Origin of the sequence: Primorskyibacter flagellatus (genome assembly GCF_048268605.1) — a bacterium.
In the GTDB taxonomy this organism is placed as follows: Bacteria; Pseudomonadota; Alphaproteobacteria; order Rhodobacterales; family Rhodobacteraceae; genus Primorskyibacter; species Primorskyibacter flagellatus.
The window spans coordinates 1-43,506 of the sequence record NZ_JBLWVF010000010.1 but is presented as its reverse complement, the minus strand read 5'-3'; the positions used below and the strand labels follow the sequence as shown (position 1 = coordinate 43,506).

The 43,506-nt window shown below is 60.8% G+C and carries 43 protein-coding genes, 1 tRNA gene, 1 pseudogene and 1 riboswitch; of the genes and pseudogenes, 19 read left to right on the top strand and 26 right to left on the bottom strand.

Features of this window, described 5'->3' with window-relative positions; all coding sequences use genetic code 11:
- Positions 1 to 241 precede the first annotated feature (241 nt).
- Entirely contained in the window at positions 242 to 3,415 is a 3,174-nt protein-coding gene (locus ACN0WV_RS12205; RefSeq protein ID WP_417606090.1) for a valine--tRNA ligase, read from the top strand.
- Positions 3,416 to 3,534: 119 nt separating this feature from the next.
- Here the strand turns inward: ACN0WV_RS12205 and ACN0WV_RS12200 are convergent, their stop codons facing one another.
- The 4 genes from ACN0WV_RS12200 to metZ all read right to left on the bottom strand — a co-directional run bounded on the left by ACN0WV_RS12200 (position 3,535) and on the right by metZ (position 7,825).
- Entirely contained in the window at positions 3,535 to 4,983 is a 1,449-nt protein-coding gene (locus tag ACN0WV_RS12200) for a TrkH family potassium uptake protein (protein ID WP_084353298.1), read from the bottom strand.
- A gap of 52 nt (positions 4,984 to 5,035) precedes the next feature.
- Positions 5,036 to 5,266: a hypothetical protein gene (locus tag ACN0WV_RS12195; RefSeq protein ID WP_417606089.1), complete on the bottom strand. Its 231-nt coding sequence runs from the start codon at positions 5,264 to 5,266 to the stop codon at positions 5,036 to 5,038.
- A gap of 124 nt (positions 5,267 to 5,390) precedes the next feature.
- Positions 5,391 to 6,482 (bottom strand): GTP cyclohydrolase FolE2, encoded by a 1,092-nt coding sequence (gene folE2, locus ACN0WV_RS12190; protein ID WP_417606087.1) that lies wholly within the window; start codon positions 6,480 to 6,482, stop codon positions 5,391 to 5,393.
- 161 nt (positions 6,483 to 6,643) lie between these two features.
- Positions 6,644 to 7,825 carry an O-succinylhomoserine sulfhydrylase gene (gene metZ / locus ACN0WV_RS12185; RefSeq protein ID WP_417606086.1) on the bottom strand — a complete coding sequence of 394 codons (1,182 nt, stop codon included), beginning with the start codon at positions 7,823 to 7,825 and terminating at the stop codon, positions 6,644 to 6,646.
- 68 nt (positions 7,826 to 7,893) lie between these two features.
- Positions 7,894 to 7,970: riboswitch (SAM riboswitch) on the bottom strand.
- Positions 7,971 to 8,083: 113 nt separating this feature from the next.
- Here metZ and ACN0WV_RS12180 point away from each other — a divergent pair.
- Together ACN0WV_RS12180 and ACN0WV_RS12175 are read left to right on the top strand one after the other, a co-directional pair.
- Complete coding sequence (locus tag ACN0WV_RS12180) at positions 8,084 to 9,007, top strand: alpha/beta hydrolase (RefSeq protein ID WP_084353296.1); 924 nt, start codon at positions 8,084 to 8,086, stop codon at positions 9,005 to 9,007.
- Between the two features lie 23 nt (positions 9,008 to 9,030).
- On the top strand, positions 9,031 to 9,744 hold the full coding sequence (locus tag ACN0WV_RS12175; protein ID WP_417606084.1) for a glutathione S-transferase N-terminal domain-containing protein: 714 nt from the start codon (positions 9,031 to 9,033) through the stop codon (positions 9,742 to 9,744).
- Positions 9,745 to 9,963: 219 nt separating this feature from the next.
- Here the strand turns inward: ACN0WV_RS12175 and ACN0WV_RS12170 are convergent, their stop codons facing one another.
- Positions 9,964 to 10,845 (bottom strand): hypothetical protein, encoded by an 882-nt coding sequence (locus ACN0WV_RS12170; protein WP_417606083.1) that lies wholly within the window; start codon positions 10,843 to 10,845, stop codon positions 9,964 to 9,966.
- Positions 10,846 to 10,930: 85 nt separating this feature from the next.
- On the opposite strand from ACN0WV_RS12170, the gene ACN0WV_RS12165 reads away from it, so the two are divergent.
- The 6 genes from ACN0WV_RS12165 to ACN0WV_RS12140 all read left to right on the top strand — a co-directional run bounded on the left by ACN0WV_RS12165 (position 10,931) and on the right by ACN0WV_RS12140 (position 15,070).
- Complete coding sequence (locus ACN0WV_RS12165) at positions 10,931 to 12,595, top strand: ABC transporter permease (protein ID WP_417606081.1); 1,665 nt, start codon at positions 10,931 to 10,933, stop codon at positions 12,593 to 12,595.
- Between the two features lie 52 nt (positions 12,596 to 12,647).
- A tRNA-Thr gene (locus tag ACN0WV_RS12160) sits at positions 12,648 to 12,723 on the top strand.
- A 181-nt stretch (positions 12,724 to 12,904) separates the two neighbouring features.
- The gene (locus ACN0WV_RS12155) at positions 12,905 to 13,081 is read left to right on the top strand and encodes a hypothetical protein (protein WP_412780814.1); all 177 of its coding nucleotides are present in this window, start codon (positions 12,905 to 12,907) and stop codon (positions 13,079 to 13,081) included.
- A gap of 82 nt (positions 13,082 to 13,163) precedes the next feature.
- Complete coding sequence (locus tag ACN0WV_RS12150) at positions 13,164 to 13,472, top strand: hypothetical protein (protein WP_417606080.1); 309 nt, start codon at positions 13,164 to 13,166, stop codon at positions 13,470 to 13,472.
- Between the two features lie 176 nt (positions 13,473 to 13,648).
- The gene (locus tag ACN0WV_RS12145; RefSeq protein ID WP_417606079.1) at positions 13,649 to 14,059 is read left to right on the top strand and encodes a hypothetical protein; all 411 of its coding nucleotides are present in this window, start codon (positions 13,649 to 13,651) and stop codon (positions 14,057 to 14,059) included.
- 606 nt (positions 14,060 to 14,665) lie between these two features.
- Positions 14,666 to 15,070 carry an AAA family ATPase gene (locus ACN0WV_RS12140; RefSeq protein WP_417606078.1) on the top strand — a complete coding sequence of 135 codons (405 nt, stop codon included), beginning with the start codon at positions 14,666 to 14,668 and terminating at the stop codon, positions 15,068 to 15,070.
- 409 nt (positions 15,071 to 15,479) lie between these two features.
- On the opposite strand, the gene ACN0WV_RS12135 is transcribed toward ACN0WV_RS12140, so the two are convergent.
- The 14 genes and pseudogenes from ACN0WV_RS12135 to ACN0WV_RS12075 all read right to left on the bottom strand — a co-directional run bounded on the left by ACN0WV_RS12135 (position 15,480) and on the right by ACN0WV_RS12075 (position 29,676).
- Complete coding sequence (locus tag ACN0WV_RS12135) at positions 15,480 to 15,911, bottom strand: hypothetical protein (RefSeq protein WP_417606076.1); 432 nt, start codon at positions 15,909 to 15,911, stop codon at positions 15,480 to 15,482.
- A gap of 16 nt (positions 15,912 to 15,927) precedes the next feature.
- Positions 15,928 to 16,626, bottom strand: coding sequence for an ATP-binding cassette domain-containing protein (locus tag ACN0WV_RS12130; protein ID WP_417606074.1), 699 nt, complete (start codon positions 16,624 to 16,626; stop codon positions 15,928 to 15,930).
- Between the two features lie 2 nt (positions 16,627 to 16,628).
- Positions 16,629 to 17,777: an FtsX-like permease family protein gene (locus ACN0WV_RS12125; RefSeq protein WP_417606072.1), complete on the bottom strand. Its 1,149-nt coding sequence runs from the start codon at positions 17,775 to 17,777 to the stop codon at positions 16,629 to 16,631.
- A gap of 20 nt (positions 17,778 to 17,797) precedes the next feature.
- Positions 17,798 to 19,018, bottom strand: coding sequence for an HlyD family efflux transporter periplasmic adaptor subunit (locus ACN0WV_RS12120; protein WP_417606070.1), 1,221 nt, complete (start codon positions 19,016 to 19,018; stop codon positions 17,798 to 17,800).
- 93 nt (positions 19,019 to 19,111) lie between these two features.
- Positions 19,112 to 21,016, bottom strand: a complete 1,905-nt coding sequence (locus ACN0WV_RS12115; RefSeq protein WP_417606222.1) for a heavy metal translocating P-type ATPase — start codon at positions 21,014 to 21,016, stop codon at positions 19,112 to 19,114.
- Between the two features lie 368 nt (positions 21,017 to 21,384).
- On the bottom strand, positions 21,385 to 22,365 hold the full coding sequence (locus ACN0WV_RS12110) for an FAD:protein FMN transferase (protein WP_417606068.1): 981 nt from the start codon (positions 22,363 to 22,365) through the stop codon (positions 21,385 to 21,387).
- Entirely contained in the window at positions 22,346 to 22,801 is a 456-nt protein-coding gene (locus ACN0WV_RS12105) for a DUF2271 domain-containing protein (protein WP_417606066.1), read from the bottom strand. The genes ACN0WV_RS12110 and ACN0WV_RS12105 overlap by 20 nt, the downstream gene beginning before the upstream one ends.
- 6 nt (positions 22,802 to 22,807) lie before the next feature.
- Positions 22,808 to 22,956 (bottom strand): annotated as a pseudogene (locus tag ACN0WV_RS19530) (IS481 family transposase); the annotation flags it as partial.
- A 337-nt stretch (positions 22,957 to 23,293) separates the two neighbouring features.
- Positions 23,294 to 23,470 (bottom strand): hypothetical protein, encoded by a 177-nt coding sequence (locus ACN0WV_RS12100; RefSeq protein ID WP_417606064.1) that lies wholly within the window; start codon positions 23,468 to 23,470, stop codon positions 23,294 to 23,296.
- A 1-nt stretch (position 23,471) separates the two neighbouring features.
- The gene (locus ACN0WV_RS12095) at positions 23,472 to 25,370 is read right to left on the bottom strand and encodes a nitric oxide reductase activation protein NorD (RefSeq protein ID WP_417606062.1); all 1,899 of its coding nucleotides are present in this window, start codon (positions 25,368 to 25,370) and stop codon (positions 23,472 to 23,474) included.
- Positions 25,371 to 25,374: 4 nt separating this feature from the next.
- Positions 25,375 to 26,172, bottom strand: coding sequence for a CbbQ/NirQ/NorQ/GpvN family protein (locus ACN0WV_RS12090; protein ID WP_417606061.1), 798 nt, complete (start codon positions 26,170 to 26,172; stop codon positions 25,375 to 25,377).
- 1 nt (position 26,173) lies between these two features.
- Positions 26,174 to 27,544 carry a cbb3-type cytochrome c oxidase subunit I gene (locus ACN0WV_RS12085; protein ID WP_417606059.1) on the bottom strand — a complete coding sequence of 457 codons (1,371 nt, stop codon included), beginning with the start codon at positions 27,542 to 27,544 and terminating at the stop codon, positions 26,174 to 26,176.
- Positions 27,545 to 27,556: 12 nt separating this feature from the next.
- Entirely contained in the window at positions 27,557 to 28,009 is a 453-nt protein-coding gene (locus ACN0WV_RS12080; protein WP_417606058.1) for a c-type cytochrome, read from the bottom strand.
- A 467-nt stretch (positions 28,010 to 28,476) separates the two neighbouring features.
- On the bottom strand, positions 28,477 to 29,676 hold the full coding sequence (locus tag ACN0WV_RS12075; RefSeq protein ID WP_417606056.1) for a cytochrome C: 1,200 nt from the start codon (positions 29,674 to 29,676) through the stop codon (positions 28,477 to 28,479).
- 156 nt (positions 29,677 to 29,832) lie between these two features.
- Here ACN0WV_RS12075 and ACN0WV_RS12070 point away from each other — a divergent pair, with 156 nt between their 5' ends.
- From ACN0WV_RS12070 to ACN0WV_RS12030, 9 genes are read left to right on the top strand one after another with little or no spacing between them, the layout of a single operon-like run.
- A complete protein-coding gene (locus tag ACN0WV_RS12070; protein ID WP_417606054.1) occupies positions 29,833 to 31,086 on the top strand; it encodes a Na(+)-translocating NADH-quinone reductase subunit A in 1,254 nt (417 codons plus the stop codon).
- Complete coding sequence (locus ACN0WV_RS12065; RefSeq protein ID WP_417606053.1) at positions 31,083 to 31,859, top strand: RnfABCDGE type electron transport complex subunit D; 777 nt, start codon at positions 31,083 to 31,085, stop codon at positions 31,857 to 31,859. Before ACN0WV_RS12070 ends, ACN0WV_RS12065 begins: the two co-directional genes overlap by 4 nt.
- Positions 31,852 to 32,649, top strand: a complete 798-nt coding sequence (locus tag ACN0WV_RS12060) for an FMN-binding protein (protein WP_417606051.1) — start codon at positions 31,852 to 31,854, stop codon at positions 32,647 to 32,649. Before ACN0WV_RS12065 ends, ACN0WV_RS12060 begins: the two co-directional genes overlap by 8 nt.
- A gap of 3 nt (positions 32,650 to 32,652) precedes the next feature.
- Entirely contained in the window at positions 32,653 to 33,315 is a 663-nt protein-coding gene (locus ACN0WV_RS12055; RefSeq protein WP_417606049.1) for an NADH:ubiquinone reductase (Na(+)-transporting) subunit D, read from the top strand.
- The gene (nqrE, locus tag ACN0WV_RS12050) at positions 33,312 to 33,923 is read left to right on the top strand and encodes an NADH:ubiquinone reductase (Na(+)-transporting) subunit E (protein WP_417606047.1); all 612 of its coding nucleotides are present in this window, start codon (positions 33,312 to 33,314) and stop codon (positions 33,921 to 33,923) included. Before ACN0WV_RS12055 ends, nqrE begins: the two co-directional genes overlap by 4 nt.
- Entirely contained in the window at positions 33,920 to 35,140 is a 1,221-nt protein-coding gene (gene nqrF / locus ACN0WV_RS12045; protein ID WP_417606045.1) for an NADH:ubiquinone reductase (Na(+)-transporting) subunit F, read from the top strand. Before nqrE ends, nqrF begins: the two co-directional genes overlap by 4 nt.
- A gap of 4 nt (positions 35,141 to 35,144) precedes the next feature.
- Complete coding sequence (locus tag ACN0WV_RS12040) at positions 35,145 to 36,119, top strand: FAD:protein FMN transferase (RefSeq protein ID WP_417606043.1); 975 nt, start codon at positions 35,145 to 35,147, stop codon at positions 36,117 to 36,119.
- Positions 36,120 to 36,129: 10 nt separating this feature from the next.
- Positions 36,130 to 36,297: a hypothetical protein gene (locus tag ACN0WV_RS12035; RefSeq protein ID WP_417606041.1), complete on the top strand. Its 168-nt coding sequence runs from the start codon at positions 36,130 to 36,132 to the stop codon at positions 36,295 to 36,297.
- Positions 36,294 to 36,686, top strand: coding sequence for a CBS domain-containing protein (locus ACN0WV_RS12030; protein WP_417606039.1), 393 nt, complete (start codon positions 36,294 to 36,296; stop codon positions 36,684 to 36,686). Before ACN0WV_RS12035 ends, ACN0WV_RS12030 begins: the two co-directional genes overlap by 4 nt.
- 527 nt (positions 36,687 to 37,213) lie before the next feature.
- Here ACN0WV_RS12030 and ACN0WV_RS12025 read toward each other — a convergent pair.
- Entirely contained in the window at positions 37,214 to 37,690 is a 477-nt protein-coding gene (locus ACN0WV_RS12025) for a hypothetical protein (RefSeq protein ID WP_417606037.1), read from the bottom strand.
- Positions 37,691 to 38,034: 344 nt separating this feature from the next.
- Between ACN0WV_RS12025 and ACN0WV_RS12020 the strand changes: the two genes are divergently transcribed.
- A complete protein-coding gene (locus ACN0WV_RS12020; RefSeq protein ID WP_417606036.1) occupies positions 38,035 to 39,327 on the top strand; it encodes an MgtC/SapB family protein in 1,293 nt (430 codons plus the stop codon).
- On the opposite strand, the gene ACN0WV_RS12015 is transcribed toward ACN0WV_RS12020, so the two are convergent.
- The 6 genes from ACN0WV_RS12015 to ACN0WV_RS11990 all read right to left on the bottom strand — a co-directional run bounded on the left by ACN0WV_RS12015 (position 39,212) and on the right by ACN0WV_RS11990 (position 43,302).
- On the bottom strand, positions 39,212 to 40,393 hold the full coding sequence (locus ACN0WV_RS12015; RefSeq protein WP_417606034.1) for a site-specific DNA-methyltransferase: 1,182 nt from the start codon (positions 40,391 to 40,393) through the stop codon (positions 39,212 to 39,214). The genes ACN0WV_RS12020 and ACN0WV_RS12015 overlap by 116 nt on opposite strands.
- A gap of 3 nt (positions 40,394 to 40,396) precedes the next feature.
- Positions 40,397 to 40,585 (bottom strand): type II toxin-antitoxin system Phd/YefM family antitoxin, encoded by a 189-nt coding sequence (locus tag ACN0WV_RS12010; RefSeq protein ID WP_099649511.1) that lies wholly within the window; start codon positions 40,583 to 40,585, stop codon positions 40,397 to 40,399.
- A 440-nt stretch (positions 40,586 to 41,025) separates the two neighbouring features.
- Entirely contained in the window at positions 41,026 to 41,940 is a 915-nt protein-coding gene (locus tag ACN0WV_RS12005; protein ID WP_417606032.1) for a terminase small subunit, read from the bottom strand.
- Entirely contained in the window at positions 41,940 to 42,233 is a 294-nt protein-coding gene (locus tag ACN0WV_RS12000; protein ID WP_417606030.1) for a hypothetical protein, read from the bottom strand. The genes ACN0WV_RS12005 and ACN0WV_RS12000 overlap by 1 nt, the downstream gene beginning before the upstream one ends.
- Positions 42,230 to 42,838 carry a hypothetical protein gene (locus ACN0WV_RS11995; protein WP_417606028.1) on the bottom strand — a complete coding sequence of 203 codons (609 nt, stop codon included), beginning with the start codon at positions 42,836 to 42,838 and terminating at the stop codon, positions 42,230 to 42,232. Before ACN0WV_RS11995 ends, ACN0WV_RS12000 begins: the two co-directional genes overlap by 4 nt.
- The gene (locus ACN0WV_RS11990; RefSeq protein ID WP_417606027.1) at positions 42,835 to 43,302 is read right to left on the bottom strand and encodes a hypothetical protein; all 468 of its coding nucleotides are present in this window, start codon (positions 43,300 to 43,302) and stop codon (positions 42,835 to 42,837) included. The genes ACN0WV_RS11995 and ACN0WV_RS11990 overlap by 4 nt, the downstream gene beginning before the upstream one ends.
- Positions 43,303 to 43,506: the final 204 nt, after the last annotated feature.

Sequence of the window (43,506 nt, the reverse complement as noted above, 5' to 3'; positions counted from 1 at the left end):
CGGGCCCAAATGGCCCAGCACAGTTCGGAAGACGCCTCTCCTCCTCCCTGGCGTCAACCGTAACGAGAGCGGCGGCACTCCTCTCCTCCTCCCTGGGGTGTCGCTGCTCTACCTTCCCCCTCCTGACGACACATCAAATTGCCACCCCCCGGCTTTCCCTTGCCGCGGCCATTCGCTAGACGGTATGGCAACAGCCGACATGCGGGCCCACCGGGGCGCGCCAGCAGATGGGAAGACTGACATGGCGATGGAAAAGACCTTCGACGCGAGCGAGGCGGAACCGCGTCTCTACGAGGCATGGGAAGATGCGGGCGCGTTCCGCGCAGGCGCGAATGCCAGCCGCGAAGAGACATTCTGCATCATGATCCCGCCACCCAACGTGACCGGGTCACTGCATATGGGCCATGCCTTCAACAACACGTTGCAGGATATCCTTGTCCGCTGGCACCGGATGCGCGGCTTTAACACCCTCTGGCAGCCCGGTCAGGACCACGCCGGCATCGCCACGCAGATGGTGGTTGAACGCGAACTGGCCAAGAACCAGCAACCTACCCGCCGCGAAATGGGCCGCGAGGCATTTCTGGAAAAGGTCTGGGACTGGAAGCAGGAGTCCGGCGGCACGATCATCAACCAGCTCAAGCGGCTTGGCGCGTCCTGTGACTGGGACCGCAACGCCTTTACCATGTCCGGTGCCCCGGGCGCCCCCGAGGGCCAGGGCGGCAATTTCCACGATGCCGTCATCAAGGTTTTTGTGGACATGTATAACAAGGGGTTGATCTATCGCGGCAAGCGACTGGTCAACTGGGATCCGCATTTCGAGACCGCGATTTCCGACCTGGAGGTCGAGAATATCGACACACCGGGCCATATGTGGCACTTCAAATACCCGTTGGCGGGCGGGGCCACCTATATCTACATCGAAAAGGACGAGGACGGGAACGTCATCCTTGAAGAGGAACGCAACTATATCGCCATCGCCACGACACGCCCCGAAACCATGCTGGGCGACGGTGCGGTGGCCGTTCACCCCTCGGACGAGCGGTATAAGCCGATCATCGGCAAGCTGTGCGAAATCCCCGTGGGTCCGAAAGAACACCGCCGTCTGATCCCGATCATCACCGATGACTATCCCGACCCGCTGTTCGGTTCGGGCGCGGTCAAGATCACCGGCGCGCATGATTTCAACGACTACGCTGTCGCGGTGCGCAACAATATCCCGCTATACCCGCTGATGGACACCAAGGGCGCAATGCGCGCCGACGGGATGGCCTATGCCGAGGCGGCCGAGCTTGCGACGCAAATCGCCAGCGGCGATACCCCTGCCCCTACCGATACCACGCCGATCAACCTTGTCCCGGACGAGTATCGCGGGCTGGACCGGTTCGAGGCGCGCGACAAGGTGGTTGCCGCGATCAATGCCGAAGGTCTGGCGGTCATGTGTCCCAACCCCGACTACGTTCCCGATGCGCAGGCGGAGGACGGCCAGGAGGTCCCGGATCAAGTCCGGGACGCGACGATCCCCTTCGTCGAGAACAAGCCCATCATGCAGCCGTTCGGTGACCGGTCCAAGGTCGTGATAGAGCCGATGCTGACCGATCAGTGGTTTGTCGACACCGCCAAGATCGTCGATCCCGCGCTGGACGCCGTCCGCAAGGGCAAAGCGGGTGGCGGCACCGACATCCTGCCCGAATCCGACCGCAAGGTGTATTTCAACTGGCTGGAGAATATCGAGCCGTGGTGCATTTCCCGCCAGCTTTGGTGGGGTCACCAGATCCCGGTCTGGTACGGGCTTGACCTTGAGGCCGAAGGTTTCCGCGATGACGAAGGCGACGGCGCGCTGGACCTGGTTGAAATGGGCCGCCTGCTGCTTCAGCAACATCTCACACCGGGCAGCGAGCGTCTGCATTCCGCGCATGATTTCAATGCGGTCAAGGCGCAGTTCCTCGACGTGCTGGCGGGTCTTCCGCAACCGCTGAACCACGCGACCGTTATCGAGGTCGCCGACCGCGCCACAGCGGTGCATGAGCTGGCCACCAGCCTTGCCGAATACGAATCGACGCAAGATCCAACCCGGCTGATCTACCCGGTCTGGCGCGACCCCGATGTGCTGGACACCTGGTTTTCCTCCGGTCTCTGGCCGCTCGGCACGCTGGGTTGGCCCGAAGAGACGCCGGAGTTGCAGAAATACTTCCCCACATCCGTGCTGATCACCGGATTTGACATCATCTTCTTCTGGGTCGCCCGGATGATGATGATGCAATACGCGGTTGTTGGCGAAAAACCCTTCGATACGGTCTATGTCCACGCGCTTGTCCGCGACGAGAAGGGCAAGAAGATGTCGAAGTCGCTGGGCAACGTCCTCGACCCGCTGGACCTGATCGACGAATACGGCGCCGATGCGGTACGCTTCACCCTCACGGCGATGGCCGCGATGGGCCGCGATCTGAAGCTCTCGACCCAGCGGATCGCCGGCTACCGGAACTTCACCACCAAGCTGTGGAACGCCTGCCGCTTCGCCGAAATGAACCATGTCTACGATATGTACAATTCGGACGTACAAAAGGGGCAAAAGCCCTCAAACTCCCACACGGTCAACCGCTGGATTGTCGGCGAAACCGCCAAGGTGCGCGAAGCCGTGGATGAGGCTTTGGGCAACTACCGGTTCAACGACGCCGCCAACGCGCTCTATGTGTTTGTCTGGGGCAAGGTCTGCGACTGGTATGTGGAGTTTTCCAAACCGCTCTTCGACTCGGAAGATGCTGAAATCGTTTCAGAAACCCGCGCCACGATGGCCTGGGTACTGGATCAGTGTCTGGTCATGCTGCACCCGATCATGCCCTATATCACCGAAGAGCTTTGGGCCACGCTGACCCCGCGCAGCGGCATGCTTGTCCACGCAGACTGGCCGGAATGGCAAGCCTCTGAACTGGTTGATCAAAACGCTGACCGAGAGATGAACTGGGTGATCTCGCTCATCGAAGGCATCCGCTCTGCCCGCGCGCAGATGAACGTCCCCGCAGGCCTGCATGTCACGCTCCTGGCAAGCCATCTCGACGCCGCCGGACAAGCCGCGTGGAACAATAACGAGGCCCTGATAAAGCGTCTGGCGCGCGTCGAAAGCCTGACGAAAGTCAGCGCCTTTCCAAAGGGTTGCGCCGTGGTCCCAGCCGAAGGTGCCGTCTTCGGGATCCCCCTTGCCGACATCATCGACGTCGATGCCGAAAAGGCCCGGCTGGAAAAAACCCTGGGCAAACTTGCCAAGGAAATCGGTGGCATGAAGGGGCGGCTGAACAACCCGAAATTCCTCGCCAGCGCCCCCGATGAGGTGGTCGAGGAAACCCGAGGCAACGTCGCGCAGCGCGAAGAGGAGGAGGCCACACTCAAATCCGCGCTCGCCCGCCTCAACGAACTCTGACAGCGCCTAAGGCATTGAAATAAAACGGGGGCGGCGGATGATCGCCCCCTCACTTCTTCTTGGCAAAAATACTCAAAATCCGACATTGCTGCATAGTGCAGAAGCCGATGAATGCGCGCTCACCCCCGCCAGAATCGCGCCGTGAACAGAACAAACACCACCAAAAGCTCCAACCGCCCCGCCAGCATGGCGAGGATCAGCACCCATTTGGCGACATCGTTCAGCGTCGCGAAATTACCTGCCGGACCAATGATGTCCCCCAGACCCGGACCGATATTCGCCAACGCCGTGGCCGCTCCCGACACCGACGTCACGAAATCCAACCCGGTCATCCCCAGCGCAACAGAGGTCAGTCCCAACGACACGACAAAGATCACAAAAAACGACATCACCGAGTTGAGCACATCCTCGCCCACCGTTCGCCCGTCATAGCGCGGCAGAACGATCGCGTGGGGCGACCGGATTTTGCGCATCTGTGTGCGGATCGAGGCAATCAGGATCTGGTAGCGGAAAATCTTTACCGAACAGGCGGTTGAACCGGCACACCCGCCGATCAGGCCGATGAAGAAAAACATCGCAATCAGGAACGGCCCCCAGGTCATGTAGTCGACGCTGGAATAGCCGGTGCCCGAGATGATCGAGGTGATATTGAACAATGCTTCGCGGAAGGCCTGTTCCCAGTGATGCGGAAAAATCGACATCAGTACGCCGCTCGCGACCAGCACCAGCGCAAGGATCACGAAGAAGAAGCCACGCGCCTGCGCGTCTCTGTGCATCGCGCCGGTATGGCCATTCAGCATCTGCACGTAGCGCACGAACGGGAGGGCGGCCATCACCATGAAGATCGACGCCACATATTCCATGGGGCCGGTAAATACCCCGAAAGATGCGTCATAATTGGCGAAGCCACCGGTGGATACGGTGGTCAGCGCGTGCACAGAGGCATCAAATGCGTTCATTCCCAGCACAAGGTAGCACAGCGCACAAAGCAGCGTCAGCGAGACATAGACCACCGAAATTTGTGATGCGATCTCGGTCGCGCGCGGAAGAATTTTTCCCATTGTTTCAAACGCTTCCGAACGGAAGATCTGCATACCGCCGACCTTGAGCTCTGGCAGGAAAACCATCGCCACAACGATGATCCCGATCCCGCCCAGCCATTGCAGCAAGCCGCGCCACAACAACAAGCCTTTGGGCAGTGTATCCAGCCCGGTGAACACCGTGGATCCGGTGGTGGTCAGTCCGGACATCGCCTCGAACAGGGCATCGACGAAACGCGCCTCCGTCTCGCCCAGCACAAAGGGAATGGCACCGAATAATGGCAGCGTCACCCAGACCCCGGTCGCCAGCAAGAATGTCTGCTGAATTGACAGCCCTTCGCGCACGCCGTTGGCACAGGCCAGCGCCGTCAGCCCGCCCACGAATACCGTCAGCATCGCGCTTTCCGCGAAAACTGGCCATTGGCCACGGCCCTCGGCCATGTCCACCAGCATCGGCAGCAGCATGGTCAGGCCGAGCGCCACCACAAGGAGGCCGATGACATAAAGGACCGGACGGACGTCAAACATGGACCGCAGCGTTGGCTGCGGCCCGCGGGGAAGTCAAGCACCGGCGTGCCGTTCAAGCGCCGATAAGGTCACGAAAAACATAGCGTGGGATATCGTCGCGCCGCAGCCCCATGCGCGACAGTTCTTCGTTTGACTTCGCATCAAGCCGCGCCAGTTCCGTCATGCGCGCGCGCCGTTCGATATAGCCGTTGAACCCCTGCCCTGCAGCGGCAAGAAAGAGGTCGAGGGCATTCCGCAGTTGCGGAGACATGAATTTGATACTGAGAGTTTGCGGTGTCGGCATTGGAAACCTCTTCGTTAGATTTGGTTTCCTCCCATGCTGATCAATATAGCATGAAATCGGTCTTGATCCCGCATCCCGGCAGGATCAGAGGCAATCTGTTGCTGCATTGCAGCATCAGATTGTCTTAACCGACGTGGAACAGTGTGTTGAACAATTTCGGATCCAGGCTGTCGGCCTTGAAGGTTTCGCCTTCTGTCAGGATCGAGACAGCATCGTGGCTGTGCAGGCTTTCCTGATGGCTGGCAATCACCCGATAGTCACCAATCCGCGCATCCGCCGTCAGCTGCTCTGCAAACAGCCGTGCCGCATCCTCGACAAAGATCGGATTGGCGGCGTTGAGTTCAGCGAATGCCTGTTCATCCTCACGTTTGACCATCACCTGCGTTTCGGTGGGCACGGCGCGGCGGCACATGTCGATCAAATCCTCGAACCACAGACAATCGCCTTTCCGCACATCAACCGAAATCCGCGCCACGGAGCGTTGCGAATGGGGTGTCGCAAGCTGTCCACGGGCGCGCCGGGCATGTTCGCTAAGCTCCAGCGAACAGGGACAGGTCGACGAATAGAGATAATCGAGATGCATGATCTTGTTGCGTACGCCGTCACGTTCAACCAGTTCCAGCGCCAGATCGTAATATTGATAGCCGGACAGTCCGGACCGAAGGCTTTCTATCTTCACGGGAAAGCTGAACCGCATCTGAATGCGCGCGTCAAAGCTCTCAAGGTCAGTCTTGTAATCGTCAAGCGCCGCTTCGATCACCTCGAAACTGAAGGTTTTTTCCGCGTGGCCATAGAAGGACCGCATGATGCGGCTCATATTGATACCCTTCTTGTCGGCCTCCAGACTGACGGTTCCAGTGACACTTGTTTCCAGCGTCAAATCGCCGTTGTCGCGCGTGTGGTAACGCAAAGGCAGGCGAAAATTGGAAATCCCGACATGCTGGATCGCACGTTTGGCACCACGAATCAGCGCCGCAGGGCCGTTTTGCAGATCCGGCAGGCTGGCTTTGTAGGCTTCATCGACGACAAAATCCTGAGGGTAGAGATTGGACATCTGCGGCTGGTCTGCCTCGCCAATCAGCCGGGCAACGGCCGGGTCCATCGAAGAAAGATCTTCCTTCGATGCATTGGCCGCCCAAAGGCGCAGTGCGGCCAGCGCGGCCTGTGCCTCTTCGCGGGTCAGATCAGTCGGGACGTCGGACAGGTGCACGTTCATGTCACCACCTTTCGGAGTGTTGCCCCATCTACTTAGGCGTTATGAGACCGGATTTCCAATTCCTTTAAGTAAACTTTTTTTAATCAGACTATGTCACACATTTCAAACCCGGTCTTTTCAGCGGGGACTGATACAGCGGTAATAGCCCCGCGCGGTGTCGGTCAGACTGCCTCCAACGCTTGCAACAGATCGTCAATCAAATCCTGCGGGTCTTCGATTCCCACGGAAAGACGAATCAATCCCCGGCTGATCCCCAGTTCGGCACGCTGTTCCTCGGTCAATCGTTGATGAGTCGTCGTCGCGGGATGGGTCACGATAGATTTTGCATCGCCAAGGTTGTTGGAGATTATGATGATCTCCAACGCATTGAGCAGCCGAAAGCTCTCCTCCTGCCCGCCCTTCAACTCGATGGCCAGCATGGTGCCGCCCGCACCCATCTGGCTTTGCACCAGATCGTATTGCGGATGCGAGGCATGTCCGGGATAGACCACGCCTGCCAGCTTTGGATGATTTTGAAGCGCCTCTGCAATGGCGCCAGCACTCTGCGTCTGCGCCCGCACCCGCAGGTCGATGGTTTCCAATCCCTTGAGCATGACCCAGGCGGTGAATGGCGACATCGAGCCGCCGGTGTGTTTCATGTAGGGTTCAACTGTCTTGCGGATGTATTCCTTGCTGCCGAGGATCACCCCGCCCAGCGTCCGGCCCTGCCCGTCAATATGCTTGGTCCCCGAATAGATCACCACGTCCGCACCCAGATCCAGTGCGCGCGAGTAGACCGGCGTGGCGAAGACGTTGTCGACCACCACAAGCGCGCCGACCGCATGGGCCAGTTCCGACACCGCCGCGATGTCGATGATTTCCAGCGTCGGGTTGGACATCGATTCGAAGAACACCGCCTTGGTGTCGGGACGGATCGCCGCGCGCCACTGGTCCAGATCAGTGCCATCCACCAATGTGGCCTCGACCCCGAAGCGGGTGAGGATGTCGTCCACGATATAAAGGCATGACCCGAACAGCGCGCGCGCCGACACAAGGTGATCGCCGGCTTGCAGCATGCTTGTCAGCGCACCATTGACGGCCGCCATGCCGCTGGCCGTGGCAAAGGCATCCTCGGCACCTTCCAGAAGCGCGATGCGTTCTTCGAACATCCGCACTGTGGGATTGCCATACCGCGCATAGATAAACTCGTCGTCACCTGCCTTGATGAACCGCGCTTCCGCATCCTCGGCGCTGTCATAGACAAACCCTTGCGTCAGAAAGATCGCTTCGCTGACCTCGTTATACTGGCTGCGACGGGTGCCGCCATGCACGAGGTTTGTGCGCGTTCTGCGTGATCGTGTCATTGTCCTGTCCTTTTGCGGCACCGCTGCGCCGCCCATGAAAAAACCCCAGACGCGGCCAAGCGAAAGGGGTCTCCTTCATCCTGACCTTTTAGCGGCATATTTTACGTGGCCCACAATCCGGTAACAAATCGCCACGCAGAGGCGTTTAAGTGCCGTTGCGCAACAGGTCAAGGCCGTCACGCAGGCTTAACGCAGGTTTCACGGATGTGTCGTATGTCGGGGTTAGCTGCTGCCCACAAGATGTAGTGGAGGCCTGAAATGACCCATTTGAGCGTTACTGCCCATGAAGACCGCCCGCTGATTCACAGCACGGCAAACTGCCCGCGCCCGGACCTTGCGCGCGCCCTTGAAGCCGACCTCGGCCCGGTGATCATTTCGATCCATGGCTACCGCTATGCGCCCGGTCATGCCCGGCATTGTCCACATGGATCGCTTCTGTCCCTGAAACCTCGCTCGCGCGGACCGCGCACCATCAGCTGGCCGCGCCACCTTGGCTTTGGCCGCAACGATCCGCAGGAAGGCCTGTCGGTTGGCTTCGGCTGGCAGGCCCGCAACGGGTTTCGTCAGGGCTATCACGACGCAGAGGTTGCGGGCCGCGCACTCGCCCGGTTGGTCGATGACATCGCCTCGCTTGATCCCGCACGGCCAATCCAGTTCTTCGCGCATTCGCTTGGGGCGCGTGTCGCATTGCGCGCGCTGCGGCATGTCCGCCGGGGGCAGATCGGCCGTATGATCCTGATGGCCGGGGCTGCCTACATTTCCGAGACGGAGAACCTGCCGGACACAAGCGAGATCGTCAACGTCACCACGCGCGAGAACGACTTGTTCGACCTGCTCTTTGAAACCGCGATCCGTCCGCACACCCCCGGCGATCGGGCCTTGGGACATGGGCTGAACGCCGCCAACATGCTGAACCTGCAACTGGACCAGCCCGCTACGCTGGACGCGCTGGAAAGTCTTGGCTATCGCATCGCGCCTCCGGTCCGACGCGTCTGTCATTGGTCACCCTACCTGCGCGGCGGGGTGTTTCCGCTGTACCGCGCATTGCTGCGCAGCCCCGAGGCGCTGCCGCTCGCGACATTGCGCGCATACCTTCCCCAGACCGCAGATCCGCATTGGTCACGGCTTTTTCAACCCTTCCCGATACGTCTGCCCTTGCCCTTCCCGCGACAAACCACATGATGCGTCCCCAAACGGAGGATGCAATGACCGCTTCAATCGACCTGTATTACTGGCCCACGCCGAACGGGTGGAAGGTTTCCATCGCGCTGGAAGAAATGGGGCTGCCGTATCAGACCCACCTGATCAATATCGGCAAGGGCGACCAGTTTGACCCGGATTTCCTGAAAATCGCGCCCAACAATCGCATGCCCGCGATCACGGATCCCGACGGGCCGGATGGGGCGCCGATCTCGATCTTCGAATCCGGTGCCATCCTGCAATACCTGGCCCGCAAGACCGGCACGTTCTGCGGCGCAGATGAACGCGCCCGTGTTGCCGTCGATCAGTGGTTGATGTGGCAGATGGGCGGTCTGGGTCCGATGGCGGGTCAGGCGCATCATTTCCTGAAATACGCCCCCAGCATGGAGCCGCCACAAGAGCTTCCCTACGCGCAGGACCGCTATCGCAACGAAACCAGGCGGCTTTACCAAGTGCTGAACAAGCAACTGTCCGAAAATGAATTTGTGGCAGGGTCCGATTACAGCATCGCGGATATGGCGATCTGGCCTTGGGCGTCGCTGTGGGAGGGTCAGCAACAGACGCTGGACGACAAACCCCACCTCGCCCGCTGGTTGGAAACGGTGGGCAGTCGGCCTGCTGTGCAACAGGGACAAGGGTTGCATGCAGACCTGCGCGATGCCAAGCAGGACGACGACGAAAAGCGCGAGTCTCAGAAGGTTCTTTTCGGCCAGAAGTGACGGGTTTGTTTTGGACAGGCAATCCCTGGCGCGCGGCCCGATGCGCCGTGCGCTTTGCCTGTCGCTTCGGATAACGCGCCCGCACCGGAAAGTTCCATCGCGATCAGGCGGGCGGTTAGGTCCGAAGATCCGTCCATGCTGTCCCGATTTCTGGCGCGTCCGGGTGACGAACCCTTCGCCTGTTTCTGACGCGCGACCGGGCGTGTCCTCGGCAATATTCTAGGGTGCCAGAAACCTGACACCGGGCATGCGCGCTATTTGAATGGCGTCATGCTCGTAAATCTCGGTCAGTTTCTCAACCAGCGCATCGGTCCATCCCGGCAGGTCAAGCTCTTCTTCAAGCGCCCCTTCGATGGCAAATTCTTCAAGAAAAGCCACCATCACCAAGCGCTTCTCCTCTTCGCCGATATCCGGATGATCCGCCAGATAATTGCGAAATCTTTTCATGCCCTTCTGGCTCATTATTTCGGCCAACAGGGTGAACCCGCCAGTAATCTTTTCGTTGGGTTGGAAACCGGCCATTGCGCGGATGATTTCGGCCCAGATCAATGGGCTGTCTTCGTTGCACCAAACCGTAATGGGCATGTCTGGCAAGGTATTTCGGATACGTTCGATCAGATCGGACCACCGGAAATGCTGTGCATCGAACCCGCCGGTCAGTTCGACCAGCGCCTCGAACGGCGATGCGTGGAACAGAGCGGGCAGAAAGCTTGCCGGGTTACGCATCGCCAGAAACAACTCCACCTGATCGCCGTAAAACAGACGCGTCATCGTTTCCAGCCGGCGTTCCGCCTTGCGATAGAACCGTCCGCCGGAAAGCGCCAGCTTGGGCACGCAAAACAGGTTTTCGTGGCTCAGCAGAACCCGTTCAACGCTGTCAGGCTCTTCGTCGATCAGCAGGTCGAACATCACATCGCGGGCGTCTTCGGCGGCATCGGCATCTTCGAGTTTGTTGAGAACCGTCGGCAAGAGATGCCGATAGCGGCTCGGTGACGGGATCACCACACCGCGCGGCAGAAATCTATCGACATTCGTCAGCAGGCATTTGACCAGCCTGCCTTCATCGGTGCAATGCGCACCGGGATGGAGGATTACTCGCATTTTGCCTGTCGGTCTTTCGATTGCCTGCGCGCTGCACTATAAGCTGTTTGCCGGACGTTGAAACCGCTTATCGAGACTCCCTCCGATGACCTTCGCCAATTCCGCTGACAGAGCTTCGGCCCGCCCCGTGCGCAGCCGCTTTTTCAATCCGTGGTCGTTTGGCGCGGTCCTGATCGCGGCGATCGTGCTGACCCCGATTCTGGCCGTGTTGTGGATCGCGGCCTTCCCGACCGATAACATCTGGCCACACCTGCTGTCGACCACCCTGCCCCGCTATGTCTCCAACACCTTGGTGTTGATGCTGTCCGTCGGGCTTCTGACTGCAATGGTCGGCACCGGGGCGGCGTGGCTGGTCGCGCGCTATGATTTTGTCGGGCGGCGCTGGCTGGAATGGTTGCTGCTGTTGCCATTGGCGATCCCCGCTTATGTCGGTGCCTATGCCTTGGTCGACTTTCTGGAATATGCGGGACCGGTGCAAACCGCGCTGCGCGAGTTGATGGGTTGGCAAACCACGCGAGATTACTGGTTCCCGCAGATACGCAGCACGGGTGCCGCGATCATCGTTCTGGCGGCGGCGCTATATCCTTATGTCTACCTGCTGACGCGGGCCGCCTTTCGCGAACAGTCCGGCAGCGCCGAAGAGGTCGCACAGTCTTTGGGCGCAGGTGCTTTGAAACGCTTCTGGCGCGTGGGACTGCCAATGGCGCGTCCGGCCATCGCTGCCGGCGTGGCCATCGTGATGATGGAAACCGTCAACGATTTCGGCACGGTCGATTACTTTGCCGTGCAAACCCTGACCACGGGCATTTTCAGCGTCTGGCTGGAAAGCAACAATGCCGGCGGTGCGGCCCAGATCGCCAGCGTGGTTCTGGCGCTTGTGATTATCCTCGTGACGCTGGAAAAGGTGTCGCGGCGCAAGCTGCGGTTTTTTAACTTGTCGACCCGCTTTCGGCCCGTCGCGCGGGCTCAACTGACTGGCATTCACGGGTTTCTGGCGCTTGCAGCCTGCCTCGTTCCGTTTCTGATGGGGTTTGTCCTGCCAACTGCGGTCATCCTGTCACATGCTCTGGCCAATGCGGAAGAATGGCGAAATCCGGCGCTGATCCGCGCCACGCTCAACACGCTCACCGTGGGAGGGCTTGCGGCATTCTTCACGGTGCTGGCGGGGTTGTTTCTGGTCTACAGTGTGCGCCTGTCCGGACGATCCTTGCCACGGCTGCTGCTGCCCGTCACGACCATCGGCTATGCCGCCCCCGGTGCCGTGCTGGGCGTCGGCATCCTGATCCCACTGGCGCTGGCAGACCATGCGCTGGCCGATACGGTCGAGACACTGACGGGTCGCGACATCGGCTTGGTGATGACCGGATCTGCCTTCGCACTGATTCTCGCCTATTGCGTTCGGTTTTTCGCCATCGCCCAAGGCGCGGCAGATGCGGCGATGGGCAGGGTCTCGCCCAACCTGGCCCTGGCGGCGCGGTCACTGGGACGCAATAACGCGCAGGTTCTGGGGGCCGTCTATGTTCCGCTGATTCGCGCTTCCGTCGCGTCTGCCCTGCTGCTGGTCTTCGTCGATTGCGTCAAGGAACTGCCGGCGACATTGCTGCTGCGCCCCTTCAACTATGACACTCTGGCAACCCGCGTCCACGAGCAGGCAAGCCTTGAAAACCTGGGCGATGCGAGCCCCGCCGCCCTGCTGGTGATCCTGGTCGGCCTCTGCGCTGTGGGGTTGCTGGCACGGGCCAACAAATGACGCGTAAAAGTACTTGCAGCCCCGCCAAACCCGCATTATTGGTCCCGTCAGTGCCCCTATAGCTCAGCTGGTAGAGCAACTGATTTGTAATCAGTAGGTCCGCGGTTCGAGTCCGTGTGGGGGCACCATACATATATATTAAGTATATGAATTTTAGAGGTATTTCGTAACCTCTCACGAAAATATCCCCCCAAATATCCACCCTTCGGTTTTTGGCATACTAGCCTTGGTGTCTGATGTCATTCGCCTTAGCTAAGCAGCGTTTCCAGCATAAAGGCGGAGAACTGAGCTACTCCCGAAAATCGGACAGTGTCCCAACTCGACGCGCTCTGGGATGAACCCTTCCCCGCTGAGCAGGCACGCATCCTAGCGCTGCTGGTCGAGCGGATCGGCATCGGCACCGATGGCCTGAATGTCCGTCTCCGGATGGACGGCCTGACCGCACTGACGCAGGAAATGATGGCCGATGTTGGAGCGGGAGCATGACCGCGCGAAACCAGTCCCAAAAACGGTGACAGTGCACATCTCGTTCTGCCTCGTGAAGCGCGGCGGCCGAAAGGAGATGCAGATGCCGAATGGGACATCTAGCCAACGCAAGTCCGACAATACGCTGATCAAGGCGCTGGCGCGAGCGTTCCGCTGGAAGAGGTTGCTGGAGTCGGGCGAGTTCACAACCATCGCTGAACTGGCCGAGCGCGAGGGGATCGCGCTATCCTACATGACCCGTATTCTGCGCCTGACCCTGCTGGCTCCGGACGTCGTCGAGGCGATTCTGGATGGGACGCAGGTGCCCGAATTGGCGTTGATTCGGCTGCTTGAGCCATTTCCGGTGGACTGGCAAAAACAGTCGGAACACTTTAGTAGCAGCCCAAACTGACGGCCACGGTTGAGTTCGTGCCGCGCTGCGTTATTCCAAGCGCAAGTGCAGCTGCATTTCAGCACAACTCCAAGACAATCCGCCCGTTCACCGTCATCCGCAAGGCAGCTGCCAAGACAGCCCGACCTTCGAACCTATCGGTGGCGCAACGGACTCTTGGCTCACCTCAGATGTTCATGCTTTATTCCGCGATTCTTGTTATTCCATCTAAATCGAAAGCTAGATATGGTAACTGCTTCGCGGCGGCGAATTTTCTCCAAGCGATTCCACTCGAGTTCTCTGAACCGTCGCGCTTCTTCCAATCTCGTCTCGATCGCTGGCATCCAGATCTCGGCGAGCTGCCTCAGATGCGGTGCAAGGTTTGTCTCGCGAAGATCCCTGATTCCGCGGTCGATCGTGCTCGGATCGTCCTCGTCGCACAGGCTCTCGAGTTGCCTACGACGCACCCTGTACTCTTCGCACTTGGTCCGGCTTTCCTGCGCCTTGCGTCCTTTCCGCGCACAAATGAAAAGCAAAAGGAGTGCGCCGGTGAGCCCGACAGCGAAGCCGGTCGTCTCCTCGGCTGCAAAAAGTGCCCAAGCAAATAAAGCCGCAGCTCCGAGAGCGAGTAGGATCGCATGTCCCCGATGGCGATCGGCAGACTCTTCAAATTCGCAATCGAGCTTAGCGTCTGTCGGCCTGATCGCGGCTCTATTCAGTCTGGTCCCGAACGCATCTTCGCCGTTTCTATAAATGCTTGCTATAGCTATGCCCTCAATTTACCCAGCATGATTGAACTCCCACAGCTGAGATTTCAAAAGTAGTCCTCAGTTTGACACCAAGGTTACCGGAAGATACCAACAAAACAAGTGGATACCGATTCCGTGACCGCGGTCACGGAAAAGTCCTTCGTCACGCACTTCGAGCCGCCAAACAGTGTCATCGAGAGCCTGACTGCCTCGTTCTTCCAGCGCTTGTGCCAGACTCCTCGAGCGGCTTTCGTTTGGGCTCTGGCAGGCCAACGTCGCGCACATCTCGGTGTTGCTTGCAGGCAGCGAATATCCTCCAGAAGTCGGAACGCGGGGATTCTTGCCTCGCCCTTCAGCCAAAGGTCCTCGGAAACGTCGAAAAACTTCATTGCATCATACACTTGCCCACGTCAGTGTCGGAGGAGCATGCGTGCGCGCCGTAGTCTCATCTTGCAGGCAGCACAAATGCAAATCGAACTCACACTGGAACAATCCAAAGCCGTCGAAGCAGTCCGACAGTTCCTCGAAGACGATGCCGCCGACGTTTTCATCCTCGCAGGAAGCGCCGGAACCGGCAAGACAACGACGATCGGGAGGCCCGTCGAGATCGTAGCGGATATGAAGCTCTCCTGCGCGCTATCGGCACCGACGGGACGCGCAGCTAGGATCGTCGGGAACAAGGTTGCGCAGGCCACCGGGATGGATGTGGGAGCCAAGACGATCCACAGCATCATTTATGCGCTCGACCGGCTTGAAGTGAACGAGGATGCGGAGGCCCCGAATAAACCCCGGCCTGCGGTGGTTCTTTCCCCTCACGGAGGACGAATCCGGCCATGTCGGTTCTTGTTGTCGACGAGGCATGCCGAATAGAACTGGAACAAGTTGGAACTCGGTTCCTTCCTCAAACGCCACTGGCATCGAAGTGTTCAGGTGGCGCTATGAACTGTCTTCATACTTTCAAGTGGTTACGGCCTCTACACTGATTGAGCGCAGTCGATAGGTCCGGAGAATATCGCCCCTGAGAGACCGCTTCTGAGTATTCCTCCCCACGGGCCGGTGCTCAGCCCCACACGCATAACCTTCGAACACAACGAAAAGATCCGGCCGCAGCCGGATCGGGAGAACCGTTGTTTAGGGGCAAGTGGCGGAGGGAAAGGGACCCCCGTCGAACCCTCTCCACCCTAAGCCATTGATTTTTTTGGAACTCTGGAACCTACCGTTGATGCTCGAACCATCTACTCGCACTTCGCCACCACGACTTTGAAATATCGTTATGCCGTCAGCGGGAAGCGTCATCCACCCGATCTCCGGCTTTGCGTGAAGTAATGTGCCGATGTGCTACCACAGCGATAGAGATCCAGACAATCAGCCGAAGGCTCATGGCACCAACCGTGCGCATCTCGAACGCTGCGCCTTGGAAAATGTACAGGCCGAAGAGAGCGAACACCGCTGCGATCGTCGCCGCCAGACCTATGGAAAGCATGACCGCCCAACGGCGACCCATGGCGATCCCGATGCCGGCAAGAACGTATGCAAACCCCGACAGGAAGTTGAACCACAGGACGAAGGGCACCGCATCTCCTGCTGCGGCCTCCGCGGCGGAGCCCCCAAAGAGCGCTGTCCCGCCGGATACGATAGTCAGAAGGCCAAATACGACCGCTACGGTTGCAGCGACCCTTAATGGCCAGCTAGAAGATGGATGCGCCGTCATGATTTAAGTCCTTTTCCTATGTTCGGTCTTCGTCCCCGACAAGACGGCCATCCTCCAGCGTCAGGATACGGTCCGCGCGATCGAGGATGCGATTGTCGTGCGTCACCATCAAAGTGGTTGTGCCGCGCGCTTGCCCCAGCCGTTTCAAAAGGTCGACCACCTTGGCGGCCGTTTCCCAATCAAGCGCGGCGGTCGGCTCGTCCGCCAGAACGACATCAGGATTGCCGACAAGGGCCCGGCCGATCGCCACGCGTTGCTTCTGTCCGCCCGACAGGTTCGCGGGCAAGTAATCTAGCCGGTCTGCAAGCCCCAGAAGGGTCAGGAGATGGGCCGCAGCCTTGTCAGACAAGACCTGATTCAGGTGTCCTTTCACCTGCAAACCCATCAGCACATTCTGGCGTGCCGTGAGACTTTCGTGAAGGTTATGGGCCTGAAAGATAAACCCGAGGCGACGTCGCAGCCGGACGTTCTGCGCGGGAGTCGCATGGCGCAGTTCCTGACCCAGCAGGATGACGGATCCTTCCTGGACTTCGCGAAGGCAGCCCAGCAGGGTCAGGAGCGTGGTCTTGCCAGACCCCGAGGGGCCAACCATCGCGATGAAACTGCCGCGCCTGATGTGCAGGTTGATATTGAACAACGCCTGTTTGCGCGCCTCGCCAGCTCCGAACCAGTGGTTCAGGGCGCTGGCCTGCACGGAGATGTCATCGCCTGCCATGTTCAGAACAGATCCGCCGGGTCGGCCGATGCAAGCCTCCGAGTGGCGATCACCCCGGACAGAGCCGAAAACACGACAGTGCCGACGAAGACGGTGACCGCCATCCCCAACGAGATGAACAGGGGTAAAGTCGTCACCTTGGCCATCAACGTCAGGATGCCCCAACCGGCGAGGACGCCGGGGATAAAGCCGAGAACGCCGAGGATGACAGCCTCCTCGACAACGACGCCCAAAAAGAAGCTCTGTCCATAACCCATCGCCTTGAAGGTCGCGTATTCCCGCAGATGATCGGCAACATCTGCGGACAGGACTTGAAAGACGATCACGATCCCCACGAGTACACCAATCAGCACGCCGAAGCCGAAGATCACGCCAGTGGGCCGCTGGGTCTGCTGAAACTGCACCTCTTCGGCCATCGCATCGGAATAGCTGCGAATCCGCAAAGTCGGATCGGCGATCATTTTTCTCAGGCGGATTACTACCTCGTCGGGCTGTGCCCCCGGCGTCAGCCGCAACAGGATGTGATCGGGGGCGCCGGAGCGGCGCGCCGGAAAAAGCGAAAGAAGGGTCTGATCGGACACCAGCAGATATCCGTCTCCGCCGAACCCTCCCCCCCCTGCAAAGGTGCCGTAAACGGTCAGGGTCCGGCCTTGGGTTTCAAAGGACAGCGGCGTCTGCAGGCGGATCGCTGCAGCCTCCTCTCGCGGGAGGCCTCGGGCAAGCCGGTCGAGCAAGGCTGCGCCTTGAACCTGCAGCACATTGATGTCGGCGGCGATCTCGGGCGCGACGAATTGCGGGCGGAATGGATCGATGCCGAAGGTCGTCAGGCTTATGTCGGTCTCGCCGCGGTCCCACGGCACATTCGCGACGAAAAGGCCCATGCCATCGACAACATCCGGATCTGCAAGGGCCTGAAGCATCCATTGCCGGGCGACATTGCTGCCGCCGGTCAGCGTGTTTGCATTGCCCGCGGAGATCATGACGTCTACATGGAAGAGTTCGTAAGGACGCTGTGTGGAAACGCTCATGGAGCTCATGAGCCCAAGTTGGACGAAAACCAGGACATTCGCAAAGGCCACACCTGACAACGCGGCGGCGAACCGCCCGCGCTGGTGGACAAGTTGTAGCCATCCAATGGGCAACCGGCCCAATAGCCGCGCGAGAAGTCGGGTCATTGGGCGACCCGCTTGCCCGCGCCGGTGTCGATCCGGGCGATGACTTCAAGGTTGGTGAACCGCGCGGCGATCTCGGACGACGGCGGGTCAAGTGCCACCACGACCCTGATCACCCGGGCATCGGTATTCGCCGCCACGTCGTCCGACATCAGCCCTTGCCTTCCCACCGTCAGGCCGATGCTCTCTACCGTTCCGTGCAGGGTGCGCCCAATGGCGTTCGCCACAAGCTCGACAGGTTGGCCTGGCTGAACGGCGGCGATCCGGTCCTGGTAGACTTCCATCTCGGCCGTCATCTGGCCGATATCCCCCATCTCCATGACTCCCTCGGCCGGCGGACGCTGTCCGGGCGTGACGTGGATGTCGAGGATCGTCCCCGTGATCGGGGCAACGACAATCCCGCGTGCCAGGTCGCGTTCCACCCGCCCAAGCTCGGCCTCGGCCGCCTCCACGTTGCGGGCCGCGACGACGACATCTGGCTGGTCGTCAATCTCGGCGGACGAAAACCGGGCAAGCGTGACTTCCGCGCGCGTGACCGCCAGCGCAGCCTCCTGAGCCGCGGTGCGGGCAGCGTCGAGCGTGACGCTGGTCGACACACCGCGGGCGACAAGCTCTTCGGTGCGCGCGAGGGTCGCCTGCGCTTCGCGGGACGTGCCACGGGCCTGGTCCAGTGTGGCTTGCGCCTCATCCCTGCTGGCCTGCACGGCGCTGCGCGTCTGCAGAAGGCTTGCGTGTCGCACGGCGAGATTGGCCTGCGCCAAGAAAACGGCGCTTTCCAGCGCCGCCCGGTTGTCGAGGTAGGCAAGTTGCGCTCCGCGCTCCACGCGATCCCCGACGGCGACAAGAATTTCTGCGACCCGTGCATCGCTCGCGCCGTAAGGTGCGGCCACGAAAGCCACATCGCCGCGCGGCATCACCCGTGCCAGACCGACGACATCGGTGGGCAGCATTGTTTCGACCATATCTTGCGGCATTTCCATGCCCGCTGGCAGCGCGATCGGCGCACCAGCCCCTGCGCCCGGCTGCAGGCCGGTCAGCGCATAGAATTTCTGCAAGGCGGGGGGCTGGAAGTAGAGACCGATGACCGCGCCCGTGAACAATAAGACCGGGATTAGAAACACCAGAAAATACCGCTTGCGGAACCGACTGCGCCTGCCCGAAACGTCCTCGGAGGGTGCATCGACAAGAAGCGGCAAATCGGTTTCGGCAGGTTGTGTCATTCCAAGGGGCCTTTTCTCCGTGGTTTCGAGATGTTCAGCTGCGCCCAGCGTCGCCACACCGGCCGCGCCGCTGCGGGAGCGCCTCCTGAACTTTCAAGAGGCGACCGCTTCCACATTCGCGGGCATTCTCGTTTCGCTGCTCCGACGGGGCGTGCGGAGTAACCGCAGGCCATTGAGTACAACAAGAACCGTACCCCCTTCATGGCCGATTACTGCCAAAGGCAAGGGCAGATCGAAGAACAGCCCGCCAGTGACAAGTACGGCCATGGCGCCCATGGCAAAGATCAGGTTCTGACGGATGATGGTGGCGGTCCGGCGCGCCAGCCGATGTGCCTCCGCAAGCTGTCCCATGTCTTCCGACAAAAGCGCAACGTCCGCTGCCTGAAGTGCTACGTCCGACCCCGCCGCGCCCATCGCGATTCCCACATCGGCCCGCGCGAGCGCCGCCGCGTCATTGACCCCGTCTCCGACAAAAGCGACCCTGCCCTCGGCCGCCAGCGCGCCGATCATACGCAGTTTGTCCTCGGGAAGCATGTCGGCGTGGATCTCGTCGGGTTGGAAGCCGAGTTCGCGGCCTATGCGCAAGGCGACCGGCCTTCTATCGCCCGTCATCATGAGGATCTTCGTAACGCCGCTCTCGCGAAGCGCCGCAAGGGCGGGTCTGGAGCTTGGGCGGGTCTGATCCGCGAGGCTGACCGCACCGAGTAGTCTGGAATCCTGGCCAAAGTAGATGACCGTCTGCGTGTCCTCGGCCAGCGCCGTTAGGGACGGATGGTCGATCCCGGCCCCCATCCGCGCCGCCATGCGCGGATTGCCGGCCCATAAGGTTTCGCCTGCCCTGTCGCCGGTGATACCCTCGCTTGGAAGCGCGACGACATTCTCGACCTCGGCTTGCGTGATCCCGCGATCGGCCGCTTCCTGCCGGATCGCCGCGCCGCTATGGTGTTCCGAATGGGCTTCGAGGCCGGCCAGAAGGGACAGGAATTTCTCCTCATTGCCATCAAGCGCAACGACCTTGGTGACCGCTGCCTTGCCTGTGGTCAGCGTGCCGGTCTTATCGAAAGCAAAGGTATCGACCGCGGCGAGCGTTTCGAGCGCAGCCCCTCCTTTGAACAGCACGCCCCCCCGTGCCGCCGCCGAGAGTGCGGTCAGAATTGCGGCGGGAACCGAAATCACGATGGCGCAGGGGCTTGCCGCCACCAGCAGCACTGCCGCGCGATAAAGCGCCTCGTGCCAGTCATTCTCAAGCCAGATGAAGACGGCAAAGGCGAGAATGGCGCCGAGTAGAACCGCAATCGTATACCGCTGTCCAAACCATTCGCTGAAACGCTCGGACGGCGCCTTTTCCGCCTGCGCTTCGGTCACCAGAGCGATCATCCGCGCGACAGTGCTTTCCTCGACCGTTTTCGTAACAGCGACTTCCAGCACTCCGTCAAGGTTGACCGTTGCCTCGAACACCTTTGCGCCCCGCTGCTTGCTGACGGGCATGGATTCACCAGTGATATTCGCCTCGTCCAGCGCGCCACGCCCGGCAGTGATCACCCCGTCGGTGGGCACGCGCGCGCCCGGCCGCAGAACGAAGATGTCATCGACCTTCAGATCGGCGGCGGGAATTTCCATGATCGTGCCGTCGGTTGCCTTTCGCAAGGCGGTCGCGGGGCGCAGCGCCATCAGGGCCTCGACAGCGCGGCGCGCGCGTCCGAGTGCGCGCTCTTCCAGGGTTGTCGAAACGCTGAACAGCGTCAGCAGCACCGCACCCTCAAAGGGTGCGCCAACGGCTGCGGCCGCAATGGCCGCGACAACCATCAGCAAATCAATATCCAGAATGCGGTCTTTCCACAGGGCCACAAGCGCCCGCCACGCCGCAGGCACCCCCCCGGCCAGATACACGAGCAGCAGACCGACCATGGAAACGCGTTGGGCTGCGATGTCCCGCAGTGGCCAGAGAGCGAGAGCCGCCAGAAGCATCCCGAGGACCGTCAGGCCCGTCAACACCATCGCACGATCTGCAGCGAACAGCTTTTTCACAATATCTACCCGAATGCTGGAACAAGAATATAAGGGTCAGCTATCATGATCGGTCACCCGGCTACCAGTAAACGTTGTGGCACGGGGTGCGCAGCCACGAAGACCACATTGGTTCGCGAGGATGCGTGGCGGCGCATATGGTAAGAGTTTCCCTGACGCGGGTCCGGCAGGCCCATAACGGAAAACGGGCGATCGGATGTTCAGGCCGTTATCCGCATCGCAATTCCCTACTGAACCCTTATTTAACATCGCCAGAAGTGGCATTCCTGAAGAACGGCGACTTTCCGCATCTTCACGCGCACTCTTGAAGCGATCGGTAGGGGTTGTTTCCACGTGGCTCATCTCCCCTCTGCTGAGGCGATTGCCGCTGACTCTTCGGGAAAAAGTCGTCCAACTCCCACGCCCCTTGTGCTGCGGTCATCATTGCGCAGGAGGAACAGGGCGTCGAGCCCGCGTTTTCTTGCGAGTGCCGCGCCCGCGTCGGGGCCAAGAACCATAAGTGCTGTCGCCCAAGCGTCGGCCTCCGCACAGGTGCGGGCCACCACGGTGACGGAGGCTGGCGAAGCGATCAGCGGCGCGCCGCGCTTCGGATCCATCGTGTGCGACAGGCGTCGCCCCTGCACCTCGACCCAGTGGCGGTAATCGCCGGAGGTTGCGACGGCGGCATCCTGGAGCGCAAGGATCGAATGGGGCGTGCGGCGGTCGGGGTCAGGCGCTTCCACCGCAATGGTCCACGCCTTTCCGTCCGGCCGAAGGCCGAGCGCGCGCATTTCACCGTCGATCCCGACGAGGGCGCCCGCGATCCCGTGGTCGCGCAAGGTCTCGGCCAGCCGGTCGACCCCATAACCCTTGGCGATGCCGTTGAGATCGAGCGCGATAGGCGAGGACTTGCGCACTTGGTCGCCGTCGATCCCCAGAACCTCATGCGCCGGGCGGCGCGTGGCGGCCATTGCAGCGCTGATGCCCTCGGGCGCGGCGGCCTCCGGCCCGAAGCCCCAAGCCGTCACCGCGTCCCCCATGCCGATGTCGAAGGCCCCGCCCGAGGCACGACCGATCTCAAGCCCGAGACGAAGAACCTCTCTCAGACGATCCGGCACCATCACCTGCGTGCCAACAGGGGCTGCGTTCAGGCGCATCAGATCGCTGTCCGGCTTCCACGTGGACATCTGGTCATCGACCTCGTCGACAGAAGCCTGCAGTGCGGCGTGAACCGGGCTCGGGTCGAAGCCATTCGGCGCGAAGAAGAGCGCCGACCAGCGCGTGCCCATGGTCGGGCCATTCAGAGCGTGGCGCACCATTTCAGTAGACATCTTCGACATATCGCCCCTCCGCCTTCAACACCGCAGGCGTGAGCCCAGTCGGCGCTAGGATCTCTGCCAGCGCATCCGCCACGCCCGCCGCCATGTCGCGTCCACCGCAAACCATCACGCGGGCCCCGTCGCGGATGAGTTGCGCGACCTGATCAGCGTCGCCGCGTAGCGCGCCCTGCACATAGTGAGGATTTGCCCCGCGCGAGACCGCTGTGACCAGACGGGTCAGAAGGCCCGTTTCCTGCCAGGCGCGTAACCAGTCGCTCAGATGCTCATAGTATTTCGATTTGCCGCCAGCCATCCAGAGGCTGCCGACATAGGCGCTCGAGGCGTCGGTGACGTAGAGCGCGAGATAGGCTCCGTCGCCGCCATAATTGTTGAGGGTCGTGGTGAGTGTCACCGGCCGTGCCATGGCGAGGCCGGGGAGCGTCGGCCCAGTCTTCATATCCTAGACCGTTGCCCGCTTCCGCCATTTCGCAGCGGTCTTGGAGTTGATGCCCTGCTCCCGGATCAGCTCCGCGAATGAAGCTTTCGATCGCTGTATTGCAGTTCTGACGGCGTGCGTTGTCGTGGCGCTCTCCCGTGACGAACTTGTCCCATAATGCTTCCTTCCACTCCGGAGAAAAGATCGCAGCACCAAACTGTGGGTTAAAACAACTAAGGTACTGTAACTGAAGAATAACTTCCAACTACTTAGTCGACGCACTCGGCTTTCGCGCATCGGCTCTGTCCATGAGCGTTCGGATATGGCGCGCAAATAACCAAGTCAGCGGCACGCCCAGCAAGACGCCACCCCAAAGCGCAAGTCGGGGTGACAATACAGGAAGACCGACCCAGGGCCCGATCAGTCCAGCCATGAAGAGATTGATTGCCGCCGCCCCTGCCCCAAAAGGATAGAGGAGGATTGTGAGCGCCCCGACACCCCAAGTCGCGCTTTTCATCGGCGTCGGACCAGCAGATGCACCGCTAGCAACGCGACGAGGAATGCGATCGACGCCGCAAGAAACCACCATTCCGCCGTCGCCGATTGTGGTTGCGGAATTGGCCGGGTGAAAGCTTCTGCCTGCGCCAAAGCGGGAAACAACGTCGCAACGGCAATTGTCGTTCTGAGCATATCAGCTCTCCTGTGTCAGGGTGCGGTAAATCTCTGGCAGGACGCGGATCAGCCGGTCTGGCCGGGGCAGCAGATGAAATCCGCCGCGCCCGAAGATCCGCGCGAACCAATCCTGTCCATCTTCGTCGATAATGATCCCGTGAACCTTCTGACCAATCCGCCGGGCCTCGGCTACTGCCATGTGGCTGTCCTCAATACCGTGCTGGCCCTCATAGTGGTCCAGATCGTTCGGCTTGCCGTCGGTCAGCACGATCAGCAACTTGCGCGCCGCCGTTTCCTCGGCCAGTTGCGCGCTGACGTGCCGGATAGCTGCACCCAGCCGGGTGTAATGGCCGGGCCGCAAAGCGCAGATGTTTTCGGTGATCTCGGGGCTCATTTCCTGGTCGAACCTTTTGCAGCGCGTTACGAAAACCCTATCCCGCTTGAGCGACGAGAACCCCCAGATACCCAGCCGATCACCCGCCGCATCAATGCCCCCCGCAAGAGCGGCCAGCGCATCGCGCGCCACGTCGATCACGCAGGTATCTCCCACGGCAGTTTCGGTCGAACGTGACGTGTCGATCAGGAAGGCCACCGTCAGATCCCGCTGGGTCTGACGTGACGATTGAAAGACCCGATCGTCACAGCGACCCGATGCCTTCAGGTCAATATGCGCCGCGATGGCCGCATCAAGGTCGAGTTCGTTGCCGTCGATCTGGCGGGGTTGCAGGATGCGCCGGGGGCGCAGTACCTCGAACTGGCGGCGAACGGCCTCCATGCTTTTTCTGTCGGGCACGAATGCATCTGTGGAATCGGGTTCAGCATCGACCTCCAGCACCCGGCAGTGATCCGCCATATAGCTGCGCGAGCGGTGGTTCCACTCGGGATACGTGAACTTGCCGGCCAGGCGTTCGTGATCCGCGTCCGCCGGTGACAGATCAAGATGCAGCCGCAGCCGTGTCGCGGCGCGGCGGTTGTTCTTGGACAGAGTGATGTTGTCCTGATCCTCGGCCGCCTTTTGTGCGTTTTCTTCGTCATCGTCGTGAATCGAACGATTGAGGTTCATCGATTCGACCCATGACAGGATCGATTCGAACCGGTGCAGGATGAAACTGTCGGTGCGGTTGGTCTGATCCTGCTCTTTGCGAAACCCCATCTTGCGGGTGGATGTGGCCAAAGCGGCGGGCATGTCTGCCATGTCTTCCTGCGGATCATCCACGGCATCACCGGTCTCAGGATGCCGAAAGTCCAGCCAGAACGGGACTGGCGCAAAAGGCATGTGCCCACGGACCCGCTCTGGATCATTCGCATCAGGCAGCGCACCACCGCCAAGCGCCGTTCGCAATGCGGTCTCCACCGCCAGTTCGGCGGCGGGCAAACGAACCCGCGGGCGCGTGGCGAGTGTATGGGCCACCATCGCGGAATAGCTTTGGCGCAATCCCGGACATTGGGTATGTACCCGTCGTGCAGTGGCGGCGTTGGTGCGGATCATCCAGAAATCACGTGCCGCGCCTTTCAGCGCCTCACGGTCCAGCGTGTCGGGATCGTAGAGCGCGGCCATTCCCGTCAGCCAGAAGTAAGCCGCCCGATTGAGCGCGTGATCGGGAAACACGTCGATCACCGGTGGCAGCCGCAGGCGTTCGCCGTCAAACACCGGCAGACAGTGCTTGTCACGCTCGGTCGCGAGCTTACGAATGTGAGGCCGCCGGTGACGGGCCACTATGGCCGGGGATTCGCTGAATTCCACCCGAGGTTCACCGCCAAGGGCACGGAAAATCATCGTCAGACTGGGGCGGATTCCGGCGAGTTCGGCGGCCGCATCCGGATATGTGGAATCTGCACCGATCCCGACGGCATAGTCGTGCCAGATGTTGCCGACTGTCTCTTCCGGATCCAGCAGGTCGAGGGGACGCAGTGCCATGCTGTCAGCCGTAGATCGTTGTGACCAGATCGCGCAGCGCGGTTTGCACGTCGGGGTCATCGCTCAGCGGTTCGATCACTGCTGCCTCAAGCGCTTTTTCCACGCCCATTCCGCCCGCCATCAACGTCGCAGCATAGATCAACAGGCGGGTGGATACGCCTTCTTCCAGATCCATGCCGGACAGTTTGCGAATGTGACCGCCCAGCCGCACCAATGGCTTGACCCGAGCAACGTCCAACCCGCTTTCCTGTGCGACCACGGCGATTTCAGTTTCCGGATCGGGAAACCCAAAGGTGATCGCAAGAAAGCGCTGGCGGGTCGACGGCTTCATACGTTTCAGCACGTTCTGATAGCCGGGATTGTAGCTGGCGATCAGCATGAAACCGGGCGGTGCCACCAGTTCTTCGCCAGTTCGATCGATCATCAGTGTTCGGCGATTGTCGGTCAACGGGTGCAAAACCACGGTGACATCCTTGCGCGCCTCGACCACTTCGTCGAGATAGCAGATCGCCCCTTCGCGCACCGCGCGGGTCAGCGGGCCATCGACCCATTCAGTTTCTCCACCCCGCAGCAGATAACGCCCGATCAGGTCCGCGGCGGACAGATCGTCATGGCAGGCAACGGTATAGAGTCTTCGCCCCGACCGCGCCGCCATGTGCTCTATGAACCGCGTTTTGCCACAACCCGTCGGCCCCTTCAGCAGAAGGGGTAGACGATTTTCGAGTGCCGCATCAAAGAGCGCACATTCGTCCCCCGTTTCCGCATAGTAAGGGACGCCCGGCGGCTGGATATGTGCATTCATATCAATATCCCGCCACTTTGTGAGTTTCGGTCGCTGCCGGATTGGCCGGGCCCGCCTCGACGATTTCGCGCCGCCGCACGACAAAGATTGCATAGATAAAGAGCAGCGCGCCAGCGACAACCGCCGAACCGGCGATGAAGCGCATCAGGTAGAACAATCCCAGTTCGTCCTGAACTTCCATGAAATAATTGCCCAGCACTCGCTGCATATGGGTCTGGATCACCCCGGCAAAAGTGAGAGTGAAGGTCATGAAGGCCATGCCTCCTGTCATCAACCAGAACGACCCCATGTTGATCACTTGGTTGTAGGGCTCGCGCCCCTTCAAAAGGGGCATGGCATAGGTGATAATAGCGAGGTTCATGGCAACGTAAGCACCGTAAAATGCAAGGTGCCCGTGAGCCGCAGTGATCTGCGTGCCGTGGCTGTAGAAGTTGACGCCGTGCATATTATGCAAGACCCCCCAAACCCCCGCGCCAAAGAACGCGATAGTGGCCGATCCCAACGCCCACAGCAGTGCCGCTTTGTTTGGATGGTTCCGCCGCCCTTTCCAGACCATGATAAAGGCAAAGGACATCATCAAGAAGAAGGGCACGATTTCGAGCGTACCGAAGATGGTCCCGATCCACTGCCAATAGCCCGGCAACCCGATCCAGTAGTAATGGTGACCCGTGCCAAGGATGCCGGTGAACAGCGCCGTGGCGACGATGACGTAGAGCCATTTCTCGATCACCTCACGATCCACGCCGGTGAGCTTGAGCAATAGGAAGGCCAAGATCGCGGCCATGACCAGTTCCCAGGTTGCTTCAACCCACAGATGCACGACAAACCACCAGTACAGCTTGTCCAGGCTCAGGTTGTCGGGATTGATGATGGCAAAGACCCAAAGCAGCGACAGCAGCCACAGACCAGTCAAGAGAACGCCCGTGATCGCGGTCTTGCGTCCTGACAGCACCGTCATCGAGATGTTGAGCAGGAACAACACCGCCGCAACGAGAATTGCGTATTTGACCCAGAGCGGCTGTTCGAGAAACTCGCGTCCTTCATGAATTCCGACAAGGTACCCCGCAACGGCACTCAGCGTGCCAACCATCAACAGCGCAAGTTGAACATAGGCGAGCGTTGGCGACCAGATCTCGCGCTCTGATTCCTCGGGCACCATGAAAAAGGCAGCCCCGAAAAAGCCCAGCAGCAGCCAGACAATCAGCGCGTTAGTGTGAATCATCCGCACAATGTGGAACGGGAAAGTTTCAGCCAGGAAGTTTGGCTGGACGTAGATCCAGCCGATTGTCAGACCGCCCAATACTTGAACAGCGAAAAGTGCCATTGCGCAGACAAAATAGGCATATGCGATCTTTTGAGTTTGATATTTCATTTCACTGCCTCCTCAGCCCGCCTCATTGGGCGGCCAGCCCTGCTTGTTGGTCTTGTCCGCAAAACGAAGAAACTCGGCCAGCCCGCGCTTGTCTTCTTCAGTCAACTCGAAATATGGCATCTGGCGACGTCCCTCGATGCCGCTGGGCTGTGCCTCCATCCAGCCATCCAGAATCTCAAACGCGCCTTCAGGGTCGTCCGTAACGCCCCATCGGGTCATTACGTTGCCGAGTTCCGGTGCGAAATATGCGCCTTCTCCGTGCAACGTGTGGCAGTTAATGCAGCTGTTCCGCTCCCACACATGTTTACCATGCAAAACCGCCTCGCTCATCGGCATATCGGCGGTTGAGACGTTCACCACATAGCGATGGCTATGTACGGTCAGCGCGATGAAAACGAGAACGAAAAAGATCGATCCGCCATAGAAAATATTGCGCGCTCGGGACTTGGTCAGGAATTCTGACATGCGAGACACTCCTTGAAACATTGCCAGTCCAGAATTATCCTAAGATGGTTTTTCTTAAATGCCTAACCATTCCTTGCAGGCAAGGTACTAAAACGACTGCGCATTCGGGCCGTAAGGCCCCAAGCATCACTTGCGGAATCCAATCCTGCCCTTCCACGACGCCGCTTGCCGATCATTCCGAGCGCATCGGGTAGATTTTGTTCGGTCCGCCAGATCAGTGGCACCGCCATGGGATGCGCAGGTGGTATCAGCAGTGCGGATCCGCCCGAGCGTTAACCATGACCCCAGTGTCAAGGCCACTTAACATTGAATAGCCAGGCAGATGTTTTCTAATCTTTTCCGGGATGTCGCGAATGTGGCTGCGTTTCGTCGCCCTCAGACGCTACGAGACCCTCCTGCCCGGCTCAATCCAGTTTCCCCTGACACTGTCATGTTGGGAGTTTCGTCGCGGTCCCGCTCGGGCCAGCTTACCTCTGAATGCCCAGAGCAGACATGTCGCGATCCAGCGTTCCTGCAAGATCCTCGATAGAATCGTGCAGCAATTCCAATGCGTAATGCGGATTATGCGCATAGGCACCGGGATCGGCGGTCACGAATTTCCAGTTATAGGCGGCCTTCAACAGGCGCGGTGTCCACGCCTTATAAGCGGCCGGGTTGTCGCCAGACATGTCGGCACGGCCATCGCCATTCGCATCGGCAAAGAAATACGGATAGCGGTGTCCGTCATAAACCATCGAAATACCGATGACCTTGGTCGCGTAGTCCGCAAGCATCTGTTTCAACACACCCGCATTGGCGGCGATGTCGGCGCTGATCCCCTTGGACAAATCGCCACTGCCGTCATAGCTGAACCGGGATAGGCGGATGTCCTTCGCCGCCGATTCCTCGTGACAGGTCATGCAGGATTGCTCAACCACCTTCAGTGTATGCGGCTCGTGGCAGGACGCGCAGCTGGCGACGGGGCGGGCGTGGAAAAAGCGGCCCGAATACGCCTTTCCGGGATAATGATATCCCGATCCACCATAGCCGCCCAGCCATGTCGCTGCGGCAACCGCATAGTGCGGATTGATGAAACCCAGCTCCGGGTTCGGCGTATCTTCGGCCATCTCGGCCACCGCCTTTTCCACCGTGGCCCCGGCTGCGCGACCCTGATGGCAGGTCAGGCACGACGCCTCTCCGGGTTCGACGGGGTGCATTAAACCACTGGGAAAGCGCACTTCCTTGACTTCCGGCAGGCCCGGATTGTGGCAGGTTTCGCAATCGACGACCCCGCCCGTCGGGACGGGATGTTCGGACAGGCCCGGCGCGCTACCATCCAGCCCGTAAAGCGCGCGAAATCCGGCCCCAGCATGACAGGTCGCGCAGACCGGCGGGATCTCGCCCTCATCGTTCCAGTGTGAAAAGGATTCCGATGACGCATTGGCATGGCCCGATCCGGCCCAGGCCGCAATCGCGGCGGCTTGCCCAATGGCGATCTGGTCGGGGCGGAAAGGCCCGGACCTCGGCATGACATAGGGTTTCAGCGCCTCTTCAAGCTGTTCGATCTCGTTCATTTCCGGCGGGGTGGACTCTGCCTGCTGCGCCCAGACGCTCGGGGCTGACAATGCAGTCAGAGTGACGTAAAGCCCAAGCGCCAGCACCGGATAATATTTGCTCTTGAAAGACATGGGTTCTCGCCTCGACCAATTCGTTCTAGACTGCCCGCATTTGACACGATGCTAACAACATTACTAGACTGCCCGCATTTGACACGATGCTAACAACATTAATCGTTCCGGCCAAGCCGCTGATTGCGCAGCGGGCCAGGAACGGATCGGAGCATGATGTTCGATCGTCTCTTTACCGCAGGTCTTCGGCTGCCCGCTGTCGCGATGCCTGCGCCTGAAAATAGCCCTATAGTATTGACCGAAGAGGCCGCGATCACGGCGGACCGAAACGAAGTACTGAGGGTGGAACCTTTAGTAGACGAGGATACTCTGGTCGCTCAGGGTCAGCCGCTGCTGCGATTGCGTGCCAATCCGGCAATCGCACTGGTTGCACCGATGGCAGGTCGCGTGGCCCGGATCGAACTGGCACCCGGACGGCGTCTTCTCCGGCTGGTGGTGTTTCGCGAAGGCGAGGGGCGCCAGGACCATGCCCATTCACCGCAGGACGAAGCCGCGCTGCGTGCGCTGATGCAAGGTGCGGGCATGTGGCGAATCTTGCGCAGCCGGCCGTTTGGGCGGATGCCCACCATCAGTGAGCGCCCCGCTGCAATCTTTGTGATGGCCACCGACACCCGCCCCGGTGCGCCTGACCCGCAATTGGCCCTAAAAGGGCGAGAGGATGATTTCGCTGTGGGTCTGGAAGCATTGCAAAGGCTTATAGCAGGTCAGGTCTGGCTTTGTGAAGGCAAGGTGGGCGATCTGCCGGTCCCGGTTGGCGTTCGCCGAATTCCTTGCGGCGCGTTGCATCCCCAAGGCCTGCCCGGCATCCAGATCCATCGTCATCACCCGGCCCGCATGGACGCCCCGGTTTGGGACGTCCATGCCGAGGACGTGGCCGATCTGGGATCCCTACTGGCCACCGGGCTTGTCCCCGACACGCGCCTGGTCAGCGTCACCGGGGCGGCACTGCGCGAGCCCCGCCTGCTGCGGTGTCAGCCGGGGGCCGATCTGCGCGGGTTGGCCCATGGTTTCGTGCGCCCGGGTCCGCACCGATTGCTTAGCGGCTCGGCACTGGATGGCCAGCAAGCCCATTGGTTGGCGCCGCGCGACCGGCAAGTGACGGTCCTGCTCGGTGCAGCCAGTGCCGATCATCGTCACTGGTTCGGGGCCGCATTGCGCCGCGCTGCCCGACCGATGCCGGTCATTCCCACTGCAGCGCTGGAACAGGCCATGGGCAGTGACATTCCCGCCCACGCCCTGATCCGGACGCTGGCGTCGGGCGATCCCGAGGGTGCGGCCCGGCTTGGCGCGCTGTCGCTGCTGGAGGAGGACCTTGCGCTGGCCGATTATGTCACCGGGGCCGTCCCACGTATCTCTGCACAACTGCGCGCAGTGCTGGACGTCATCGCAACCGAAGAGGCCGCCCCATGACCCGGGGGTTGTGGGATCGCGAGATGGTCGCGCTGGTGCTGCTGGCGGCGGTGATGCCGATGGCACTGGCCTGGCTTTGGTATGGTGGCAACGCGGCTTGGGTCCGGTTGGTTCTGACACTGCTGCTGTCGGGATTCTGGCATCTGGTGTTCATGCTGGCCCGCGCCCAACCGCCGTCCTTTGCCGGGGCGCTGACCGCGTTGGCTGTGGCACTGCTGGCGCCGCCAGACCTGAGCCTGTTCCAGATGGTTTTAGGGATCACTTTCGGCTCGGTCATGGCGGAACTGGTGATGGGGGGCTGGGGTCGCAATGTCCTGAACCCCGCGACGGTGACGCTTGCGTTTCTCGGGTTTGGCTTTCCCGCCGCCCCTTGGGCCGACCTGCCGCTACCGGTGGCATGGGCGGCGATTCCGGCGGCGTTGATCGCCATGGTGGCCGGGGTGATCCCTGCGCGCACGGTGCTGGCTGCGATGCTGGTCGGGGGGCTGGCGCACTGGGCCGGGTGGCCGGTGGGGCCGGTGCTGCCAGCCGCGGGCATTGTGCTGGTGCTACTGGTCGCCGATCCGGTGGCCAGCGCATCGACCCGCTTGGGCGGTTGGCTGAACGGGGTGCTTTACGGTGCGCTGATGGTCCTGTTCGCCCTGCGGTGGGACCTGGCCGCGCCGATGCAGATGGCGGTATCGGCGGCGCTTCTGGTATCGCTGGCCGCACCCTTGCTGGATGAAATCGCCATTGCCGCATGGCTGGTACGAAGGAAACACCGGCATGGCTGATCTGAATCCGATCAACGCATGGCGCCGCCTGCTGGCCCTGCCCAACGAAAGTCGCACCAAGACGGTGGTGATGGCCTTTCTCGTCTCAGGGATCTGCGCGCTGATGGTCAGTGGTGCGACGGTTCTGCTGCGCCCGATCCAGAACGCGAACCGCGCCGCCGAACAGCAGGCCCGGCTTGAGGCGCTGGTGGCGGGCGTCCCCGGCATGTCAGCGCTGCTGGAACAGTCGGGCGGCAGCCTTGGCACTGTCGTCATCGATCTGGCGCGCGGGGCCGCCGCCGATGTGACGCCCGAAACCCTGCCGGGCGCGCTGGACGACTCGACGAACTGGACCGGGCTGGATCCCGCAGCCGATCTGGCGGGTTTGGGCAGCCGTCCGAACTATGCGCAGATCTATCTGCTGCGCGATGACAGCGGCGATGTTTCGCTGGCGATCCTGCCAATCAGCGGGTCGGGATACAACGGCCCGATCGACGCCATCCTCGCGCTGGAGGATGACATGACCACCATCGCCGGCCTTGCCATCACCGAACAATCCGAAACTCCCGGTCTGGGCGCGCGGATCGAAGAACCCGCATGGCTGTCGCAATTCCGCGGCACCAAAATCTCCGATGCCTCGGGCGACATCCGCTTTGCCGTGGCGCGCGGGGTGTCAGGCAGTGAATATGAGGTGGACGGCATCACCGGGGCGACCCGCACCAGCAATGCGATTACGCGAATGGTCCGGTTCTGGCTGGGTCCGCAGGGCTATGGCCCGTTAATTGCTGCCATCCGGCGCGGTGAGTTCTAGGTGATGGCCCGCCCTGCCCTCTGGTCCGTGCTGACCGACCCGCTGATCCGGCAGAACCCGGTGACGTTGCAGATCCTCGGAATCTGTTCGGCGCTGGCGGTGACGACATCCATGGCAACGGCGCTGACCATGTCGGCGGCGCTGACGGCGGTCGTGGTCATGGGAGCGGGTATCATCAGCCTGATCCGGCACCATATTCCGGGCGCGATCCGGTTGATCATCCAGATCGTGATCATCGCTTCTCTGGTCATCGTGATCGATCAGGTGCTTCAGGCCTTTCTGCCCGAAATCAGCCGCAAGCTGTCGGTGTTCGTCAGCCTGATCACCACCAACTGCCTTGTGCTGGGACGCAGCGAAAGCTTTGCGCGCCTCAACCCGCCGGTTCCGGCGATGGTCGACGCGCTTGGCAACGGGTTGGGCTATTCGCTGGTACTGATTGTGATCGGGTCGATCCGCGAGTTGTTCGGGGCCGGATCCTTGCTGGGCTATCAGATCCTGCCGACGGTGGATCAAGGGGGCTGGTTCACGCCGCTGAACCTGATGCTGCTGGCGCCCAGTGCGTTCTTCCTTTTGGGCGGTCTGGTCTGGGCGGTGCGCAGCGTCCTGCCCGCACAGATCGAGCCGCCCGAACACATCCCGCCCGACAGCGCAGGTGAGCGGACATGAGCGATCTGGTCACCCTATTCCTGCAGGCCGCCTTTGTCGAAAACATGCCGCTGACGTTCTTTCTGGGGCTCTGCACCTTCATCGCACTGTCGCGGCGGCCATCTTCGGCGGTGGGGTTGGGCGTGGCGATGATCGCGGTTCTGGGCGTGACGGTGCCGTTGAACCATCTGATTTATGCTGCGCTGCTTGCGCCCGGCGCGTTGGGCTGGGCCGGGATGCCTGCGCTGGATCTGTCCTATCTGTCGCTGATCGCATTCATCGGGGTAATCGCCGCCGTGGTGCAATTGCTGGAAATGGTGTTGGACCGCTTCTTTCCGGCGATCTACACCGCCTTCGGGGTGTTCCTGCCGCTGCTCACGGTGCAATGCGCCATCTTGGGCGGCAGCCTGTTCATGGTCGAGCGCAGGTATGATCTGGCCGAATCCGCCGTGTTCGGGCTGGGGGCGGGCACCGGGTTTGCCGTCGCGGTGGTCATGCTGGGCGCGATCCGTGCGCGGCTGGCCTATGCCGATCTGCCTGATGGGTTGCGCGGGCTGGGGATAACCTTTGTCATCGCCGGGATGATGTCACTCGGGTTTTCGGCCTTCGCGCAAATGGTGGCCTCATGACCGAGATCGCCATCGGCACCGCCCTGATCGTCCTGCTGATTCTCGCGCTGACCATGGCGCTGCTGGCCACGCGACGGCGGTTGATCCCGGCCGAGGCGCTGGTGGTCACGGTCAACGACACCACCACCATCGAGGCGTCGCGCGGCGATCGCCTTTTGGAGGTGTTGCAGGGCGCTGGCATCGGCATTCCGGCAGCTTGCGGCGGGTCGGGCACCTGTGGGCTGTGCCGCGCCACCGTCGAGGGTGAGGGCGCAGGCCAGCCCCAGGCCACCGAAAAGGGCGTGCTGTCGGCGGCGGAGCGCAAGGCAAACCTGCGGCTGGCCTGCCAGACCGTGCTGCGCGGCCCCTGCGAAGTCACCCTGCCGCAGGAATTCATGGATGCCTCGGGCTTTGACTGCACGGTCGTTTCAAACCGCCAGCTTGCGCCACTGATCCGCGAACTGGTGCTGGACCTGCCGGATGGTCAGCCCTTCGAGTTTCGCGCCGGGGATTTCATGCAACTTACTGCGCCAGCCTATAGTCTGGCGTTTCGCGACATTGTAGTCGAGGCACCGTTCCGCGATGCATGGCGCCATGCCGGTTGGCCGGACATGGCCGCATCCTCCGACGCGCCGGTCACCCGCGCCTATTCCATCGCCAGCCGCCCCGAGGATGGCCGTCGCGCGGTGTTCAACATCCGCCTTGCCGTACCCCCGGCTGGGCAAGAGCTGGAAATTCCGCCCGGTGTGGTTTCAAGCTGGCTGTTCGCGCTGCAACCCGGCGCATCGGTCGAGGCATCCGGCCCCTTCGGTGATTTCCACGTTCAGCCCACGGAGCGCGAAATGATCTTTATCGGTGGTGGTGTCGGCATGGCCCCACTGCGGGCGATGATCCACGAACAGATCGGTCAGGGAACGGCGCGCAGGATGCGTTATTTCTATGGTGCGCGCACCGCCGCCGATCTGTTCTATACACAGGAGTTCGACGCGATCGCCGCCGCCCATGGCAATTTCAGCTGGACCCCTGCCCTGTCCGATCCGGCCCCCGGCGACCGTTGGACCGGGGCCACCGGATTCATCCACGAGATCGTGCGGGCCGCGCTGAGCAACCATCCGGCACCTGAGGATTGCGAATACTATCTGTGCGGCCCGCCGGTGATGATCTCGGCCGTTCTGGCCATGTTGGCGCGACTGGGGGTCGAGCCGCAATCCATCTTCAACGACGATTTCGGAGTGTGACGCGATGAGCAGATCTTCACCCAATCCGACCCGCCGCCGCCTTCTGGCGATGACCGGTGCCACGCTGATCTGTGCCCCCGCCGTCCTGCACGGCGCGCCGGCGGTCCAGCATATCACCGGGGCCGCCTTTGGCAGCACGTGGCGCGTCACCCTGCCCGATCTGACCGACACCGCGATGCTGCGCCCCGCACTGGCAAAGCTTCTGGCTGGCATCGACCGCCTGATGTCGCCCTGGCGCGGTGACAGCGAAATCTCCGCCTTCAACCGCGCATCGGGACCCACCGCCCTGTCTGGCCAAATGGCGCGTGTCGTCGCTGCGGCGCTGGACATCGCCCGGGCAAGCGATGGCTGGTTCGACCCCACCGTCGGCCCTCAGGTCAGACGTCTGGGGTTTGGACCCATCAAGGGGGCCGACGGACACTGGACCGGCCTGCACATTCAAGACAGCCACCTGTCTAAGGACGATTCCAGACTGACGATGGACCCCTGCGGCATTGCCAAGGGACACGCGCTTGATCTGATGCGTTACGCCCTGATCGACGCCGGTTGCCGGCATTTTCTGATCGATCTTGGTGGCGAACTGGCTGCGCATGGTCATCACCCGTCTGGCCGTGACTGGCAGATCGCGATCGAAGATCCCCGCCCCGATGTGGTCAGCGGGGCGGCAGTGTTGCAGCTTGGCGACCTCGCGGTGGCAACTTCGGGTAACCGCGCGCAGGGTTTCGACCGCGGCGGGCACCGCCAGGGCCATATCATTGATCCGCACCGCGCGCGCCCCGCCTTCGGAACGCTGGCGTCTGTTTCCGTCCTGTCAGACAGCGCCATGGTCGCCGATGGTTGGGCCACTGCTTTGATGGCAGCCGGGGATGCGGGCCCTGACCTCGCGCGACGCCAAGGCATCTCTGCGTTGTTCCTCTTCGCCGAAGCGGAGGGGCTTCGGCGGGTGACGACGGCCAAGTTTGACCGGCACATGCTCTAGGAGGCACGCAATGGAAATACTTCTGGTTCTGGTAATTTTCCTTCTGGCGTTTGGCGGCCTTGCGCTGGGATTGGTGCTGGGGCGGGGGCCGCTGCGCGGATCCTGCGGCGGCATGTCCTGCATGAAGGACATCGCCTGCGAAGGGTGCCCGCGCCGCGCCGCCGAGCCCCGGTCGTGACCGTCGGGCGCATTGACCTGCTGGTCGCGACCGACCCCCTGATCCTGCGGCCTGACACTCCGATCCGTCGCGCCGCCGCACAATTGGCAGACACAGGCACCGCCGCTGCGCCGATCACCGACGACAGTGGGATCCTGTTGGGAGTGCTAACACAGAAGGATTGCTTCCGGCCTGTCCTGCTTGCCAGCTATTATGGTGAATGGGACGGCTGCGTGGATGATTTCATGAGCGCGAACCCGGTCACGCTGGACCTTGGCACCGATCTGGTGTCGGCGGCCGAAGCGTTTCTGGAACATCCCTATCGGAGCTTTCCAGTGCTGGAAAAAGACCGGCTGATCGGGATGTTGCACCGCGAGAGCGTTTTCCGGGCGCTGATCCAAGCGGGTTAACGGTTCACGGGTTCCGGGAGCACACTCCCCTAATAACCTGAAAACGGACCCATCAATCCAGCGGCACTTGTTACGCTCAGCCTGCCAGTAAGAAATGTGGATCCCAGACGCCGCCGCCACGATCGCTGTTGAAAGACGTGTTCAGCGAGGCCCGCCGCGCCTTGGCGAGAACTAGAAGGGTCAGCGTTTTGATAGCCGCGAGTGTTACGTGCAATAGGTACCGTCCCTCAGACGAATGTGAGAACGTCCTGACAGTATTCTGAAAAGTCACCCCGCGACGACGTCCGGGTAACCTTGGCCGGTGTGATTGCGTGGACCTGACGCATCCCGAAAGTCACCGCCCTGACCTCTTTAACTGCTTCACCTGCACGCGTGCGCCTGACCGCGCAACACCGCGCAACACCGCGTAATCGCTGAGCATCCTGACAATGATTTCATCCTCATGCAGGCTCTCAACTTCGGCAGCTGCGCGGGCTTGGTCTGTAGAGCTGTATTCGACCACGGGCGGACAAACGCGGCGATACGGATCAGAACCGCCCATCGCGCAAGCGCTCAGCAAGAGCATCACCGTCATGAGGGCGGCGGCTGGCGGCGTCCAGCATCTCGCGTTGGATATCATGAGCGTTCTCCGATGCTTGAAGCCGTGTAGCCAGCCGCCCGGCGCGTTCACTGGCGCGGCGCAAGTTGACCAAGAGCAGAAGGATGGTGACAGCAACGAGCAGTAGACCCAAAATCTTGCGGGCCATACCTTTGGTGAGGATTGCGGCGATCCAGCCCGTCACCGCCGCCCCCGCGTCCAGTCGTCGAGCCGCGCGTAGATCGTGACCGGGATAGCGTAGCGGCGACAGCGTGACCTCGGGCTCGCCGGGTTCGCCATCGCGCAGGATCAGCAGGTCCGCAGCGGGCACGCGTTCAGGCAGCACCTCGCCGCGTAGGGCCGTGGCGGGCAGCGCCGAAAGCCGCGCGTGCAGCGCGGTGAGGATGGTTTCGCGGGAGGTGGGCATTATCTTTTCCAGCTACCTGGTGAGGCCAGGAGATCGGTTGGGGCTACTACGCCGATGCGCTGCAATCACGTAGATATCAAAGGGCGACACGGACTCGTGACAGGTCCATTCAACAAACTGAAGATTTTGGACGATATTTTCGGCTGAAAGGAAGAGCTATGTGTCACAACCCCGAGAAAGTCGAAGAAGTCTCACGCAACGGACATCCAAGCGAGAATATCGCGTCGTCTCGGCGTGACTTTCGTCCTTGCGCGGTGTTGTATCGCTTTCAGCGAGAACCATAAACCCTGGGGCATTCAACACCACAATATTGCTGCACCAAAAACTTCTGTGAGATTTGCCCGATGGAAACTGACCCGGAAACATTCTTTACCTTGATCGAAGCGCTTGGGATCGGGCTTTTGATCGGGATCGAGCGTGAACGCAGTGTGCATTTGCAAAGCGGGGGTGCCTCGGCAGGTGTTCGCACGTTTGCTCTCGCGTCCTTGATTGGTGCAGTGGCCATGATGACGGGAGGTGTACCGCTCTTGATGGTTGCAGTCGCGGTCGTTGCAATCGCCCGGGTCGTATCAGTTACGCAGCAGACTGATCCGAGCATCGGCTTCACAACCAGTCTGGCGCTCGTTTCAGTCGTGCTTCTTGGGGCCATGGCAACGGAAACCGCCTTTCTTGCGGCCGCCATATCGGTAGTCATCGCGTCTTTGCTGGCTGCGCGCAAAATCCTGCACGACTTCAGCCGATCAGTCCTGACGTCCGTCGAGTTGCGCGACGGGCTTATCCTTGGTGTGTCCGTGCTGGTGATCCTGCCCCTGCTGCCCGACATCGATATGGGTCCGGGAGGAGCTCTCAATCCGCGCACCCTGTTTATCATTGTTGTAGTCATCATGATGATCAGCGCAGCGGGCCATGTTGCAACGCGTGTAATCGGAGCGCGTCTCGGATTGCCGGTCAGCGGGTTTTTGTCCGGCTTTGTGTCGAGCACTTCCACTATTCTGGCACTTGGTCACCACGCCACCGAAAAGCCGGAAGACGCAAAAAGCGCCTCCGCGGGGGCAACACTTTCGTCAGTGTCCTCGCTTATTCAGATCGGGATCATCCTCCTGGCGCTCAGCCCTGCGATGTTCAGGATGGGGTTTCCTCTGCTGTTCTCGGCGGGCCTTGTGGCAGCGCTGCACGGCGCTGCGATATTTTTTCTGGCAATGCGACACAAAGTGGGGCCTGCCGTTCTGGAGCTGCCTTCACAGGTCTTCTCGGTCAAAGGATCTGTTGGTTTTGCGCTCATCGTTGCGGTCGTCATGGTGGTCTCTGCAACGCTCAACGACTTTTTCGGAAACACTGCTGTCCTCGCGTCCGTCGCTCTTGCCGGACTGGTCAGCACAAACTCTGCAACGGTCGCTCTGGCATCTCTTGTCGCGGCAGGGCAGATCTCCGCCTCAGCCGGAGCGCTTCCATTGGCAGCAGCACTAAGCGCAAACGCGATTGTCCGTATCCTGATCGCATTTCGCCAGAAAAACAAAACGTTCAAAAGAACCGTCGCATCCGGCCTCGTTCTGCAAATCGGTGCAATCTGGTTGTCATTGTGGCTTGCTGAAATTTTGCGGCGCTGGTTTGCTGAATGGTCCGCGCTGCTTTCGTAATAAATACGTCGGAGATCCGATGTTTCGAGTTTAATGAAGCGCGAACGTGACTGACAGCAGATCTGATCCGATACTTGCCAGAATTGCGCATGAGCCGCACGAGGTCGTTCGGATCGGTTGCAATGTTGATGATGCGTTGAATTAGGCGCTCGGGTTTCGGAGTCATGAAATTTACTTCACCGAACAGAGCTACTACTTCTTTCTTCGCCTCTTGGGTGTTTCCAACCTCAGTGTTCATCCACAAAGTCTGTGGAACAACGCCCTGCTTCACTTCCGTGAGGAACCGCTTGATCCGAGGAGTGTTGTTGCCGTCTTTACCCCACCAGATCCTCCCGTCGCGATCCATCTCCCAGAACCGTTCCTCTGACACGCGCCAGTACATGCCGTTCGGAGGGCCTGCGATCACCCGGCCGCTGGGACACGTAATTGCATATCGGCCTGCACCGTAGAAGTTTCGCGCGGAAACGTCACCGGAAGTCCAAGCGCCGCGAGGATCGTTGTCCGGGTTCTTGTAGCCTTTGTTCATCCGGTCGGAACGCGGCATTGGGTTTGGCACCCACTTGTCGGCATTCCGGGCGAAAACGAGAATATGGTCGTGATCATCTGAAAAGTGCCGCGCGGTGTTCTTCGGCGAAAATACCTTCTGCCATAGGGTATTGGCGATAAAATTTCGCCGCCCGAACACCTCGTCCATGATGACCTTGAGGTAGTGCCCCTCGTTGTCGTCGATGGACACCCAGATCGAGCCATCCTCGGCCAGAAGATCGCGGAGTAGTTCCAGCCGGGGCCACATCATGGCCAGCCACTGCGTGTGCTCGAGGTTGTCGTCGTAGTGCTCGAAGGCGGAGCGTGTATTGTAGGGTGGGTCGATGTAGATGCACTTCACTCGACCGGCATAGAAGGGCAGCAGCGCCTTCAGCGCTTCCAGGTTGTCGCCCTGGATCAGCATGTTGCCAGCGCCAACGTCACCGGCCGACGAGTCCGGGACTTCCTCCAGCAGGCGATAGGGCACGTGCTGTGCCGTGCGGATGTCCTCGTCCCGTGTCAGCCAGTTCAGTATCGGCATGCGCTACCGCTCGTCCTCTCGTTTCTTGCCGGAGGGTTCCACGGTCGTGCCAGTCAGCCGCTGGTACTCCTCGACCGCAAGGACGACGACCACCGGCCGCCCATGCTTCTCGACCACCACTGGCTCGGCCCGCGCTTCGTCGATCAACTGGCCGAAGTGATGCTTGGCCTCACGGGCAGACACGGCCTTCATGGGCCCCTCCCTGATTTGTGGTCAGAATGGTCACAACGCAGCGATGAGGTCAACGACCTGCGGAAATGCGATCGCTACATCAGGGAGTTCGACGCCAGGGGCATTTCGCTCGAATGGAACTGGGATCGGAGTCCGCGCGGACACCGTCAAAAACGGCTTATAGAACAGATGCTTGAAAGCTTTTCACCAAAACTGCGCAGTCAACAGGTCCGGAGAATATCGGCCCGGAGAGAACGCGTGTGCGCCCTTCGGGGCGTGGGCCGGTTAACAGCCCCTCCCGCATAACCCTCGAAAACAACGGAAAAATCCGGCCGCAGCCGGATCGGGAGAACGCTTTCGCGGGGGCAAGTGGCGGAGGGCGTGGGATTCGAACCGCTGGGCGGTCTGAGCTAATAATGGCGTTGCGCCCGCAAAAAACGAGCCACAGAAGCGCAATTCCATTATGGCTCCACCTCCACATTCGAGACACCATCATCGAAGTTAGGCTCCGGTCCGTTGAGCGCGAACTCGGCGGCGGGCGCTGATCCTGACGGTTCGGCGTCCTCGATCTCGCGTATAGCGACAGGCACAGACTGCGCGTGCGCCATGATCGCGGCGGCGAGATTGCGAATCGGCGTGTCCTGCTCCTCGCGCTCGAACATGCCCAGATGCTTGGCGATGCTTTCCAGCGCCTTGCCACGGTCCTGAAACTTCACCTCAATGCCGTGCTGGGTTTCCTTCACGCCATCGAAGAGCGCCAGCGTTGCCTCGCTCAGATCGCGTGTGTCGCGGACATGGGTGACGACATGGCCCAGACCATCACACTCAGGGCAATCCTCTGCCGGGTCCACGATTGCGCTATAACCGTAGCCTCCCAGATCGCGGGGGATCGAGGGCGGCACACCATCCCACTCGCCTGCCTCGATCAGCGCACGGGCCGCCTCGCGATCCTCTGCGGACGGAAAGACGCTGAACAGCGCGCGATCAAGCGCATCGCCATACTCGCGCTCGGTGCGCCACTGGTATTCGTGGTTGGCCCCGTGGCAGTAGCGGCACGCAATACGGCGGCTCTGAACGATGTCGGCGGGTGAGGCGTTGGCGATCGCCCACCAGCGACGAGCGACATCGACAACGCGGATCTGCGCGCTCTCTTCGATGGTTTTGCGGCCCCGGGCGATGGCAACCTTGATGTTGGGTTTTGTTAGTAGGTGGCTCGCTTGGAACCGGGCTGATCTGGGACTGTATCCGGCACGTCTGGCGGCTTCTGCACCGTTTTGGGTTTCTAGGTAGCTGATAACGAACACGCGCTCCCTAGCTGATAGGCGCAGCCCATCTAGGTATTCAGTTGTAAGTGATTTGGTGGCTGGCTCCGTCACTATTGCCCTGCCCCTGATGCTTTGTGCGACCCTTGCTGCACTCCTTTTGTCGGAGTATCGACGGGCGATGAGATCGCTTGATTGCTCGCATCTGCTGGACGCGCGCCTTGGTCGTCTGCAAGTGCCTTGACCGCGTCGGCCGCACAGCCGAACGAGCCAAGAGTCTTAACTTGGGATTTCAGGGGACCATCCGTCGAGACGATCCAGCCGCTGTTGGCGGCCGAGTTGAACGTCAGAGAAACCGTGTCCGAGAAGGCGAGGATGAACGGGGCGGTTTGAGTGGCGTGTTTCACACCATCTCCTCCGCACAGATTGGCATCCGTTTGACCGGCGACCTCTTCGGACCGCACCCTACATCGCGATAAATCCCCGCTGCGTCGTCGTGCTTCTGCTTGGCCTCATCCTCCATTCGGCGAGCGGCATCCTCACCGTAGGCACTCTTCTGAGACGCGTACAAGTACGCCCTGTATTTGCCTACCTGATCCTGCGAGACAAGCCCGCTGCGTAGGAGCTCGACGGCCCGGCAACCGTACAGCCACTCATCGCCGACCGACTCTCCGGCGTTGATCCGCTTCGCGTTGACTGCCACTGGATCAAGCCGCCACTCCGCGTGGTCGCGGTCCAGCCGCGTCGCCGATTTGTTAACGTTAGACGCAACGGCTCCAAGTTCTTGAACTGTGGGCCAGGCGACGGTTTTCATCTGGTAATCCAGCTGATCCGTAACCTTTTCCAGCCACTTGAGATGGCCATGCATCGGAGCGAGTTTGACAAGCGCGCGCATCAGCGCGTCCATTTCGGCTTCAAGCGCCGCAGGATCCGCCTTGAGGCTGTTACGCGGGCTGTACCGGCCCAACCATTTAGCGAAGTCTTCCGTCAGGCTTTTGGTTCTCGTGGTCATTTGTCCAGCTCCGGATGTTTTTTGATGAAGGCAGTAGAATCGAATTTCACTTGGGTCGGCGGCGGCCGTGCACTTCTGCCGGAGGAGGCCTGAGGTTTCAGGGGTGCCGCTGACTTGGTACCGGCGAGGCGCTGCATCGGCCGATCAAAAAACTTGAAGGATGACGGCGGACCGTCGCGCTTGCTCGCCATGACCTCGAGCACAACGGTGATCTGCTCTGCCTCGCTCAGGCCCAGTTCCGACCACGCAGCTGCGTGGGTCATGTCCTCCTGACGTCCGATCCGACGTCCACCGTGGCCGGTCATTCCTGAGACCGGATCGGCTCCCATTGCGGCGAGCAGCTTTTCCCGATGGGTTGGATTTGTTTCGACCGAAAGATTGGCCTCGCGCGCACTCGCGCCACCACCACCACCATATATCTGGTTCTGGTTCTGGTTCGCATTGCTTGGGGATTTCTCTGGCATTGCGCGTGCATCGTCGAGATGCTGTTTTTGTTCAGTTTTTCCCCAACGTGCCTTTGCTGCTTTTTGACCTCTGTCGCTGGCTTTTTCGATTTGATTTCGGGCCTTGCGCAGTTCTTTTTCTACACGTGTGTCAATGAGCGTTCAAAACTGACCCGGTTTCAGCGATTAAATTTGACCCACCCTATGTGGCGCAAAGCCCCCAGG

Bases quoted from the DNA above. Each gene is read 5' to 3' on its own strand.
- ACN0WV_RS12020 (WP_417606036.1), top strand. From the start codon at position 38,035: ATGGAAACTGACCCGGAAACATTCTTTACCTTGATCGAAGCGCTTGGG.
- ACN0WV_RS12065 (WP_417606053.1), top strand. From the start codon at position 31,083: ATGACCCGGGGGTTGTGGGATCGCGAGATGGTCGCGCTGGTGCTGCTG.
- ACN0WV_RS12100 (WP_417606064.1), bottom strand. From the start codon at position 23,470: ATGCTCAGAACGACAATTGCCGTTGCGACGTTGTTTCCCGCTTTGGCG.
- ACN0WV_RS11990 (WP_417606027.1), bottom strand. From the start codon at position 43,302: ATGCCAGAGAAATCCCCAAGCAATGCGAACCAGAACCAGAACCAGATA.
- ACN0WV_RS12080 (WP_417606058.1), bottom strand. From the start codon at position 28,009: ATGTCAGAATTCCTGACCAAGTCCCGAGCGCGCAATATTTTCTATGGC.
- ACN0WV_RS12085 (WP_417606059.1), bottom strand. From the start codon at position 27,544: ATGAAATATCAAACTCAAAAGATCGCATATGCCTATTTTGTCTGCGCA.
- ACN0WV_RS12200 (WP_084353298.1), bottom strand. From the start codon at position 4,983: ATGTTTGACGTCCGTCCGGTCCTTTATGTCATCGGCCTCCTTGTGGTG.
- ACN0WV_RS12170 (WP_417606083.1), bottom strand. From the start codon at position 10,845: ATGCGAGTAATCCTCCATCCCGGTGCGCATTGCACCGATGAAGGCAGG.
- ACN0WV_RS12105 (WP_417606066.1), bottom strand. From the start codon at position 22,801: ATGAAGACTGGGCCGACGCTCCCCGGCCTCGCCATGGCACGGCCGGTG.
- ACN0WV_RS12205 (WP_417606090.1), top strand. From the start codon at position 242: ATGGCGATGGAAAAGACCTTCGACGCGAGCGAGGCGGAACCGCGTCTC.
- ACN0WV_RS12175 (WP_417606084.1), top strand. From the start codon at position 9,031: ATGACCGCTTCAATCGACCTGTATTACTGGCCCACGCCGAACGGGTGG.
- ACN0WV_RS12145 (WP_417606079.1), top strand. From the start codon at position 13,649: ATGCTTTATTCCGCGATTCTTGTTATTCCATCTAAATCGAAAGCTAGA.
- ACN0WV_RS12025 (WP_417606037.1), bottom strand. From the start codon at position 37,690: ATGCCCACCTCCCGCGAAACCATCCTCACCGCGCTGCACGCGCGGCTT.
- ACN0WV_RS12040 (WP_417606043.1), top strand. From the start codon at position 35,145: ATGAGCAGATCTTCACCCAATCCGACCCGCCGCCGCCTTCTGGCGATG.
- ACN0WV_RS12115 (WP_417606222.1), bottom strand. From the start codon at position 21,016: ATGGTGTTGACGGGCCTGACGGTCCTCGGGATGCTTCTGGCGGCTCTC.
- ACN0WV_RS12075 (WP_417606056.1), bottom strand. From the start codon at position 29,676: ATGTCTTTCAAGAGCAAATATTATCCGGTGCTGGCGCTTGGGCTTTAC.
- ACN0WV_RS12060 (WP_417606051.1), top strand. From the start codon at position 31,852: ATGGCTGATCTGAATCCGATCAACGCATGGCGCCGCCTGCTGGCCCTG.
- nqrF (WP_417606045.1), top strand. From the start codon at position 33,920: ATGACCGAGATCGCCATCGGCACCGCCCTGATCGTCCTGCTGATTCTC.
- ACN0WV_RS12110 (WP_417606068.1), bottom strand. From the start codon at position 22,365: ATGTCGAAGATGTCTACTGAAATGGTGCGCCACGCTCTGAATGGCCCG.
- ACN0WV_RS11995 (WP_417606028.1), bottom strand. From the start codon at position 42,838: ATGACCACGAGAACCAAAAGCCTGACGGAAGACTTCGCTAAATGGTTG.
- ACN0WV_RS12150 (WP_417606080.1), top strand. From the start codon at position 13,164: ATGCCGAATGGGACATCTAGCCAACGCAAGTCCGACAATACGCTGATC.
- nqrE (WP_417606047.1), top strand. From the start codon at position 33,312: ATGAGCGATCTGGTCACCCTATTCCTGCAGGCCGCCTTTGTCGAAAAC.
- ACN0WV_RS12180 (WP_084353296.1), top strand. From the start codon at position 8,084: ATGACCCATTTGAGCGTTACTGCCCATGAAGACCGCCCGCTGATTCAC.
- ACN0WV_RS12135 (WP_417606076.1), bottom strand. From the start codon at position 15,911: ATGACGGCGCATCCATCTTCTAGCTGGCCATTAAGGGTCGCTGCAACC.
- ACN0WV_RS12035 (WP_417606041.1), top strand. From the start codon at position 36,130: ATGGAAATACTTCTGGTTCTGGTAATTTTCCTTCTGGCGTTTGGCGGC.
- ACN0WV_RS12055 (WP_417606049.1), top strand. From the start codon at position 32,653: ATGGCCCGCCCTGCCCTCTGGTCCGTGCTGACCGACCCGCTGATCCGG.
- ACN0WV_RS12010 (WP_099649511.1), bottom strand. From the start codon at position 40,585: ATGAAGGCCGTGTCTGCCCGTGAGGCCAAGCATCACTTCGGCCAGTTG.
- folE2 (WP_417606087.1), bottom strand. From the start codon at position 6,482: ATGAACGTGCACCTGTCCGACGTCCCGACTGATCTGACCCGCGAAGAG.
- ACN0WV_RS12015 (WP_417606034.1), bottom strand. From the start codon at position 40,393: ATGCCGATACTGAACTGGCTGACACGGGACGAGGACATCCGCACGGCA.
- ACN0WV_RS12140 (WP_417606078.1), top strand. From the start codon at position 14,666: ATGCAAATCGAACTCACACTGGAACAATCCAAAGCCGTCGAAGCAGTC.
- ACN0WV_RS12095 (WP_417606062.1), bottom strand. From the start codon at position 25,370: ATGGCACTGCGTCCCCTCGACCTGCTGGATCCGGAAGAGACAGTCGGC.
- ACN0WV_RS12195 (WP_417606089.1), bottom strand. From the start codon at position 5,266: ATGCCGACACCGCAAACTCTCAGTATCAAATTCATGTCTCCGCAACTG.
- ACN0WV_RS12120 (WP_417606070.1), bottom strand. From the start codon at position 19,018: ATGACACAACCTGCCGAAACCGATTTGCCGCTTCTTGTCGATGCACCC.
- metZ (WP_417606086.1), bottom strand. From the start codon at position 7,825: ATGACACGATCACGCAGAACGCGCACAAACCTCGTGCATGGCGGCACC.
- ACN0WV_RS12165 (WP_417606081.1), top strand. From the start codon at position 10,931: ATGACCTTCGCCAATTCCGCTGACAGAGCTTCGGCCCGCCCCGTGCGC.
- ACN0WV_RS12070 (WP_417606054.1), top strand. From the start codon at position 29,833: ATGTTCGATCGTCTCTTTACCGCAGGTCTTCGGCTGCCCGCTGTCGCG.
- ACN0WV_RS12090 (WP_417606061.1), bottom strand. From the start codon at position 26,172: ATGAATGCACATATCCAGCCGCCGGGCGTCCCTTACTATGCGGAAACG.
- ACN0WV_RS12130 (WP_417606074.1), bottom strand. From the start codon at position 16,626: ATGGCAGGCGATGACATCTCCGTGCAGGCCAGCGCCCTGAACCACTGG.